The organism is Arthrobacter sp. B0427-1-12 (assembly GCF_059092905.1).
In genome coordinates, this window is record NZ_JBNHIC010000035.1 from 1 (window position 1) to 43,724 (window position 43,724).

The 43,724-nt window shown below is 67.2% G+C and carries 39 protein-coding genes, 1 tRNA gene and 3 pseudogenes; 14 read left to right on the top strand and 29 right to left on the bottom strand.

Annotation, left to right across the window (positions count from 1 at the left end):
• On the top strand, nt 1–323 hold a 323-nt coding region (locus AC5RWU_RS17445), incomplete at its 5' end, for a M24 family metallopeptidase (RefSeq protein WP_494037108.1).
• A 97-nt stretch (nt 324–420) separates the two neighbouring features.
• A complete protein-coding gene (locus AC5RWU_RS17450) occupies nt 421–1,260 on the top strand; it encodes an IclR family transcriptional regulator (protein ID WP_494032235.1) in 840 nt (279 codons plus the stop codon).
• Between the two features lie 62 nt (nt 1,261–1,322).
• On the opposite strand, the gene AC5RWU_RS17455 is transcribed toward AC5RWU_RS17450, so the two are convergent.
• Nucleotides 1,323–1,496 carry a hypothetical protein gene (locus tag AC5RWU_RS17455; protein WP_494037109.1) on the bottom strand — a complete coding sequence of 58 codons (174 nt, stop codon included), beginning with the start codon at nt 1,494–1,496 and terminating at the stop codon, nt 1,323–1,325.
• 82 nt (nt 1,497–1,578) lie between these two features.
• Here AC5RWU_RS17455 and AC5RWU_RS17460 point away from each other — a divergent pair, with 82 nt between their 5' ends.
• The gene (locus tag AC5RWU_RS17460; protein ID WP_494037110.1) at nt 1,579–1,944 is read left to right on the top strand and encodes a hypothetical protein; all 366 of its coding nucleotides are present in this window, start codon (nt 1,579–1,581) and stop codon (nt 1,942–1,944) included.
• A 174-nt stretch (nt 1,945–2,118) separates the two neighbouring features.
• Here the strand turns inward: AC5RWU_RS17460 and AC5RWU_RS17465 are convergent, their stop codons facing one another.
• From AC5RWU_RS17465 to AC5RWU_RS17480, 4 genes are all read right to left on the bottom strand, one after another.
• The gene (locus tag AC5RWU_RS17465) at nt 2,119–2,886 is read right to left on the bottom strand and encodes a hypothetical protein (RefSeq protein ID WP_494037111.1); all 768 of its coding nucleotides are present in this window, start codon (nt 2,884–2,886) and stop codon (nt 2,119–2,121) included.
• Between the two features lie 146 nt (nt 2,887–3,032).
• Nucleotides 3,033–4,244, bottom strand: a complete 1,212-nt coding sequence (locus tag AC5RWU_RS17470; RefSeq protein WP_494032238.1) for a globin domain-containing protein — start codon at nt 4,242–4,244, stop codon at nt 3,033–3,035.
• A 99-nt stretch (nt 4,245–4,343) separates the two neighbouring features.
• A complete protein-coding gene (locus AC5RWU_RS17475; protein WP_494032239.1) occupies nt 4,344–5,420 on the bottom strand; it encodes a zinc-dependent alcohol dehydrogenase family protein in 1,077 nt (358 codons plus the stop codon).
• A gap of 221 nt (nt 5,421–5,641) precedes the next feature.
• Nucleotides 5,642–7,372 (bottom strand): CocE/NonD family hydrolase, encoded by a 1,731-nt coding sequence (locus AC5RWU_RS17480; protein WP_494032240.1) that lies wholly within the window; start codon nt 7,370–7,372, stop codon nt 5,642–5,644.
• A gap of 214 nt (nt 7,373–7,586) precedes the next feature.
• Here AC5RWU_RS17480 and AC5RWU_RS17485 point away from each other — a divergent pair, with 214 nt between their 5' ends.
• Nucleotides 7,587–8,528 (top strand): MBL fold metallo-hydrolase, encoded by a 942-nt coding sequence (locus AC5RWU_RS17485; protein WP_494032241.1) that lies wholly within the window; start codon nt 7,587–7,589, stop codon nt 8,526–8,528.
• Here the strand turns inward: AC5RWU_RS17485 and AC5RWU_RS17490 are convergent.
• The 10 genes and pseudogenes from AC5RWU_RS17490 to AC5RWU_RS17535 form a co-directional block, all read right to left on the bottom strand.
• Entirely contained in the window at nt 8,482–9,171 is a 690-nt protein-coding gene (locus AC5RWU_RS17490; RefSeq protein WP_494032242.1) for an MFS transporter, read from the bottom strand. The genes AC5RWU_RS17485 and AC5RWU_RS17490 overlap by 47 nt on opposite strands.
• Before the next feature lie 156 nt (nt 9,172–9,327).
• A pseudogene (locus AC5RWU_RS17495) lies at nt 9,328–10,200 on the bottom strand (RNA-guided endonuclease InsQ/TnpB family protein); the annotation flags it as partial.
• A gap of 200 nt (nt 10,201–10,400) precedes the next feature.
• Nucleotides 10,401–10,523, bottom strand: a pseudogene (locus AC5RWU_RS17500) (helix-turn-helix domain-containing protein); the annotation flags it as partial.
• A gap of 93 nt (nt 10,524–10,616) precedes the next feature.
• Nucleotides 10,617–10,796, bottom strand: a complete 180-nt coding sequence (locus tag AC5RWU_RS17505; RefSeq protein WP_494037112.1) for a hypothetical protein — start codon at nt 10,794–10,796, stop codon at nt 10,617–10,619.
• Nucleotides 10,797–10,869: 73 nt separating this feature from the next.
• The gene (locus AC5RWU_RS17510; protein WP_494032244.1) at nt 10,870–11,793 is read right to left on the bottom strand and encodes an alpha/beta hydrolase; all 924 of its coding nucleotides are present in this window, start codon (nt 11,791–11,793) and stop codon (nt 10,870–10,872) included.
• Nucleotides 11,794–11,797: 4 nt separating this feature from the next.
• Complete coding sequence (locus tag AC5RWU_RS17515) at nt 11,798–12,925, bottom strand: FAD-dependent monooxygenase (protein ID WP_494032245.1); 1,128 nt, start codon at nt 12,923–12,925, stop codon at nt 11,798–11,800.
• A 69-nt stretch (nt 12,926–12,994) separates the two neighbouring features.
• Nucleotides 12,995–13,948 carry a phosphotriesterase family protein gene (locus tag AC5RWU_RS17520; RefSeq protein WP_494032246.1) on the bottom strand — a complete coding sequence of 318 codons (954 nt, stop codon included), beginning with the start codon at nt 13,946–13,948 and terminating at the stop codon, nt 12,995–12,997.
• Between the two features lie 44 nt (nt 13,949–13,992).
• The gene (locus tag AC5RWU_RS17525; RefSeq protein ID WP_494032247.1) at nt 13,993–14,982 is read right to left on the bottom strand and encodes a phosphotriesterase family protein; all 990 of its coding nucleotides are present in this window, start codon (nt 14,980–14,982) and stop codon (nt 13,993–13,995) included.
• 219 nt (nt 14,983–15,201) lie between these two features.
• Nucleotides 15,202–17,220 (bottom strand): vWA domain-containing protein, encoded by a 2,019-nt coding sequence (locus AC5RWU_RS17530; protein WP_494032248.1) that lies wholly within the window; start codon nt 17,218–17,220, stop codon nt 15,202–15,204.
• A 78-nt stretch (nt 17,221–17,298) separates the two neighbouring features.
• The gene (locus AC5RWU_RS17535; RefSeq protein WP_494032249.1) at nt 17,299–18,711 is read right to left on the bottom strand and encodes a sigma 54-interacting transcriptional regulator; all 1,413 of its coding nucleotides are present in this window, start codon (nt 18,709–18,711) and stop codon (nt 17,299–17,301) included.
• Nucleotides 18,712–18,820: 109 nt separating this feature from the next.
• Between AC5RWU_RS17535 and AC5RWU_RS17540 the strand changes: the two genes are divergently transcribed.
• Entirely contained in the window at nt 18,821–19,465 is a 645-nt protein-coding gene (locus AC5RWU_RS17540; RefSeq protein ID WP_494032250.1) for a histidine phosphatase family protein, read from the top strand.
• An 8-nt stretch (nt 19,466–19,473) separates the two neighbouring features.
• A complete protein-coding gene (locus AC5RWU_RS17545; protein ID WP_494032251.1) occupies nt 19,474–20,202 on the top strand; it encodes an SCO1664 family protein in 729 nt (242 codons plus the stop codon).
• 65 nt (nt 20,203–20,267) lie between these two features.
• Here AC5RWU_RS17545 and AC5RWU_RS17550 read toward each other — a convergent pair whose 3' ends face one another.
• The 5 genes from AC5RWU_RS17550 to AC5RWU_RS17570 all read right to left on the bottom strand — a co-directional run bounded on the left by AC5RWU_RS17550 (nt 20,268) and on the right by AC5RWU_RS17570 (nt 25,577).
• A complete protein-coding gene (locus tag AC5RWU_RS17550; RefSeq protein WP_494032252.1) occupies nt 20,268–21,011 on the bottom strand; it encodes a GntR family transcriptional regulator in 744 nt (247 codons plus the stop codon).
• A gap of 58 nt (nt 21,012–21,069) precedes the next feature.
• Nucleotides 21,070–22,530 carry an amino acid permease gene (locus AC5RWU_RS17555; RefSeq protein ID WP_494032253.1) on the bottom strand — a complete coding sequence of 487 codons (1,461 nt, stop codon included), beginning with the start codon at nt 22,528–22,530 and terminating at the stop codon, nt 21,070–21,072.
• A gap of 132 nt (nt 22,531–22,662) precedes the next feature.
• On the bottom strand, nt 22,663–23,598 hold the full coding sequence (gene sucD, locus AC5RWU_RS17560; RefSeq protein WP_494032254.1) for a succinate--CoA ligase subunit alpha: 936 nt from the start codon (nt 23,596–23,598) through the stop codon (nt 22,663–22,665).
• 18 nt (nt 23,599–23,616) lie between these two features.
• On the bottom strand, nt 23,617–24,780 hold the full coding sequence (sucC, locus tag AC5RWU_RS17565) for an ADP-forming succinate--CoA ligase subunit beta (RefSeq protein ID WP_494032255.1): 1,164 nt from the start codon (nt 24,778–24,780) through the stop codon (nt 23,617–23,619).
• 191 nt (nt 24,781–24,971) lie between these two features.
• Nucleotides 24,972–25,577, bottom strand: coding sequence for a TetR family transcriptional regulator (locus tag AC5RWU_RS17570; protein WP_494032256.1), 606 nt, complete (start codon nt 25,575–25,577; stop codon nt 24,972–24,974).
• Nucleotides 25,578–25,694: 117 nt separating this feature from the next.
• Between AC5RWU_RS17570 and AC5RWU_RS17575 the strand changes: the two genes are divergently transcribed.
• The gene (locus AC5RWU_RS17575; RefSeq protein ID WP_494032257.1) at nt 25,695–27,173 is read left to right on the top strand and encodes an MDR family MFS transporter; all 1,479 of its coding nucleotides are present in this window, start codon (nt 25,695–25,697) and stop codon (nt 27,171–27,173) included.
• Nucleotides 27,174–27,250: 77 nt separating this feature from the next.
• On the opposite strand, the gene AC5RWU_RS17580 is transcribed toward AC5RWU_RS17575, so the two are convergent.
• The 3 genes and pseudogenes from AC5RWU_RS17580 to AC5RWU_RS17590 form a co-directional block, all read right to left on the bottom strand.
• The gene (locus AC5RWU_RS17580) at nt 27,251–27,844 is read right to left on the bottom strand and encodes an NADPH-dependent FMN reductase (RefSeq protein WP_494032258.1); all 594 of its coding nucleotides are present in this window, start codon (nt 27,842–27,844) and stop codon (nt 27,251–27,253) included.
• Nucleotides 27,845–27,906: 62 nt separating this feature from the next.
• Nucleotides 27,907–28,158 (bottom strand): annotated as a pseudogene (locus AC5RWU_RS17585) (malic enzyme-like NAD(P)-binding protein); the annotation flags it as partial.
• A gap of 102 nt (nt 28,159–28,260) precedes the next feature.
• Nucleotides 28,261–29,880, bottom strand: a complete 1,620-nt coding sequence (locus tag AC5RWU_RS17590; protein ID WP_494032259.1) for an MFS transporter — start codon at nt 29,878–29,880, stop codon at nt 28,261–28,263.
• Nucleotides 29,881–29,913: 33 nt separating this feature from the next.
• On the opposite strand from AC5RWU_RS17590, the gene AC5RWU_RS17595 reads away from it, so the two are divergent.
• The 3 genes from AC5RWU_RS17595 (at nt 29,914) to AC5RWU_RS17605 (ending at nt 31,407) form a co-directional block, all read left to right on the top strand.
• Nucleotides 29,914–30,069 (top strand): hypothetical protein, encoded by a 156-nt coding sequence (locus AC5RWU_RS17595; RefSeq protein ID WP_494032260.1) that lies wholly within the window; start codon nt 29,914–29,916, stop codon nt 30,067–30,069.
• Nucleotides 30,070–30,168: 99 nt separating this feature from the next.
• Nucleotides 30,169–30,729: a TetR/AcrR family transcriptional regulator gene (locus AC5RWU_RS17600; RefSeq protein ID WP_494037113.1), complete on the top strand. Its 561-nt coding sequence runs from the start codon at nt 30,169–30,171 to the stop codon at nt 30,727–30,729.
• 222 nt (nt 30,730–30,951) lie between these two features.
• The gene (locus tag AC5RWU_RS17605; protein WP_494032262.1) at nt 30,952–31,407 is read left to right on the top strand and encodes a hypothetical protein; all 456 of its coding nucleotides are present in this window, start codon (nt 30,952–30,954) and stop codon (nt 31,405–31,407) included.
• Nucleotides 31,408–31,468: 61 nt separating this feature from the next.
• On the opposite strand, the gene pcrA is transcribed toward AC5RWU_RS17605, so the two are convergent.
• Both pcrA and AC5RWU_RS17615 read right to left on the bottom strand, forming a co-directional pair.
• Nucleotides 31,469–33,997 carry a DNA helicase PcrA gene (gene pcrA, locus AC5RWU_RS17610; protein WP_494032263.1) on the bottom strand — a complete coding sequence of 843 codons (2,529 nt, stop codon included), beginning with the start codon at nt 33,995–33,997 and terminating at the stop codon, nt 31,469–31,471.
• 93 nt (nt 33,998–34,090) lie between these two features.
• Entirely contained in the window at nt 34,091–34,915 is an 825-nt protein-coding gene (locus AC5RWU_RS17615) for an inositol monophosphatase family protein (RefSeq protein WP_494037114.1), read from the bottom strand.
• A gap of 88 nt (nt 34,916–35,003) precedes the next feature.
• On the opposite strand from AC5RWU_RS17615, the gene AC5RWU_RS17620 reads away from it, so the two are divergent.
• From AC5RWU_RS17620 to AC5RWU_RS17635, 4 genes are all read left to right on the top strand, one after another.
• The gene (locus AC5RWU_RS17620) at nt 35,004–35,675 is read left to right on the top strand and encodes a hypothetical protein (RefSeq protein WP_494032265.1); all 672 of its coding nucleotides are present in this window, start codon (nt 35,004–35,006) and stop codon (nt 35,673–35,675) included.
• A gap of 30 nt (nt 35,676–35,705) precedes the next feature.
• Nucleotides 35,706–37,421 (top strand): SulP family inorganic anion transporter, encoded by a 1,716-nt coding sequence (locus AC5RWU_RS17625; protein ID WP_494032266.1) that lies wholly within the window; start codon nt 35,706–35,708, stop codon nt 37,419–37,421.
• 72 nt (nt 37,422–37,493) lie between these two features.
• Nucleotides 37,494–37,570 (top strand) — tRNA-Arg (locus AC5RWU_RS17630).
• 23 nt (nt 37,571–37,593) lie between these two features.
• On the top strand, nt 37,594–38,001 hold the full coding sequence (locus AC5RWU_RS17635; protein WP_494032267.1) for an NUDIX hydrolase: 408 nt from the start codon (nt 37,594–37,596) through the stop codon (nt 37,999–38,001).
• Nucleotides 38,002–38,023: 22 nt separating this feature from the next.
• Here AC5RWU_RS17635 and AC5RWU_RS17640 read toward each other — a convergent pair whose 3' ends face one another.
• The 4 genes from AC5RWU_RS17640 to AC5RWU_RS17655 all read right to left on the bottom strand — a co-directional run bounded on the left by AC5RWU_RS17640 (nt 38,024) and on the right by AC5RWU_RS17655 (nt 43,607).
• Nucleotides 38,024–39,661, bottom strand: coding sequence for an ABC-F family ATP-binding cassette domain-containing protein (locus AC5RWU_RS17640; protein WP_494032268.1), 1,638 nt, complete (start codon nt 39,659–39,661; stop codon nt 38,024–38,026).
• Complete coding sequence (locus AC5RWU_RS17645; RefSeq protein WP_494032269.1) at nt 39,658–41,562, bottom strand: ABC transporter ATP-binding protein; 1,905 nt, start codon at nt 41,560–41,562, stop codon at nt 39,658–39,660. The genes AC5RWU_RS17640 and AC5RWU_RS17645 overlap by 4 nt, the downstream gene beginning before the upstream one ends.
• A gap of 214 nt (nt 41,563–41,776) precedes the next feature.
• Nucleotides 41,777–42,826 (bottom strand): LLM class flavin-dependent oxidoreductase, encoded by a 1,050-nt coding sequence (locus tag AC5RWU_RS17650; RefSeq protein ID WP_494032270.1) that lies wholly within the window; start codon nt 42,824–42,826, stop codon nt 41,777–41,779.
• 52 nt (nt 42,827–42,878) lie between these two features.
• A complete protein-coding gene (locus tag AC5RWU_RS17655) occupies nt 42,879–43,607 on the bottom strand; it encodes an alpha/beta fold hydrolase (RefSeq protein ID WP_494037115.1) in 729 nt (242 codons plus the stop codon).
• Between the last annotated feature and the right edge of the window lie 117 nt (nt 43,608–43,724).

Below are 43,724 nucleotides of genomic sequence, written 5' to 3' on the forward strand. Positions count from 1 at the left end.
TGTGCAAGGACATCGCCGCGGAACTGAACGAGATCTACATCTCCCACGGCCTGCTCCCGAACCGCACGTTCGGCTACGGCCACTCCTTCGGCGTGCTCTCCCACTACTACGGCCGCGAAGCCGGCCTGGAACTGCGCGAGGACATCGACACCGTGCTCGAGCCGGGCATGGTCGTCTCGATGGAACCGATGATCACCGTCCTGGACGGTGCGCCCGGCGCCGGCGGCTACCGCGAGCACGACATCCTGGTGGTCGGCGAAACCGGCGCCGAAAACATCACCAAGTTCGGCTTCGGCCCCGAACACAACATCATCGACGCCTAAAGAGTCGGGCACCACGCCCAGACTGACGGATGCAGAATGCGGCGCCACTTCCAGTGGCGCCGCATTCTGCATCCAGATAGGCAACAATAGGAACGCTATGACACCCACAGCGAGCAACAAAGATTCCGATTCCAGCACCCAGCCGGAGGCCAAAGGCGCCTCCGTAATCTCCAACGTCTTTGCCGTGCTTCGCTGCTTTAGCGTGGAGGAGCCCCTGCTGGGCGTTACCGAGATCGCCTCGCGGGTCGGCCTGCACAAGAGCACCGTTTCCAGGATCCTGGCAACGTTGGAGCAGGAAGATGTGGTGGAGCGCGACGAGGTTTCCCGGCGCTTCCGGCTTGGCATGGGCATCATCGCTGTGGCGGGCCCGCTGCTTGCCGACCTGGATGTCCGCCGGATCGCCTACCCCGTCCTGCGCGAGCTCGCCGAGCGCACGCGTGAAACTGCTTCCCTGCTGGTATGGACGGGGTCCGAGGCCGTATCCGTGGAACAGATTCCCAGCAAGCACCAGATCAAGCACACTTCGGATTTGGGCACCCGCTATCCGCAGGCCCTCAGCGCTTCGGTGCAGGTGTTCCTCGCTTCGGAGGGAGCTGAGCGTGCCAAGGCACTGCTGCAAAGCAGTGTGATCACTTATCCGGCACTGGACGAAGCCAGCCTTGAGGCATATCTGGTTCGCCTGGAAGATGTCGCAGCCCGGGGATACGCAACGAACTACGGTGAAACTTCCATCGAGGAAGTCGGCATCGCCGCTCCTGTCTATGACCATCGGGGCGCTGTGGCCGCATCCGTGCTGGTATCGGCCCCGCGCTTCCGGGTCTCCACCGACCAGCTCCAGGCCCTCGCCGAATCATGTGCCAAGGCCGCGCGGGACATCACCTCCAGGATGGGCGGTGCCTGGCCCGTGGCCGAGGTAAAAGGAACCGAGGCCAGGTAAGTAGGCGGACGGGCCCTGGGTACCGCGGCACCCAGGGCCCGTCCGGTTTCGGTTGGATGCGTTTAGGAACGCCGCCTCTGGCCCAGCAGCACCAGTCCCGACCCCACGGACAGAGCACTGGTAGCGCCAAGGGCCGGCCCTACTTCGATCTCCAGGCCGGTATAGGCCAGCTGGTCCGGAGCGCCGGCTGCGTTCGCCCCAGCGGCGGTGCCAGCTCCCGTGGTCGTTCCGATCACTACGGTCGTTGAGGGCGGTGTGGGACCCGCCGGAGCCACACCGGCAGGTGGCGCATCACCGGCAGGTGGCGCATCACCGGGCGTGGGTGTGACCACCGGCGTTTGTGTCCCGGTCGCCGTAGGCGTCGGCGTCGGCACCACCGGCGGCTCAGGCACCACGGTGGGCACCACCGGCGGCTCCGGCACCACGGTCGGAACGGCCGTCGCCGAGTGGGTGGGCTTCGGCGAGTGCGTCGCCTCGTGCGAGCGGGACGGCGAAGGTGAGTGCGTCGCCTGGCCCGATGCGTACGACGACGGCGCATACGTACCGTCCGGCCCCGGGCCGGATTGCCCTCCCGGCATCACCGCAACCGCAGCCGCGGCAGCCCCCGTCATCGCCCCAATGGTCAGCAGCCCTATGGCCAAAGCCTGCCTAAAGTGCACAGTCATGTCTCCCCTATGCGGTTGATGGCCCCCAACCCCAATTACTCAGGGGGCCTGCCCGGCATACACTGGTCCAGCAACCTTGAGGAAACGTTGCCCTCGACACGCATCGGCGGCACCCGGCCTGCAACAAGCCAGAGGCCCTGGGCGCTCCCGATTCGGGAATTCCCAGGGCCTCTGTCCGATGACGGGCGTGGAATCAGGAATGCTTGCCACGCAGCCGGCGGTGAAGCATTACACCGCCCGCGGCGGCAAGAGCAGCTGCTCCGCCGAGCACAGGGACCAGGTCCATTCCGGTGCTGGCGAGGCCCGGTGCTGAACTGGCCGCAGTGAAGCGGGCGCCGGAACCGGCCGGAGGCACTGCTGCAGCAGAAAAACTACTCGGATCAGTAGCGAACGCCGACGGTGTGACGGTCACGGTAGGAGCCGCGGTCGCATTCGCCGCCGCATTTGCCGCCGGATTTGCCGCCGCATTCGCCGCCGCATTCGCCGCCGGATTTGCCGCCGCATTGGCTTCCGAGTTGGACTCGGACGTCAGGTTCGCAATCACCGTAGGTCCGGCAGCTGCCGCTGTGACCGTCACAGTGGGCGCCGGAGCCGCGGGCGCCTGGGCGACGGTCACATTTACGGTAGGCGCCTGGTTAACATTCATATTCTGGGTCACGGGGGCGCTGTTGGTCAGAGTGTTCGTGTTGGTGGACGTGTTCGTGTTGGTGGACGTGTTCGTAGCACTGTTGGTGGCGTTATTCGTGGCGCTGTTGGTCGCATTGTTGGTGGCGTTGCTCGTGGCAGCGGCATTATTCGCCGCGTTATTGGCCGCGTTGGCGTTGCTCGTGGCATTGCTCGTGGCTTCGCTGGTCGGCGCAATATTCACCACCGGTGCGGGCGGCGTCGCGGTAGGAGTCGGAAGCACCGCCGCCGACGCGGCAGAGGCTCCGGAGACGAGGCCGATGGTCAGCAGACCCACAGCAGCACCTTTGCGAAATGGAACGGACATTTCTCCCCCAGTCGAGTTTTGCTTCCTCACCGGCGAGGAAGCTTGCTACCCAAACCCTATCGCACGACCTTAGGAAAAACTGGTTAACCAAGCGAGCGGCTGTTTTTAACTAACTGTTACTGATAATCCGCCTGCCATAGGTCCGGTCCGAAGACCTCGTACTGGATGTCCTTGGCGGGGATGCCGGCGGCGATGAGATCGCTGCGCACCGCCTGCATGAACACCAGCGGACCGCAGAGGTAGACCGCAGCGTTCTCCGGGACGTTCACTTTGGAGACGTCCATGAAACCGACCAGCTCGCCGTCGACCATCTGGGTTTCTTCCGAAGCATCGGCAAACCAGGTGACCATCGAGCCGTTGGGCAGTGTTGCCAGATCCGCTTCAATCTGGCTCCGCAGCGCGAAGCTGTCCGCGGAATTATCCGCGTGCAGCACCATGATCTGCCGATCGGAACCGGATTTCACCAGATGGGAAAGCATGCCCGCCATCGGAGCGACGCCGATCCCCGCACTGGCCAGCACGATCGGCCGGTCCTCGTGCCGGTCCAGCACCACGTCACCGAACGGCGCCGAAAGCACTACCTCATCCCCCACGTTGACGCTCCAGTGCAGCAGGGTGGAGACTTCCCCGTCCGGCTTGCCCAGCCCGTGCACGCGCTTGACCGCGAACTGCCGGTGATGTCCGTCGTCGGCCTTGATGAGACTGTACTGGCGCGGCTGGCGCAGGCCGTCCACCGTCGGCATCTGGAGGGTGACGTACTGGCCCGGCAGCGACGGCTTCACCTCCCGGTCGTCCATGCGTTCGACGACGAAGCGCACCACATCCGCGGTCTCCGGCACCTTCTCGACCACCCGCCAGGTCCGCCAGACAGTCTCCGGCGACAGCCCGATGTCCTCGTAGAGTCCCCGCTCCATATTGATCAGCACATTGGCGAACAGCCAATACACCTCATTCCAGGCATGCGCGATCTCCGGCGTGACGGCGTCTCCCAGCACGTCGCCGATGGCCCACATCAGGTTGTCGTGGACAATCTGGTACTGGTCCGGATGGATGCCCAGGGACGCATGCTTATGGGAGATCCTGGAGAGCAGCGTGTCCGGAAGTTCATCCGGATGCTGCACCAGATAGCCGGCAAAGGCGGCCACCGAGCCGGCCAATGCCTGCTGCTGCCGCCCGTCCGCTTGGTTGCCGCGGTTGAAGACGCCGTCCATCAGCTGCGGATTCTCCGCGAACATATGCTCGTAGAACCGCTTGGCGATTTCCTGGATGTTCTCCCCCACCACGGGCAGAGTCGCCTCGATGATGGGCCGTGCGCTGTCAGATAACATGCCGTGCTCCTTGCCATTGGGCTATTCAATTGACAGGTCCCGTTGCTATCCCCACGGCCCAAGCTAGCACCGCCCGGTCTTCGCGGGTAGGGTGGGGCGCTACGGCCGGAGCAGCACCTTGATAGCGCGGCGTTCGTCCATGGCTTTGTATGCCTCGGCGGCTTCATCCAGCGGCATTTCGACGTCGAAAACCCTGCCCGGATTGATGGCTCCGGACAGCACATCCGCCAGCAGTTCCGGAATGTAGGTCCGCGCCGGAGCCATCCCGCCGGCCACGGTGATGTTCTTGGCGAACAGATAGCCGATGGGCAGTTCCGCTCCACCGGCGGGAACACCGACGAAGCCCAGGTTTCCGCCCGGCCGGGTGCTGCGCAGCGCCTGGTCCATTGACTCCTTGGTGCCCACGCATTCCAGCACGGAATCGGCCAGCACGCCGCCCAGCAGCTCGCGCACCTTGGCCACACCTTCCTTGCCGCGCTCCGCGACAATGTGCGTGGCACCGAATTCCCGCGCCAGCGCCTGCCGGTCCGCGTGCCGCGACATCGCGATGATCCGCTCCGCACCCAGCCGCTTGGCCGCCAGCACGCCACAGAGCCCCACCGCGCCGTCACCAACTACGACGACGGTCCGGCCGGGTCCCGCTGCGGCGCTCACCGCCGCGTGGTGGCCGGTGGCCATCACGTCGGACAGCGTCAGCAGGCTGGCGGTGAGTGCTGCGTCGGGCTCCCCCGCCGCGCCGGTTGCCGCCGCAGCAAGCGGCACCTTGACGAGCGTGGCATCGGCGTTCGGGACGCGGACCGCCTCGCCCTGGCCGCCGTCGACAGGGAAGCCGGCTTCATCGGTGCCGCCCCAGGAGGCCAGGTGCTCGCAGGCCACGGTCACGCCGTTGCGGCACGGCGGGCACTCGCCGCAGCTGTCGACGAACGGGGCGATCACGAAATCGCCGGGAGCCAGCCCGGTGACCTCCGCACCCACGCTTTCCACGATGCCGACGAACTCATGGCCGATCGCCCGCGGCTCGGTGGTCTCCCGGACACCGCGGTAGGGCCAGAGATCGGAACCGCAGACGCAGGAGGCGGTCACCCGCACCACGGCGTCCTTCGACCGGTGGATCGTGGGGTACCTGCGGTCCTCGACGCGGATGTCCTGGGGACCGTGGATGATGGTGGCGCGCATGGGAAACCTTCCGGTCGGCACGGCGGCCGCGGCGGCGCCGCGGAGCGGGGATTCAGAGCAACCTTACCGTCCTGATTTTCTCTCCTGACAGGGGAAACACCGAGCAGGACATCCCAGACACCTCCGGCCATGACGTTCAGGGCTATCCTGCACGTCACGGCCGGAGGTCAATGCCACGCCCTCATCCCCTCATGGCACCGTGCTGCTCACCCAGCGCCAGGCTACTTCTCCGCTGCCTTGCGCGTGGTGAACGGCAGGACGAGCCGGGACTGGTGGGCGGCGTCGCGGTAGATCTTATGGGTGACGGGCCGGCCCACCGGCAGGTGGAAGGCGTCCGGCGGCAGCAGCGCGTTGTGCTCGTCGGCCAGCGGCTCGCCGTTGGACAGCTCTACGGTCAGCTTGTGACCCGGCTTGAACGTGTTCGCGAACGGGTAGAGGCGCAGCACGTACTCCTCGATCGTCCCCGGCTCCACCGGCACCGCACGGGTGTGCGGGTGGTACGGGTTGCCCTCGGTGGTCCGCTCGTCGAGCTCGCGGTGCGAGGCCTTGAGGTAGCCGCTGGTGATGAGCTGGCGCTTGCCGTTGGGTGCGTAGTCCCACAGGCGCAGGATGAAGTTGGTGTCCGGCTGGTCGATCTCGGCGAAGATGTGCGCGGCACCGGTGCCGATCATCTCCGTGTCCTCCTCGAAGACAGGGGTGGACCAGCTGATGATCTCCACCTTGTCCGTTACCGTCAGCGGTGCCTGGTAGAAGCCGTCCGGGGCGGCGTACTCCGCACCCATCAGCTCGGGCTCGGTCGACAGCTTGTGGCGCGGGCGCAGGTAGAGGGACTTGTACTCGACCTCCTTCGGGGGCCACTGGTCAGCGGTCACGAGCTCGCGGGAGCCCTCCACGAAGACGCTGACGGCCGGCTCATCCATGACGCCGTTGTCGATGCCCTTGATCCAGTAGTCGTACCAGCGGAACATCTTGTCATGTTCCTCGATGAAGGGGCGCGACTGCATCGGCGGGTAGGGGCCAATGTCCAGCTTCTTGGGGCCCTTCAGCGAGTCGAACAGCTCGATGGTGCCGTCCATGGTCCAGCCGCGGCCCTGGTCGATCTGCAGCCACACGGGGATGTCGATGTTCGGGGCCAGCGTGATGGGGTTGCGCTCCTCGTACCAGTCCCCGTCCAGCTCGTTCATCACGATGTCGAACCAGGCTTCGTGGTTCTTCGGGTAGTTCAGGACATGGACCAGGTTCGGCCAGGCGGCGACGTCCGGGTCCTGCAGGCGCTTGGCGACGAGCTTCTTCAGCTCCTCGGGAGAGTGCTTCTCGATCATGCGGGACTTGACGTTGTCGGTGAACGCCCAGCCGGAGTCGCCGCCACGGCCCTCGCGGGCGGCACGCGGCATGAACCACATGATGCCGCCGTGGTAGGTGGTCTCGTAGAAGTCGTAGTGTCCGCCGGAGACAAAGATCGCCTTCAGGTGCGGCGGGCGCTCGGCCGCGGCCAGCACCTGCATGGATCCGAAGTAGGAGATGCCGACCATGCCGACGTTGCCGTCGCACCACGGCTGCTCCGCAACCCACTCGATGAAGTCGTACGCATCCTGGCCCAGCGAAACACCACCGGCGTTGTAGTTGCCGATGTGCTCGCCGCCGGAGTGACCGGAGCCGCGGATGTCGCCGATGACGTGGACATAGTCCTCCTTGACGATGCGGGCGATGTCGCCGGCTTCGATGCAGCCGTCCCACATCGGGCTGGGGCGCCGCTGGGGCGGGGTGGTGAGGGCCAGCGCCTGCAGTTCCTTGCCGTAGGGGCTCAGCGCCACCAGCGCCGGGCGCGGCTTGTCCTCAACACCCTGATAGGCGTCCGCGGCGAGCTCGACGCCGTCCCGCATCGGGACCCGGAGGTCCTTGCGGATGGCAATTTTCTCCCCGCCGGCATTCCACGTCGTGAAATCAGTCATGAGTGTGCAACTCCTTGATCGAGTGTGTCCCGCTGGCAGACCTGCCCCCCAGAGCGTGACATGAACATATTATTATAATAAAGAAGCTATATGCAACGCCACACGGTCGTTGCGATCCACTCGCGGTGCTGAAGGCTTGAGGGCACGGGCCCTCGACGCCGTGGCCGACGACCATCGAAGACCATGAACCGGTCCTGCAGCTGAGGAGAGAACGATGACGCAAGAAGTGAAAGTCCATCCGCTGGTGTCACCCTGGGGTCGTTTCGGCCTCTACAGCTTCTTCATTGACGCTCCCGAGCCTGCCATTGTCGACACCGGGATCGCCTCATCGCCCGCCGACGGCATGGCCCCCGCGCTCGAAAAGCTCGGCCGCAGCATCGAGGAGGTGCGCTGGATCCTGCTGACCCACGGCCACATTGACCACCTCGGCGGCGCGCACGCCCTGTGGGAGCTCACGGGCCGGCGCGCCCAGGTCGTGATCCATGAAGCCGACGCTCCCCTTCTGCGTTCCCGGCGCACGCACGTCGACCAGTACGTGGATGTGCGGCAGAAGTACCTGAAGGACCCGGAGGGCGAGGCCAAGCAGATCGGGATGGCAGAGCAGGCCATCTCGGGCGAGATGGAGCCGACCCTCCTGGTGCAGGGCGGGGAGACCCTATCCCTCGGCGGGGATGTCTCCGTCTCCGTGCACCACATCCCGGGCCACACCACCGGCTCCGTGGCCTACGTCATCGACGGGCGGGACGACGTCTTCGTCGGCGACGCTGTACAGGCCCACGGTGCCGCCAACGGCTTTCCGGGCTATGAGGACCCGAGCACCTACCGGGCGAGCCTGGAGTACCTGCGCGACGAGGTCCGCCCGAACCGTCTGTTCCTGGGCCACCCGTACCGCGGCCCGGACGGGGAGCCCTACGAGATCGGGCTGGACCGGGAGCACGCCCAGCAGGCCCTCCAGCAGAGCCTCGACCTCGAGGCCCGCATCGCCGACGCCGCCCAGCGGTACCTGCAGGACGGTCTGCGGGAGACCGACTCGGTGTACTCCCCGTTCGCCCGGGTCGCCGAGGAGCTCGGCTACACCGGCGACCCCACGCTGGAGCCCTCTCCATTCTTCACCACGCTGCACGGCTACCGTCAGCAGTTCGACCAGGCTCGCTGAACCCCTGCAGCGAGGTGATCCCCGCCGCCCGGCCGGGAAGCCATCTGAATAACGACGGCGGCCCGCACCCATCGCTGGGTGCGCCGCTTTGGTGCGTGAGGCGTCCGAGGTGGGCGCCGCCGTCGTCGTAAGCTGTCAGCTCACGGAGCGGGGACCTCGGTCTCCTTCGAGGCGGCCCGGTGCTGCTTGCTTCCCGGGCCTTCCCCTTGGCCAGCGGAACGAACAGGAAGGCCAGGGCGGCGAAGACGCCGGGGATGGCGAAGAGGAAGTTCATCTCGACCGGAAGGCTGAGCGCCAGCAGGACGCCTCCGAACATCGGTCCGACGACAGCGCCCATCCGCCCGACGCCCGAGGCCAGCCCGATCGCCGTCGAGCGCATGAAGGATGGGTAGTACTGGGAGACGAGGAGTAGGAGGTTTGCTGGACCCCATGGTGCGTCGGCGAAGCTGCACAGCGCAGTGGCGACGCTGAAGAGCGCGACGCCCGTGCGGACGAGCCTGTCTGCCAGGATCCCGAACAGGATGGCGCCAACCATCATGCCGAAGATCCCATAGCTGCCGATGGCGCCCGCGGCGACGGGGTCTACGGACCACTCCTTCATGAGGACAGGTAGGACAGACCCGTAGACGACTAGGTCGTACATGTCGAAGGTGATGTTGACCTCCTCCCCGCCCTTACGGACGGGGACTTCCCGGTTGGCCGCCCTTGGTGGGGCGGCTCGGGATGGTTCCTGCGTCTGGGACCTGTGCCGGGGCTTTCACCTTGGTCTGACCTGGTCTCGGCAGGCGTTTAGCGTCTCCTAAGCAGCTTCGCCCGAATCAGGTTGCTGCGCCGGTCCGGCGGCGACGGTCTTCAGTGCGTACTCCCTGAGGTTGATGGCCGCGTTGGTGTCGCGGTCGGGGATGGCCCCGCACGCGCACGCCCAGGATCGGACGTTCAATGGAACCGGCTCCCTGACGTGCCCGCAGGCGTGGCACATCCGGGTGGAGGGGAAGTTCCGGGGTGCGCGCACCACGGTGCGCCCGGTCTCGGCTCCCTTCTCCTGGATCCGCCGCACGAGGATCCCCCAGGCGGCGTCATGGATGCTCCTGGCCATCCGGGTGCGGGCCGGGGCGGTGATGCCCAAGGTTTCCAGGCCGATGACTTGGTTCTCGTCAACGATCCGGCAGGCAAGCTTGTGGTGGTGGTCGGTGCGGGCGTCGCGGACCTTGCGGTGGATGGCCGCGACCTTGGTCCGGGACTTGTCCCGGTTGGCCGAGCCCTTCTGCCGGCGGGCCAGCTCGCGCTGGGCGCGGGCGAGCTTGCGTTGCTGGGTGCGCAGGTGCCTCGGCGCCGGGACCTTCTCCACCGTCCCGTCGTCGTGGACGATGACCGCCAGGTCCCCCAAGCCCAAGTCGACACCGGCCGCCTGGTGCGCCGCATCCGGTGCGGTCCAGGCGGGGGTCTCGACAACGAAGGAGACATAGTAGCGTCCGTCCGGCTCGTGCACGACGGTGTAACTCGACGGGACGGAGGGTAGGGGACGGGAGAGGGCGAACCCGACCCACCCGATCTTCGGGATCCACACCTGGGCCCGGGTGGCCGAGACCTTCCGGACCCGGGTGTTGGCCTTGCCCGTGATCCGGAACGCCTGCCGGCCATCCCGGCGGGACTTGAACCGCGGAGCCCCGGCCCTCGCTCCTTGGGGAGCTTGCCAGCCTTCTTCTTGGTCATCCGGGAAAAGAAGGCGCTGTAGGCGCCCTCGAGGTCGTGCAGCGACTGCTGCAACGCCACGTCACTGACCTCGCCCAGCCAAGCGCGTTCCTCGGTTCGCTTGGACAGGGCCATCCGCCGTGCCAACTCTACATATCGGGGCCGGGACTCGCCGGCCTCGTGGGCCGCCCGGCTTGCGGCCAGGCCGTCATTGAAGACAACCCGGACGCAACCGAACACGCGGGCGAGCATCCCCTTCTGGGACTCGTCCGGGTACAAACGGTACCGGTAGCGCTTCATCATCGCCTTCCCCGAGCAGTCAGCAACGGCTTCGGTTCACACCTTTCCACCTGCCACCCACAGAATGGGGCCGCCACCCGCGTTTCTTCCCCGGCCTCACTGACGGCGTTTCCACGCGGAAATCTCGATGAACAGCAGGAAGGGCAGCGGAAGCGCGGCAACCCAGTAGACGCTCTTCCGGCCGAACCGGTCCGCCAGGGTCCCGCACAGGATCGCGCCGACCATCGTTCCAAAGAATCCGCAACTGCCGATGTCGGCAGCCTCGCCGGAATCCATGGGGTCGGACACACGTCGGCGGCACGGGTCCGGTGATCCGTGCCGCCGAGGCATGGTGGTGAGGAGGGCGGGCTCAGCCCTGGTTCAGGAAGTCACCCGTCTCCTGGAACACCCGGGAGTACTCCGGAATCCAGGAGAAGTTCTGGACGAAACCGTGGTTGGCCCCTGCGTAGCGGCTGACCGTCGCTTCGACGCCGGCCTCCTTCAGGCGCTGGCCGTAGAGTTCGCCCTCGTCCCGCAGGGGGTCGTACTCGGCCGTGATGACCAGGGTCTTTGGCAGGCCGGAGAGGTCCTCACGCTTGATGGGAGAGACCAGCGGGTCCGCCGGATCCGCCCCGCTCTCGATGTAGAAGGCGTTGAAGGGCTTCAGACCTGCGGTCTCCAGCCCATACCCCTCAGCGTTCTCCCGCAGCGAGGCGTAGCGGTCGACGTCGAAGTCCAGGTCCAGGGACGGGTAGAACAGGACCTGGTGCGTGATGCGGTCGAACCCGTCATCGTGGGCCTTCGCAGCGACGGCGGCCACGAACGTGCCGCCCGAGCTGTCGCCCGCGATGGCGAGGTTCTTGCCGTCCCACGTCAGGCTCCCGCCCTGCTCGGCGGCCCAGCGGACCACTCCGTAGCAGTCGTCGAGGCCGGCCGGGAAGGCGGCCTCGGGGGCCCGGCGATAGCCGACCGAGATGACCTTGTGGCCGGTCTCCTTGGCCAGGGACCGAGCGACGTGGTCGTGGGTGTCCAGGCTGCCCAGGAAGAACGCGCCGCCGTGGAAGTACACCAGCAGGCCGTAGGCGTCCGCCTCGACCGGCGTGTAGATCCGCACGGGCACGGGGCCCGAGGGCGTCTGCGCGGTCGCGTCTTCGACGGAGTGGAGCGGCAGGCGCTCCTCCAGCGGGGGAACCATCGCCTCCTCGCCCGCGCGCATGGCCTCCGGGTTCAGGGGACCCGGCGGTGGCGCCGGCAGGGTGGCCAGGATCTTGGCAATTTCGGGATGAATCGGCACAGCGTTACGCCTCCTGATGAGCCGAGGGGTTCTGGGATGCCGGCTTCTGCCCGGGGAAGACGTCGTTGACCTCGTCCTCGGTCCAGCCCTGACGCGAGATGCGCTGCAGTTCGTCCGTCACCGGCTTGCGGGTCGCCTGGAAAAGGGCCAGTGCCTCCTTGACGGAGCCGGCCTCGGCGAGGGCGTCGGCGAGGGCGCCCGCGTCCTCAATGGCTGAGTTCGCGCCCTGTCCCTGGTGGTGCAGCATCGAGTGGGCCGCATCACCCATGAGAACGACGGATTCCGAGTGCCACGTGTCGATCGGGTCGATGTCCCAGACGGAACGGATAGTGACCGTATTAAGGTCCAGACCACGTGCGATCTCCACAATCCGCTCGTCGAAGCCCTCCACAGTGGCCAGAAGGTCGTCCTTCGAGATGTCGGGCGCCCAGGCGCTGTCCGGGTTTAGCGCCGTGATGTCGAAGGACAACTGGTTACGGTGACGCAACGGCAGCAGATAGACCTTCGTGCCCCTGCCGATGTACATCCGCAGGTTGTCGTCGGAGACCATCCCCTGGGAATCGTCGAGGGAGATAACTGCACGGTAGGCGTGCTCGCCCGAGAACACCGGCCCTTGGTCGCTGAACAACTGCTGGCGCACGGTGGACCTGATGCCGTCGGCGCCGACGACCAGATCGGCCTCAACGGTCTTGCCGTTGGCGAAGGTCAGGACGGAGTGGCCGCCCTTGTCCTCGATCTTTTCCAGCTTGTGGCCGAGGTGCACCATGCCCTCGGGGAGCACACCGGTCAGGGCCTCGATGAAGTCGCGGCGGTGGATCAGGTAGGTCTGCTTCTCCTCGCCGGACTCGGGCCAGGTGTCCTTCATGATCGGCTCACCGGTCGCGGTCAGGATCTCGAAGTAGTCACTCGGCGAGCTCACCTTCGCGATCGCGTCGAAGATCCCCCACTGGCGGAACCGTGCCATGGTGGCAGGACGCAGGCCGATGCCGGCGCCGACCTCACCCATCTGGTTCGCCTGCTCGTACACCTTGACGTCGGCGCCGAGCAGGCTCAGGGCCTTGGCCGCCGCAGCGCCGCCGTATCCGGCACCGACAATGGCAATTCTGAGGTTCTTGATTTCCGAAGCCTTCATGGTTCTTTCTCTTTCCTGGCCCAGGGCGCACCTGGAAGAACGTGGGTAGGTGATGGTTTGCCCGGGGAATCAGGCGTGGATCGACAGGAAGTCGGCAGGGTTCTCGACGAAGATCTTCCTGATCGTCACCTCGTCGACGCCGGCCTCGCGCAGGTCCGGGATGAGCTGCTCGAAGATGTAGTTCACGGTATGGCCCTTCACTCCGGGCCAGCCCAGCGGGCTGCAGTTGGCATCGGCCGAGGCGAGAACGCGGTCGGTATAGCCGCCCTTGACGAAGCGCAGGAAGTGGTCCATGCGCTCCCTCCGGGCGCGGGCCCAGAACGGCGGGTCCTCGAGCTCGGTCTCGTAGCCGAAGGTGTCAAACCCGAGCCGGCCGCCCTGGTCGGCGATCCACGTGTCCTGGGTCTTCTCGGCGTTCACCCCGTCGTCGACGTGGCCGAACAGCACGCGGTCCAGCGGGAGCCCCTCCTCGCGGAAGATCGCTATGGCGGGCTCGGCGTCGATCGCCAGGTGGGTCAGGATCGGCACCCCGGTCTGCACGGCGGCACGGGCCGCGGCACGGTAGATGTGCTTGTCCAGGTCCGTCATGCGCCCGCCGCGGCTCACGCCGACTTTGATAACGCCCGCACGGCTGCCGGTGTCGCCGATGCCGACGGTGATTTCGTGGATGAAGTGGCGGGCCAGGTAGTCGACGGACGCCCGGGCGAAGAACGGCAGGGCGGTGTCACCGCCGACGAAGCCGGTGCAGGCCACGATGTGGACGCCGGTCTTCGCGGACAGGGACTTGTAGTAGTCGACGTCGCGGCCGTTGCAGATGCCGGTGGCGTCGACGAAGGTCCCGCCGCCGTGCTCGTGGAACTTCCGCAGCTTCGGCACGGTCTCCTCGTACCGTTCCTCGGGCGTCTTCCACCACTTCGTGTCCAGTTCGGAGCCCGGCATCCCGTAGCCGATGTGCTCGTGGATGGCCACGTATCCGAGTTCTGCGGCTGAGATCGGTCCCAGCACCGTGTTAATTCTCGACAAGAGATTCACCTCAAAAGTTGAAAAGAATGAGTGGACGCGCGTACTCAGCGCAGGGTCAGCAGGTCCCGCGGGTTATCCACGAGGATGCGCTGGGCGTCCTCGTCAGTGAGTCCCAGCGACTTCACGAAGGGCACGAAGGTCGAGACGACGTAGCTGAACGGCAGGTCATAGTCCGGCTGTCCCTTGGCAACGCCGATTGCATTGCCCGAGAGCAGGATGCGGTTCCCGTGGCCGGCCTTGACCAGTTCCAGCACCAGGGAGGCACGCTCGCGGTCGGTGAGGTAGGCGTCGTCGTCGTTCAGGCCCACGTGGTCCAGGGCGACGAAGGCGCCCCGCTGGGCGACCTCGAGCGGCGCGCCGGCCGCGGCTGCGTCCCTGCGGTCCAGTCCCCCGACGACCACGCGGCCGGCCGGGAGCTGCTCGTCGAGGACGATGTCGAGGTCGTGCAGCGCGTCCTTGCCGTAGCGGATGGAGACCGGGACGCCGGTGTTCAGGGCAGTCCGGGCCGCGCCGCGGAACAGGCTCTCGTCGGTGGCGGTCATGTCCTCGCGGGTGGCCGTGGTGGTCACGATGCCCGCGGCGCCGCGGCGCTCGACGCGGGGAACCACCATGCCTTCGGTGACCTCCTTGGTGAAGAGGTCGGCGAACTTCTCGGCCGGCCACGGCGTCGGGGGGTTGGTCTGCGGGGTCAGGAAGTACCCGCCCAGCATCTCCTCGGGGCCCATGCCCGTGGAGGCGATGATGTGCACGCCGGTCGAGCGCGAGAGCGCCTCGTACAGGCGCACATCGCGGCCGTGGAACATGCCCGTGCTGTCCACGATGGTCTTGCCGCCGTTCGCGCGGAAGTCCGTCAGCTTTCCGGCCAGGATCTCGAAAATCTCCGCACGGTCCATGCTGATGTCATACGCATGCTCGGCCCCGGGGACCACCGAGAGCAGGGCCTCATGCACCGCGACAACACCCAGTTCATGGGCAGGGATGGGGCCAAGGACCGTATTGACGGTTTTGCTGGTGGCAGTTGTTGTATCCGTCATTTGGCACAACCTTTCGTCAGCGTCACGCATGGTAGGCGTCACGCGCTGGGAAGGATCATGCACCGCGACCTCTGGATTGATTCCTCGCCGAACTCGGTGCAGGCGGTAGTACTCGGAGGAAACTGTGCACCAGGGAGCCCGCCCATGGGCTGTACTCCGCAGCTGGTGAATGTGACCTTGATTACCTGTCCACTAGGTTTACATGGTGTTGTGTCAAAGTCAAGAATGGGGTCTCCCGTCATCCTTCCGACCGGCGTCGCCGAACGGGCCCGGGAATCGCGAGCGCAGGAATTCGCCGACGACGGCGGCCCCCAGGTCATCCGGGTCGGGTGCCACCACGCGGCCACCGACCCGGCGGGCCATGGCGGCCAGGAACCGCTCCAGTCCGGGGTCGTCACCCAGGCGGAAGAACGTGGTCTCGGCGCCCAGCCGGCCTACTCGGTCGAGCTCGGCCACAGTGGACTGCATGGTCTCGGGGTCCGGCGGGTAGGAGAACCACGACTCGCCGTCCGGCAGCAGGTGTGCGGTGGGTTCGCCGTCGGTCACCACCAGCAGGACCGGCTGCATGGACGGGTACTGCCGGAAGAACCGGGTCGCCACCAGCAGCGCGTGGTGCAGGTTCGTGCCTTGCTCACGTCGCGGGGGCAGGGCGGTGAGTTCGCCTATCTCCAGACGCTGGGCATACCGGCCGAAGATCACGAGCTGCAGCTGGTCACCCCGAAACCGCGTGGAAACCAGGTGGTGCAGTGCGAGGGCGGTGCGTTTCATCGGCACCCAGCGGCCCTCGGCGGCCATCGAGAACGAGGTGTCCACGAGCAGGGCGACGGCGGCCTGGGTACGGGCCTCGGTCTCCTGGACCTCGACGTCCCGGACATCGATCCGCAGCCGGGTCTCGGGATTCCGGCCCTCGGCGGCGGCGCGGGAGATCGCGTTGGTAATCGTCCTGGTGACGTCCCAGGGCTCCACATCCCCGAACTGCCACGCTTTGGCGGACCCTGTCGGTTCGCCGGCGGCCCCGGCATGTTGCGTGTCCCGGCGCCCCTGCCGGCCGGACAGTCGACCCGCGGCATCCTTCAGGAGCGACCGTCCCAGCCGCCGCATCGCGCGGGGAGACAGCCTCAGGTCGCCGTCGGTGCCGCGGCGGAGCAGGCCGCTGTCACGCAGGGCCTTCTCGAGGCCGGTCAGGGTCCGGGCATCGACGGCGGCGTCGTCCCCCAGCTGGCGGGCCACCTTCTCCACATCGACGTCGGACAGCGCCGACCCCGCGGAGGACTGCGAGAGCTGTTCGGCGAGCGCATCGAGTTCGGCCAGGTCCTGGAGCACGCCGGTGCCATCGCCCAGACCGAGTCCCTCGTCGCCGTGGAACTGTTCCGACCCGGTCCAGTCCTCGCCCGGGCGCAGCGTCTGGAGGGTCGCATCGAGTCGGCTGAGCTGGTCCATGAGTTCGGGGGAGCCGAAGGCATGGGCGGACAGGGCCAGGAGCTCCTCGCGCTGCTCCGGGGTCATGGACCGGAGCATCCGCTGGGCGGCGGCCGAACGCTTCGCGAGGACGTCGACCAGTTCGTCGATGTCCTGCGGATTCTCCGGGAACTGCTCGCCGTGCTTGGCCATGAATGCCTCGAAGTCGGCGGGGGTGTCCTCGCCCCGGGTGTGTTTGCCGAGCAGGTCGTTGAGATCCCGCAGCATCTCGGTGATCGCCGCCCGGTCCTCCTCGGTGGCGTTCTCCAGGGCGTTCTTCATGCCCGCAAACCGTGTCTCCAGCATCTCTCGGCCGAGCAGGTCCCGGATCCGTCCGTAGACCTGCCGTGCGGTGTCGGACTGCCAGTCGTAGGTGGACAGTTCGGTGACTGCCGCGGCGGTGGAGGAGGGCAGGTTCTGCATCTGCATCTCGCGGAAGGCGCGGTCGGTCTCGTCCATCCGGATGTCCCGGGCGAGTTGCTTGCGCTCCTCGAGGACCGCCTCATCGAGAAGTCTCCTGACCTCCTGGAAGGTGCCGTCGAGCCGGTGCCGGCCCAGCAGGTCCCGGCGGCGCCGCTGGACTCGGCCCGCCAGGTCGTCCAGCCCGCGCATGGACCGGCCGCCGCGGCGCAGAAACTCGCGAAGCGCCTGGCCAGGGGAGTAGCCGGCCATGACGTCGGCGGCCACGGCCTCGAGCGCCTCGGCCAGATCGATCGGGGGCGCGAGGGGGTCCGAGCCGCCGTCGTACCGGCTGTACCGGGATGACCTGCCGTGCCGCACGGCGTCTCCTTCCGCTGGGCGTTCCGCGAACCGTGCCGCCGAACCGGCGGCGTGGTTTCTACTTTGCCGTATGGGGCCTCAGCCGTACACCGTTTCGCCGTCGCCGGATTCCTTGGAGAGCCGCCGCGCGAGGTAGAGGCCCTCGAGGGCCAGCTCTATCGCCCCGGCACGGCGGCCAGCACCCGCCCCGGCGTTTCCGCCCTGGCCGGTGCCGGTCAGGCGGGCCGTGATCTCGTCGTAGAGGCCCGGGTCCTCCAGTTCCGGGAGCGCGGCCAGGACCTCGGCGGCCGTCACGCGGTCGCCGGTTGTGAGCGTGCGGTGCCCGTCGAACGCCTCCACCAGGGGCGTGAGGTCGAGTCCGTGCAGGTGGGACCGCACCGCCTGGGCGGTCGCGGTGCGCAGCAGGTGCTCAAGGATCGCGCCCTCGCGTCCCTCCTCGCCGGACTCAAACTCGATCTTGCCGGTCAGAACATCCACCGCCGCCCCGACGTCCACGAGCCGGGCGACGGGGGCGTCGTCGCCCCGGACGGCGGAGCGGTGCCGCGCGGCCGCGGCGATGGTCTCGGCGCCGGCGATCGCCAAGCGGGCGGACACCCCCGAAGACTGGTTGACCGCATTCGATTCGCGCAGGGCACGCGCGAACCGGGCCAGGACCTCAAGGAGGACATCCGGGACCTCGGCCGTGAGGTGGGCCTCCTGGCGGATCACCGCGATCTCGTCCTCGAGCTCGATCGGGTAGTGGGTGCGAATCTCCGCGCCGAACCGGTCCTTGAGCGGGGTGATGATCCGGCCGCGGTTGGTATAGTCCTCGGGGTTTGCCGAGGCCACCACGAGCACGTCCAGCGGCAGCCGCAGCACGTAGCCGCGGATCTGGATGTCCCTCTCCTCCATGACATTCAGCAGGGCAACCTGGATGCGCTCGGCCAGGTCCGGGAGCTCGTTGAGGGCCACGATTCCGCGGTTCGAGCGGGGCACGAGCCCGTAGTGGATGGTCTCGGGGTCCCCGAGGCGGCGGCCCTCGGCCACCCGCATCGGGTCCACGTCGCCGATGAGGTCCGCCACCGAGGTGTCCGGTGTGGAGAGCTTCTCCACGTACCGCTCGGAGCGATGCCGCCAGGCGACGGGCAACTGGTCGCCCTCGGCCGCCGCGCGCGCCATGGATTCCGCGGTGATCGGGTCGTAGGGGTGCTCGTTGAGCTCGGACCCGGCGATCACCGGGGACCACTCATCCAGCAGCCCGGCCAGGGTGCGTAACAAGCGCGTCTTTCCCTGGCCGCGCTCGCCGAGCAAGACGACGTCGTGCCCGGCAATGAGCGCGCGTTCGAGCTGGGGGAGGACGGTCCGGTCAAAGCCGTGGATTCCGGGCCAGGGGTCCTCCCCCGCGGCGAGGGCGGCCAGGAGGTTGCCGCGGATCTCCTCGCGCAGGGACTTCCGGACATGCCCGGAGGCACGGAGTGCGGCCAGGGTGCTGATCTCGGGTGAGGTGCTCACGCCCCCACGCTATCGGCGGAGGGCGGCGCCGTCGATCCCCTTCTGCCCGGGACGGCCGGCGCCCGCGCACCCCGTGACGCGGTCCGGAACCGGGCCTAAGCTGGCCGTAATGACCATCGACACTCTGCCCCCCGCCACCCTGCTCCTCCTGGTCCGGCATGGTATGACGCCGACCACCGGCCAGGTGCTGCCCGGCCGTGCCGCAGGACTGCACCTTTCCGAGCGGGGGCGGGAGCAGGCGGAACGGGTGGCCGGACGGCTGGAGGCCCTGCCACCCACCGCGATCTACTCCTCGCCGCTGGAGCGCACCCGAGAAACGGCGGCAGCGACGTCGGCGCGCACCGGGGTACCCGTCGTCTTGGACGACGGTCTGCTGGAGGCCGACTTCGGCGACTGGACGGGCGCGGCTCTGGCGGACCTCTCCCGCCTTCCGGAGTGGGCCACCGTCCAGCACGAGCCCGACCAGTTCCGGTTCCCGAACGGTGAGAGCTTCGTGGAGATGCGTGACCGGATAGTCGCCACCCTGGACCGTCTCCGGGCCGCCCATGCCGGCGGGACCGTGGTGTGCTTCTCCCACGCCGATCCCATCCGGGTGGCTGTCTCGGACGCCATCGGCACCCCGCTCAACTGCTTCCAGCGGCTCAGCGTCGGCCCCTGTTCCGTTTCGGCGATCTCCTACCCGCAGGATGGCGACCCGGTGGTGCTGACGGTGAACTCGATGCAGGATTCCCTGGCCGAACTGCGGGCCACGTAGGGCACGCCATGACCGGTGAGGAGCGTGAGCCGGCGGTCCGGGACCGTAACGTGGCGCTGCTGGCCAACGGCGGGATCGACCTGCTGGGCCGGCTGGCTAACAGCAGCAACGAGACCTTCCTTGTGGAAGTGGCTCTCGACGAAGACCTGCGCTGGGCCATCTACAAGCCCGAACTCGGTGAGCGGTCCCTGCTCGACTTCGACCGGGGGCTGTACCGGCGCGAGCGCGCGGCGTACCTGCTCAGCGAGGCGCTCGGGTGGGGGCTGGTGCCGACCACGGTGATCCGCGAGGACGCCCCCTTCGGGGTCGGGTCGCTCCAGATGTTCGTGGAGCACGACCCCAACGAGCACTACTTCACCCTAGTGGCGGAGGCGCCCGAGACCCACGACGAGCTGCGTCGGCTGGCCCTGTTCGACGTGGTCGCCAACAACACCGACCGTAAGGCCGGCCACGTGCTGCGCGGCACCGAGGGCCGGCTGTGGGGCATCGACCACGGGCTGTGCTTCGCGGCCCCCTTCAAGCTGCGGACCGTCATCTGGGACTTCGGCGGGGAGAGGATCGACGCCGGCCTGCTCGCCGATCTGGCCCCGCTCGCCGACGAGGCGCCCGCCGGTGTGGCGGACCTGTTGACTGGGATTGAGGTCCAGGCGCTGCGGAACCGAGTTCGGAAGCTCCTGGCGGCGCCGGAGCTCCCGGTGGACCCCACGGGAATGCGATTCCCCTGGCCGCTGGTCTGAGTCCGGCAGGGCGCGGTCGAGCCGCGGCGGGCTGGAAGCGCGCCGCGGCCGCCGCCAAATGCCGCCTACCGGCCCGTGACGAACCGATACTTGAAATCTTCGGCCTGATGCACCGCGGAACGCCATCCCGCGGGCAGCCCACCCGTCGTGAAGAAGATCGTCTCGATGACCAGCAACGGGCTCCCCTCGCGCACACCGAAGGTCGCCGCCTGCTCGGCGGTTGCCGCCGTCGCCCAGGCTTCGTGCTCGGCCCGATCGAGCGTGATGCCAAATTCCCGCTCCAGCAACTCAAAGGCGGAGCCCGTGTCTTCCAATTCCGCGGCCGTGGGATTGAAAGCCTCAGGCGCCCGAATATAGACGCTGGCCTCGACCAGAGGCTCATCTTCGACCGTAATCAAACGGGTGAAATGCAACAGCCGCTCGTGCGCTTCGATCCCCAGACTGTGGCGAATCTGGGCGGGCGGCTCCACCCGTTCGATGCCGGTGACCTTCGACGACGGATGCAGCCCGCTTTCGGAGAGGTATTGATACAAAGCCCCCGTCCTCACGTTGGCCGGTCGATGTACCCGGGCGCCTGCGACTGGAAAGGTCCCTTTGCCCTGCTTTCTGTAGACGTACCCCTCGCTCGCAAGCTCCTTGAGCGCCTGACGGATGGGCGCCAGGCTCACCTCGAATCGGCTGAGCAACTGCGCCTCGGTCATCGGCTTCTGGGGATTCGCGATTCCCTCGGTGACCTCCCTGCGCAGAATGTCCTTGATCTGCCGATACAGGGGGACCCCGGACGAGGGATCGAGTTCGCTAGAAGCCATGAGCCCTCCAGGTCGTTGGTCACAGGGTGGATCTGCAGGCAGTCAACCACAGATTGGCTTAGGCCTGTATTTCCCGCCGGCCCAGCTTCAGCGCCCAGTACAGTCCCCCGATCACCGCCAGGAAGCACAGGCCCACCAGCGCCGCCAGCGCCATGCTCGGCACCACGAAGGCCGTAGCGGCGACCGCGAGGATCCCGGCGAAGCCGACCACCGCCGTCGGAGCCCCGCCGATGAGCTGGAACCCGCGGCCGCCGCCGCTGTCCGTGGAAACCCCGGACGCGGCTCCCGAAGCATCGCGGAACCGCAGCCGGTAGCGGATATAGGCTGCCAGGACCAGCAGCCAGACAATCAGCACGCCGGAGATCGCCAGCGATACCAGCAGCACGAAGACATCGGCCACCCCGGAGACCGCCAGGACCGCGGCCGCGGCAGTGCCCGTGGCGGAGACCAGCACCGCCCACGCGGGCACGCCGCGCCGGTTGGTCCGTCGCAGGATCCGCGGCGCCAGGCCGTCCACGGCCAGCGAATTGATCAGCCGGGTGGAGCCGTACAGGTTGGCATTGGCCGCGGACATGGCGGCAACGAGCACGATGAAGTTGGTGACGGCCGCGGCGGCCGGGATGCCGGCTTCGCTGAAGACCGTGACGAAGGGGCTGGCTTCCACGCCCTCGGCCGCGGCTGCGGTGCGCCAGGGAATGATCGCCAGGACCAGGCTGATCGCCACCACGTAGAAGAAGGCCAGGCGCCAGATCAGCGTACGCATCGCCGTCTTGATGGCCCGCCCGGGGTCCTTGGCCTCCGCCGCGGAAATGGACACGATCTCCAGGCCTACGAAGCTGAACATGACGATCGCCATGACTTGCCAGACCGCGGAGACCCCGAAGGGGAAGAACCCGCCGTCACTGGTCAGTGCGCCCAGGCCGGTGGCGGGCACGGATGGCAGCCCGAACACCACCAGCAGCGCGGCGATGACAATGAACAGGCTCAGGGCCGTCACCTTGATGCCGGAAAGGAAGAATTCCACGAACCCGAAGGAGCGGACGCTGAACAGGTTGATCGCGATGATAATCAGGGACATGACCGCGATACCGGCCCCCATGGGCAGTTCGGGCCACCAGTAGCGCAGGTAGGTCGCCGAGGCCACCACCTCGCCGCCGACGGCGACAATCGCCGCCGCGGCATAGGCCCAGCGGGCCACGTACCCGGCAAACGGGCTCAGGAACTTCGCGCACAGCGCCCCGAACGCGCCACGCAGCGGGAACCGGGCGGTCATCTCGCCCAGGCAGGCGGCCACGATGCCGGCCAGGATGGCGCCAATGACGTAAGAGACGATCACGGCCGGTCCGGCGACCCCGATGGCCGCCCCGGAGCCGAGGAAAAGGCCCGTGCCCAGCGCGGAGCCGAGGCCCAGCATGACCATCTGCCGGTGCGTCAGCACGCGCCGCAGTTCGGTTCCGGCGCCGCCGGTCGCTGCGGGGCTAGAGGTACCGTCGACGACGGCTTCGGACGAATGCTTCATTGGCCGTTCCTTACGCGAAAATTCGACAGTCCAGTGTACTCCGGATTAAATGCACGACGGCGGCCGGTCACCTTCCCGTGCGGAAGGCGACCGGCCGCCGTCGTACTTTAAGCGGTCCCCGCTAAGGCGTCCTTAGAGGTTGGACGGTTCCTCGTGCTCGGGGTAGACCTCGCGCAGCAGGTGCGCGGTCTCGGACGGGGTCTTGCCGACCTTCACGCCTGCGGCTTCGAGGGCTTCCTTCTTGGCCTGGGCGGTTCCGGCGGAACCGGAGACGATGGCGCCGGCGTGGCCCATGGTCTTGCCCTCGGGAGCGGTGAAGCCGGCCACGTAGCCGACGACCGGCTTAGTGACGTTGGCCTTGATGAAATCGGCTGCGCGCTCTTCGGCGTCGCCGCCGATTTCGCCGATCATGACGATGGCCTTGGTGTCCGGGTCCGCCTCGAACGCAGCCAGGGCGTCGATGTGGGTGGTGCCGATGATCGGGTCACCACCGATGCCGATCGCCGTGGAGAAGCCCAGGTCGCGCAGTTCGTACATCATCTGGTAGGTCAGGGTGCCGGACTTGGAGACCAGGCCCACGCCGCCCTTGCCGGTGATGTTGGCCGGGGTGATGCCCACCAGGGACTCGCCCGGGGTGATGATGCCGGGGCAGTTCGGGCCGATGATGCGGGTGATCTGGTTGCCGTTGGCGTCCTTCTTGGACTGCGCCAGCGCCCAGAACTCGGCGGAGTCCTGGACCGGAACACCTTCGGTGATCACGACGACGAGGCCGATCTCAGCCTCAATGGCCTCGACGACGGCGTCCTTGGTGAAGGCCGGGGGCACGAAGACGATGGAAACGTCCGCGCCGGTCTCCTTCATGGCTTCCTCGACGGAGCCGAAGACGGGGAGTTCGATCTCGGCGCCGTGCTGGTCCTTGTGCTTGACCGTGGTGCCGGCCTTGCGGGCATTCACGCCGCCGACGATGTTGGTCCCGGCGTGCAGCATGCGGGAGGTGTGCTTGGAGCCTTCGCCGCCGGTGATGCCCTGGACGATGACCTTCGAATCTTTGTTAATGAAGATAGACATGTTCTTTTTCCTCGATCCTTAGGCGTTCGCCAGCTCGGCGGCCTTGTCGGCGCCCTCGTCCATGGAGGTGGCCAGGGTGACCAGCGGGTGGTTGGCTTGCTTGAGGATGTGGCGGCCTTCGTCCACGTTGTTGCCGTCAAGGCGGACAACGAGCGGCTTGGTGGCCTTCTCGCCCAGGATCTCCAGAGCCTTCACGATGCCGTTGGCTACCGCGTCACAGGCAGTGATGCCGCCGAAGACGTTCACGAAGACGCTCTTGACCTGCTGGTCGTTGAGGATGACGTCCAGGCCGGCAGCCATGACCTCGGCCGAGGCGCCGCCGCCGATGTCCAGGAAGTTGGCGGGCTTGACGTTGCCGTGGTTCTCGCCGGCGTAGGCGACGACGTCCAGGGTGGACATGACCAGGCCAGCGCCGTTACCGATGATGCCGACTTCGCCGTCGAGCTTGACGTAGTTGAGGTCCATCTCCTTGGCCTTGGCCTCAAGCGGATTCGCAGCTGCTTTGTCTTCCAGCTCGGCGTGGTTCTCGTGGCGGAACGCGGCGTTCTCATCCAGGGAGACCTTGCCGTCGAGGGCGATCAGGTCGCCGGAGCCGGTCTTGACCAGCGGGTTGACCTCAACCAGGCCGGCATCTTCCTTCTTGAAGACGTCCCACAGCTTGATGAAGGTGTCGACGAGCTTTTCGCGCAGCTCGGGAGCGAAGCCGGCAGCGTCGATGATCTCTTCCGCCTTGGCCTGGTCGATGCCGACGATCGGATCGATGGCAACCTTGGCCAGAGCCTCGGGACGCTCAACGGCGAGCTGCTCGATCTCCATGCCGCCTTCCACCGAGCACATGGCCAGGTAGTTGCGGTTGGCCCGGTCCACGAGGATCGAGAAGTAGTACTCCTCGGCGATGTCCGCCCCCTGGGCGATCATGACCTTGTTGACGGTGTGGCCCTTGATGTCCATACCGAGGATGTCCGTCGCGTACTGGAACGCCTCATCCGCGGTCTTGGCAACCTTGACGCCGCCGGCCTTACCGCGGCCGCCGACCTTCACCTGAGCCTTGACGACAACCACGCCGCCAATCTTCTCAGCTGCGGCTTTTGCTTCTTCAGGAGTGTAGGCAACGATTCCCTCAAGCACGGGTACGCCGTGTGCTTCGAAGAGATCGCGCGCCTGGTATTCAAACAGGTCCACGGGTTGTGTCCTTCTACGTCGAAGTCGTTTCTGACTCGGAGCGGCCGCTCCCGGTCAGGGTTCAGTCCAAGTGCTCCGTATCGAACTCTAGCCGCTTGGGGTTGGAGCCCGTCCCAGACTAGCGCTTTCGTGAGTAAGCCCACAGTTCTATGAGTTGTAGAAAATTCACATTCTGCGCTAGGCGCGGCGCCTCAGCCGACGACGCGCCGCAGCTCCTCGCGGCAGCGGCGGTACAGCTCCACCGGGTCCCCCGCTTCGTCCTCAACCGCGAGTTCGCCCCACCGCTCCCAGGAGGTGCGCCACACGGCCACGGCCACCTCGGCGATCAGCAGCACGGTCATCGGGTCCTGGCCCTCGAGCTGCTCGGCGAGTCGGGCACGGAGATGGTCGGTGAGAACCTGCTCCTGCGAGGCCGCAAGGGCCTGGAGCTCGGACTCCCGGGCCAGCAGCCGCGCGACGCGGCGGTGCTCCTCCAGCTCGGGGTCGTTCTCCCGGTTCATCACGGCCTCTGCCATGGCCTCGACATCCCGTAGAACGGTGGCAGGTTCCGTGCCGGAGACCTCCAGGGCATCGATCGCCTGGAGCATGCGGCGCTGACCGGGCAGGGCAGCTTGCTCCTTGGAGGTGAAGTAGCGGAAGAACGTGCGGTGCGAGATGCCGGCGCGGTCGGCGATCTGCTGGACGGTTGTCTCACGGACCCCCTGCTCCTCGAACAGCTCGAGGGCCGCCTGATGGATCTCCTGGTGCGTGTCGAGGCGGCGCCTGGTGCGCAGGTCCCGGGGAGCGTCGTCGGTCATGCGGTCCTTTCTAGCACAGCGCCCTAAGTGAGGATGAACACATCTATGGCATGTTATGTCACTATGACACATCGTGCCATAATTTCCGGGAAGCCCATCAACCAGGAACAGGTGTCCATGAAAGACGTCCAAGAGCGGGATAAGCCCGCCATCATAGAACTAGAGTCGGAGGCCGCGCGGGCCGTAGAACCGGAGCGGACCACCAAGGGCGTGGCGGCGACCATCACCGCGCTCGTGCTCTCCGCCCTGATCATGATCCTTAACGAGACCGTGCTCAGCGTTGCCCTGCCCAACCTGATGGCCGACCTCAGCATCGCGGCCACGACCGCCCAGTGGCTGACCACCGGCTTCATGCTGACCATGGCGGTAGTCATTCCGACCACGGGCTTTATGCTGCAGCGCTTCACCACCCGCAGCCTGTTCGTCTGGGCCATGCTGCTCTTCATCGTGGGCACCGCGCTGGCGACCATCGCCCCGACATTCGCAGTCCTGCTGATCGGCCGCATTGTCCAGGCCGGCGGTACCGCGATTATCCTGCCGCTGCTCATGACCACCACGCTGACCTCCGTTCCAGTCGCCTACCGCGGCACTGTCATGGGCCTGAACTCCGTGGTGATCTCCGTGGCCCCGGCCATCGGCCCGACCCTGTCCGGCATCGTCATCAATGCCCTCAGCTGGCGCTGGGTCTTCGGCCTGATGGTCCCGATCGCCGTGATCGTGTTCCTGTTCGGCGTGTTCGCCATCAAGTCCAACGGCGCAACCCGCAAGGCCCCGCTGGACGTCTTCTCCGTCATCCTCTCCGCGTTCGCCTTCGGCGGCATTGTTTACGCGCTCGCCTCGATCGCCGACCTCATGGAAGGCACCATGGCACCGATCGTCGGCCTGGTTGTCGGCGTTATCGCACTGATCCTCTTCATCACCCGCCAGCGCCGCCTGCGCAAGACCGAGTCCGACCTGCTGGACCTGCGCCCGTTCAAGGTCCACAACTTCCGCATCTCCGTGGTCATCGTCATGATCGCCATGGCAACCATGCTCGGCACCGTCATGGTCATGCCGATCTTCATGCAGAACGGCATGGGCCTGAACACCCTGACCATCGGTCTGGCCCTGCTGCCGGGCGGCATTATCCAGGGCATCGTCTCCCCGATCGTCGGCCGTATCTACGACAAGGTCGGTCCCCGGCCGATCGTCATTCCGGGCGCCATCCTGCTGGCCGGCGGCCAGTGGCTGCTGGGCAGCGTCCATGTTGACACCTCGGTCGCCACGATCGTTGTCTTCCACACCGTGTTCTGCATCGGCATGGCCATGCTGATGACCCCGCTGATGACCGTCGCCCTGGGCGCCCTGCCGCGCGAGCAGTACGGCCATGGCAGCGCCATCATGAACACGCTGCAGCAGCTGGCCGGCGCCGCCGGTACCGCGGTGCTCATTGCCGCCATGACCATCGGCACCTCCCTGGCGGCCTCCAGCGGCATCGCCGGGAACGTCGCCCTGGTTGACGGCGTCCGCGTCGCCTTCACGGTCGGCGGCATCCTCGGCCTGGTCGCCGTGGTCTGCTCGCCGTTCGTGCGCCGCTTGGAAAACGCCGGCCGCTAAGGTCGTCAAAGCACGAAAGGTACGACAAGAGCCGGTCATCCCCACGGGGACGACCGGCTCTTGTGTTCGCCCGGGGATCAGGCTTGTGCAGCAGCCAACTGTGCTTCGCGCACCGGCAGCATGGCGGTGGTGAGCGTGCTGAGTTCGCCGAGCAGTGCCGTGGCCGAGTCCTCAATGGCGGGGGTGGGATTGAAGCAGCCCTCCTGGTCCCGCAGCTTGGCGACCATCGGGATGATCACGGTGTCGGGCGTCGGCACCATCTTCAAAGCCGAGCCGATCTGCTTAAGCACCTGCGCGGCACGCAGGCCGCCGGAAATGCCGCCGTAGCTGACGATGCCCAGCGGCTTGTGCCGCCACTCCTGGAACAGGTAATCGATGGCGTTCTTGGTCGCCGCGTTGAGGGAGTAGTTGTACTCGGGGATGACGAAAACGAAGGCGTCCGCCCGGTCGATCGTCGCACTCCAGTTCTGGGTGTGCTCATGCACATAGGAGCGCAGGCGCGGGTGGTTGGGCTCATCCATCAGCGGCAGTCCTACCTCGGCCAGGTCGAGGACCTCCACCGCGAACCGGTCGTCCTCGCGGGCGCGGTCGGCGAACCACTGCGCCACGGAGGCTCCGGCCCGGCCGGGGCGGGTGCTGCCGATGATGATCTGCAGGAGGGGTTTCGTCATGCCGTTCTCCATTCCATAGTGAATTACATTTGGGGTCCGGGGGCGCGGCCCTGCTGCCTGGCCGCGGCGATAACTGCTGCGGTAACCGCCGGGGCGACCTTCATTTCCGGAGTGATCCGGGTGACGCCGGCGTCCAGCGCTCCGCGGAAGATTCCGGGGAAGGCCAGCACATTGTTGATCTGGTTCGGGAAGTCGCTGCGGCCGGTGGCCACGACCTTAGCGTACCTGCGGGCGGCATGCGGGTGGACTTCAGGGTCCGGGGTGGAGAGCGCGAAGACGATCGCGTCACCGGACATTGTTGCCAGGGTTTCCTCTCATGTATTTCCTTGTCAGGCTTGGGTCGTGCGATCAGAGGCGTGGAACCGCCTGGAAACGGGGACAGATTGGTGCCGCCCCGTTTCCAGGCGGTGCGGATGTCAGACGGCGGTCTCGCTCAGCTCTGCCTCAGGCTCGGCATCGCGGACGCCGCCCAGACCGAACCAGCTGAGCAGCGCTGCGGCCAGGGCCGCGATGGCGACGACCAGGAAGGCCTGGGAGAAGCCGCTGCCGAGAGCCTCCAGGGCGAACTGCTGCGCGGCGGCGCCGGGGACGCCTTCGGGCAGGCTGTTCAGGGCGATCGGTCCGGCGGCTTCGGCGATACCCAGGGCGGGGCCGAGCTGGTCGGCCGGCAGTCCGGAGGTCTGCAGGGACCCCATCAGCTGGCCGCCGGCGGCGCTCAGCGCGATGGCGCCGACCAGGACCGGGCCGAGGGCGAAGCCAAGGTCACGCAGCAGGTTGGTCGTGGCGCTCGCCATGCCGGTCAGCTGGCGTGGAACCGAGGTCACGGCGATCGCCGTCATGGGGCTAAGTGTGAAGGCGAAGCCCAGGCCGACGAGCAGGGACGGCAGGATGAACGTGGTCACATCGCGGTTGGCAACGTCGGCGTTGGAGTTGATCAGTGCTCCGGCGCCCATGGCCAGGAAGCCGGCGGTCAGCAGCCAGCGGGCCGGCACACGGGCCTGCAGCCGGGAGAGCACGGGGATCAGCACGAACGCGGGCCCCTGCAGGAGCAGGAAGAGCATGCCGAGGAACAGCGGGTTCTGGTGCTGCACCGGGCCCAGCCACATGCTCGTCGAGAAGCACGCCCCGAGGAAAGCGAACATGCCGACGACGGCGACGATGGAGGACACCGTGAACTGCCGGATCTTGAACAGCCGCAGCTCAAGCAGCGGCGACTCGACATGCAGTTCGATCGCCACGAACACAGCCAGCAGGATGGCGCCAACGGCGAGCGACGTCACGACGTGGGTAGCCGTCCAGCCGTCCTCCGGCCCCTGGACCAGACCGAAGAGCACCAGGATGAGTCCAAGTGCGAAGGTGATCTGGCCCCACAGGTCCAGCCGGCGCTCCTGGGCCACCTTGGCCTCCTGCGCGCGCAGGACGGTCAGGATCAGGGCAGCCACACTGACCAGCGCGACCACCGCGTAGGCCCCGCGCCACCAGCCGAAGCCGGCGAACACGCCGCCGAGCAGCGGGGAGAGTGCGGAACCGGCGGACAGGAAACCCGCCCAGATCGCGATGCCCCGCACGCGCTCCTGCATGGTCCGCGCCACCGAGGCGACGAGCGCCAGCGATGCCGGGAAGATCGCCCCGGCACCGAGGCCGTTGATGGCCGATCCGATCCACATCGCCTGGATCGTCGGCGAGAAAGTGCAGACCAGCGAACCGAGCACCACCAGCATGGAACCGCCGACAACGAGCTTGCGGTGGCCGAACTTGTCGCCGAGGACGCCGAACGTGAGTTCGAAGACCACCACCGGGATCATGAAAGCCGCGGTGATCCAGGTCAGCTGGGAACCGAACGTGTTGAAGGTGAGCTGGAATTCACCGTTGAGGGCGCCGGGCAGCGCGTTGGCGATCTGCGCGACCATGACGGCCAGCGAGGCCGCGGCCAGGGTGCCCTTGACACGGCTTGGCCGAACCGCCGACGACGGCGGAGCCTGTGGGGGTGGGTACGACTGCGGTGAGAGTGCCTGGACTTCCTGGCCTTGGCTCATGGGAAACTCCTTTGTTTATTTGAGAGCAGCGGAGTGGAAGGGGAAGATCTCGGCGCCGGCGAGGACGAGGCCTACGAAGTGAGCCATGAAAGCCGTCTTTCGCTTCGCCGCGATGCTGTTCATCACGACCCTGTCACCGATGTGATCTTTGCAACAAAGATACGGTTCACACAACACCTCGTCAAGTAAAACTTCACACCGTTATCTAACTCGACTCGAAGTGGAAATCCGGCCATGAGGACCGGCTATTCTTGGGGCATGGCAACCCTTCGCGACGTCCAGAAACAGATGACCAGACAGCTTCTGCTGGAGAAGGGGTTGGAACTCTTCGAGGCCAAGGGCTACACGTCCACCACCATTGACGACATCGCCGCGGCTGCCGGCACCACTCGGACAACGTTCTACCTGCACTTCCCATCGAAGGCCCTGCTCATGGCCGAGCTGATCAACCAGGTGGATGAGATCCTCACGCGGGAAGACGACCCACCCTTGTCCACCGTCGTTGAACTTGGACGGCGGGAGCTGGTGCGAGCCTGGCTGGATAAGAAATTCGATCAGTGGGCGGTCATCCGCCCCTACATCCTGGCCGCGCACCAGGCAGCACCGAGCGAACCGGAGATCGACGAGAAGATCGAGAACTGGTTCCAGGGGACCGCAGCCTGGATGGAGGAGGGCCTCGACCGGGCCGGCCGGTTCGATCCGAAAACCCGGCAGATCCGTTGCGTGCTGGCCTTCGGCCAGTTCCAGTACTTGTCGATGCGCTGGTTCCGCCTGGGCTGGGTGGTGGAACGGGAGATCTGCCTCGAAACCCTCACCGACGCCTGGTGCCATCTGCTCACGGAAGAGTAAGACCCGCCCCGCGCCGCGGCCGGCACAAGTGACCAATGGGCACGGAGCCGCGGCGCAGCCCCGCCCCTCCACATGAGAAAAGATTCACGAACTTCTCATGGCTGTCTCACCAAAGCCGAACAGACTGAATGCAGCAAGACCCGGACAGCAACCGCCCGAAGCCGGATGCGGATCCGGCCGCCCTGCAGGATTTAGCAGTACTTATCGGAATTGGAGAGAACCATGGAAATCAGGACGCGACAGATCATCGGAACCACCGCCATCGCGGGACTGCTCATGGCAGGTGGCATGGCAGGGGCTCAGGCCAAGGACGGCGTGGAAGACGCCGTCGACCCGCTGACCGGCGCGGTCGCGGTCGACGACAACGGCGTGCACGGACCCGGCCATGTGGACCTGGTCGATCAGCCGGACGACGGCGATGCTGCCGCGGCTCCCGCCGCTGCGGATCCGACCGCGATCCCGGCCGCGACCGAAGCGGACCTCGAGCTGGAGGCCGAAATGGAGGCCGAACTCGAGCTCACGAAGGACGCCGAGGATGCAGCTGAAGACGCCGCCAAGGACGCGGAGGACGCAGCCGCAGCCGAGGATGCCGCCGCAGCCAACGACGATGTGGTGCCCGAGGCACCGCACGCCGAGGGCCTGGACGACGCTCCCGGCGCGGCCGACGACGGCCTCTAAACCATAGAGCACAGGAAAGCTCCGCTGCCGGTGAGCCACCGGCAGCGGAGCTTTCCTGTGCCTAGGCTTCCAGCTTAGTCAGCGGCGCAAACCGCACCACGAGCCGCTTCTCGCCGATGTCGAACCTGATCTTGGCAATGATCTTTTCCCCTGCGCCTTCGACCGCCAGGACCGTTCCGTTGCCGAAGCTGGTGTGGTTGACCTTGTCCCCCACCGCCACGGAAATGACTTCCTTCTGCGGCTGGACCCGTCCGGCCGCGGTGGAACGCGGTGCGGCGGGCAGGGTGTCCCGGCCGGACGCAGTGCCGGCGCCCCAGAAGGAGCCGCTGTAGCGGCTGCCGGAGCCGCTGCTTCCGCCAAAACCGCCCCCGAGCGACGGCCGGGCCGTGCCCTCCCGCTTCCAGTCGACCAGCTCGGCGGGGACCTCCCCGATGAACTGGCTGGCCGGGTTGTACTGGCTCTGGCCCCACATGCTGCGCACCTCGGAGCGCGTGAGGTACAGGCGCTTACGGGCGCGGGTCAGGCCCACGTAGGCCAGCCGGCGTTCCTCGGCCAACTCCTTGGGGTCCGTGGCGGAGCGCTGGTGCGGGAAGATTCCATGCTCCATACCGGTCAGGAAGACGACCGGGAATTCCAGTCCCTTGGCCGTATGCAGGGTCATCAGCGTCACCACGCCCTGGCGGCGGGCTTCCGCGACAGCGGCAGCCATTTCCGCCGCCGACGCTCCTTCCGGAGCGTCCGGGATCTGGTCTGCGTCCGCCACCAGGGACACCTGTTCCAGAAACTCCTCCAAGGACCCTTCCGGATTGTCCCGCTCATATTCGCGGACCACAGCCACGAGCTCAGCCAGGTTCTCCACGCGGGACTCGTCCTGCGGGTCGTTGCTCTGGCGCAGCTGGGCCAGATAGCCCGTTTGCTCCAGCACCGCCTCGAGCGCGGACGCCGCGCCGGAACCGCCGGCGACCTCGGCCAGATCGTCGATGAGCTTCACGAAGTTCTTCACGGCGTTGACCGATCGCGTAGCCATGCCCGGGGCATCGTCCGCCCGCCGCAGCGCGGCCATGAAACTGATCCGCTCGCGCTCGGACAGCGCGGCAATCGCATATTCAGCCCGGTCGCCGATCCCGCGCTTGGGTTCGTTAAGGATGCGGCGGAGGTTGACGACGTCGTCCGGGTTCACCAGCACGCGCAGGTACGCCAGCGCGTCCTTGATTTCCTTGCGCTCATAGAAGCGGGTGCCGCCCACCACCTTGTAGGGCAGGCCGACGCGCATGAGGATTTCCTCGATGGAGCGGGACTGGGCGTTGGTGCGGTAGAAGATGGCGACGTCGCCCGGGCGCAGGTCTTCCTCATCCTGCAGCCGGTCGATCTCCCGGGCGATGAACTGCGCCTCGTCATGCTCGTTTTCGCCGACGTAGCCGATGATCTTTTCCCCATCCCCGGCGGCCGTCCACAGCCGCTTGGCCGGGCGGTTCGGGTTCCGCGAGATGACGGCGTTGGCCGCGGTAAGGATGGTCTGGGTGGAGCGGTAGTTCTGTTCCAGCAGGATGGTCCGCGCGTCCGGATAGTCCTTTTCGAAGTCCACGATGTTCCGGATGTCGGCACCGCGGAACGCGTAGATCGACTGGTCCGAATCCCCCACCACGGTCAGCTCGGCGGGGTCGACCGACCCGTCCTCCACCGGCAGCGTCAGCTCCCGCACCAGCGCGTACTGGGCATGGTTGGTGTCCTGGTACTCATCGACCAGGATGTGCCGGAAGCGGCGCCGGTAGTAGTCGGCGACCCCGGGGAAGGCGCGGAAGATGTGGACCACCTGGGCGATCAGGTCGTCAAAGTCCATGGCATTGGCCTGGCGCATGCGCTGGGTGTAGCCGGAGTAGACCTCCGCCACGGCCTGCTCGAACGGATCCTGCAGGTTCGCCTTGGCTGAGTAGGTCTCATCATCGATGAGCTCATTCTTCAGCGCGGAGATCTTGTGCATGATGGCCTTGGGCGCGAACTTCTTCGGGTCCAGGTCCAGGCCCTTGGCCACCAGGGTGATCAGCCGCAGGCTGTCCGCCGAGTCGTAGATCGAAAAGTGCGAGTTCAGCCCCACGTTCTTCGCCTCGCGCCGCAGGATCTTCACGCAGGAAGAGTGGAACGTGGAGATCCACATGTTCTGCGCCGCTTCCCCGACCAGGCCCTCGATGCGTTCACGCATTTCCGCAGCGGCCTTGTTTGTGAACGTAATGGCCAGGATCTGTCCGGGCCTGGCCCGCCCGGTGGCCAGCAGGTAGGCGATCCGGTGGCTGAGCACGCGAGTCTTGCCGGAGCCAGCGCCGGCCACGATCAGCAGCGGCGAACCGCCGTGCCGGACCGCTTCCTCCTGCTGCGGGTTCAGTCCGGCCAGCAGCTCCCGGGCCCGGCCCGCATCGAGCAGCCCGGCCGCAGGTACGACGCCGGCACCCGCCGAAGCCGAGCCCGTCGCCGATGCGGTGGTTCCGTGTGCGGTGGCCGCCGAAGCGGCCGGGCCGGCCGCGTCACGCTTCCGGGCGGCCGGGCCGCCGGCAGCCGCGTACGGGGAAAAGTCAAAGGAGAAAAGTGAATCCATGGTGCTGTTAAGTCTAGGCGGTGGCACCGACGATCAGCTGAGGCTGTGTACAGGGCAGCCTCAGTCCCCGGGATCTTTACGCCCACGGCATCTTTATGCCCGGGAACCTTCGGCTGCGGCACCTTCGCCCAGGGCGGCGGCGACTTCCTCGACCGCCTGTGTCCCACCGGCGATGTGCCAGCGGATCCCGTTGACCTCCACCACCCGCGTCGCTCCCCCGGCGGCGCGCACGATGGCCTTGCCCGGCAGCCAGTCCCATTCCGGGCAGCTGTGCTGGAACCAGCAGCCCAGGCGGCCGGACGCCACGCCGCCCAGGTCGCAGGATGCCGAACCCAGCATCCGGATCGTCGCCGCCTGCGTTGCCGCGGCGGCGAAAGGCACGGCCGCCTCGGGGCGCGCCAGCCAGGTGGGATGCAGGTAGGTTGCGGCGCTGATCTGTCCCAGCGGCGCGCTGGTGATCCCCGGCAGCACCTGCCCGTTCAGGGTGGCGGCCCGGTCCTGCCCGCCCTGCCACAGCCGGTCCTCCTGCGGCTGGTAAATCGCGCCGAGCAGAACTTCAGGGTCCACCGGAACCGGGGTGCCGGCGTCGTTCTTCAGGGCCAGCGCCGAACACCAGTAGGTCGACCCGCTCAGGAAGTTGTAGGTGCCGTCCACCGGATCAATTACCCAGGCCCGCCCGGACGTGCCGGGGAAGTTGGCCCCTTCCTCCCCCACGATCGCATCGTCCGGCCGCAGCTCGCGCAGCTGCCGTACCATGAAGTCCTCGGCGGCGTGGTCCGCAGCCGTCACCACATCCGAAACCGACGTTTTCTGCGTCCCGGTGAGGCCTTCGGCCCGCATCCGCAGCGCCAGCCGGCCGGCCTCCGTGACAAGCGCAGCCGCCAGAGCGTAATCGTCCAAAGAACCGTCTATATCCAAGGAAGCATCCTTCGTTTCGCCCACCCTTCCACCCTAGCCTCCGATCCTGGCTTCCGCAGGCACCGCAGGCGGAGCGCAATAATGGACCATGAGCAAAACCCCCGCGCAGCGCGCCAGGAAGCACGGACAGCAGGCAGTCCCCGGCCGAGCTCCCGCCAGCCCCGCCGGCCCGGCAGCGGCTGCCGGTCAGGCACCCGCCGCCGGCAGGGCACCGGCCAAGGCGGCCCAGAACGCCAACCTGATCATTATCGCCGGCACGGTGGCGAGCCTGTTCCTGTTCGCCTACCTGCATCTGCTGACCCTGAACCAGATGACCCAGCTCAGCGAGGGCCTGGCCATGCCGGACTCACTGATCGGCGGCTACGACGCCGCGTACATCGAGCAGCTGCGCGGCGTCCTGGACGAGGCGGACCGCGGGCAGCTCGGCTTCGTCCACAAGACCGCGGGCACCCTGTTCCCGCTGATCTTCGCGTTCACCTGGATGCTGCTCATCAATGAATATGTCCGCAGCCGCGGCATCCGCTGGGCGATGTGGGCCGTGCCGATTCTGTTCGCCATCGTCGACCTGTGGGAGAACGTCATGATCGACGGCGTCCTCGCCGCCGGGACGCTGGATGCCGGCGCGGTGGGGCTCGCCAGTTTCCTGACCACGGCCCGCTGGATCCTGCTGGCACTGTGCCTGCTCGTGGCCATTGCCGCCGTCGTCATTAATGCCCGCCAGCGCCGGAGCCGTCCGGAACCGGCGGGGGCGCCCGGCTGACGGCCGCCGGGCTGACGAGAGCGGACAACGGTGTCCCGGCTGAAGGACCGGCTCAACCGTTTCCTCCCAGGGGTGGAAACGGCGCGTTCCTACCAGCTTTCGTGGCTGCGGCATGACCTCGCGGCCGGCGCCACGCTGACGGCGCTGCTGATCCCGGCCGGCATGGGGTACGCGCAGGCGGCGGGTCTGCCGCCGGTGACCGGACTCTACGCGACGATCGTGCCGCTCCTGGTCTACGCCATGATCGGCCCGTCGCGGGTGCTCGTCCTGGCTCCCGACTCCGCGCTGGCGCCGATGATCGCCGCGGCCATCCTGCCGCTGGCCGCCGGCAGTGAGGATCGGGCCGTGGCATTGGCGGGGCTGCTGGCGATCATCGTCGGAGCCATCCTGGTGGCCGGACGCTTCCTGCGCCTGGGCTTTGTGACCGGGCTGCTGTCCAAACCGATCCGGGTGGGGTACCTCAACGGCCTGGCCGTGGTCGTGATGGTCAGCCAACTGCCGGATTTCCTGGGAATCTCCATCGACAAGGGCTCGCTGTGGCAGGACGTGGGCAGCATCGCCGCCGCTGCGGGCCGGGGTGAAACAAACCTGGCGGCGCTGGGGATCGGGACGGCGTCGCTGCTGCTGATCTATGTCCCGAAATGGCTTGGCTGGCGTGTTCCCGGGGTGCTGCTGGCCGTCGTCGGCTCCATCCTTGCCGCCGCCGTATTCGGGCTGGGCGGTGTGGTCGAGGTGGTCGGCGGCCTGCCGCAGGGCCTGCCCGGACCGGCCCTCGGCGGGCTGGGCTGGGGTGACGTCGCGGCGCTGCTGGGGCCCGCCGTCGGCATTGCCCTGATTGCCTTCGCCGATACCGCCGTGCTGTCCCGCACCCTGGCCGCCCGCCGCGGCGAAAACGTGGACGGCAACCAGGAGATGGGCGCCCTGGGTGCGGCCAATGTGGCCACCGGACTGTTCAGCGGCTTCCCGGTCTGCAGCAGTTCCTCCCGCACCCCGGTGGCCATCGACGCGGGCGCGCGGACCCAACTGGTCGGCGTCGTGGGGGCGGTACTGCTGATCGCGTTCATGTACCTGGCTCCGGGCGTGATGGAGTTCCTCCCCTCCGCCACGCTGGCGGCGGTGGTGATCAGCGCGGCCATTTCCCTGCTCGACCTGAAGACCCTGGCCGCGCTCGCCCGCATGAGCAGGATGGAAACGGCGCTGCTGCTCGCGGCGTTCCTCGGTGTGGCGTTCGTCGGCGTGCTCGAAGGCATCGTGATCGCCATCGGCCTGTCCCTGCTCGCCTTCGTCTACCGGGCCTGGAATCCGTACCGCACGGAGCTGGTCCGGGTGGAAGGCCGTCCCGGCTACCACGACGTCACCCGCCACCCGGAGGGCATGCGCCTGCCGGGTCTGCTCCTGGCGCGGTTCGATGCGCCGCTGTTCTTCGCCAACGGCGCCATCTTCGGCTCGTTTGTCCGGGATCTGGTGGAGAAGGCCGAGGAGCCGGTGCGCTGGGTGGTGCTGACGGCCGAGCCGATCACCGGCGTCGACACCACCGCCCTCGATGAACTAGTGGCGCTGGACGACTATCTGGCGCGCAAGGGCATCGAGCTGTACTTCGCGGAGATGAAGGGGCCGGTCAAGGACCGGCTCATCCGGTTCGGGCTGGGCAGCCGCTTCAGTCCGGACCATTTCTACTCCACCATCGGAGCAGCCGTGAAGGCGTACCGCCATGAGTTCAACCTCCCGGAGGAGGACAACTGGTGACCACCGGTTTCCCGGCCGTCCCCGCGAACAGGTAAGCTAATACAGTCCCGTGGGCCGCAGCGCCCGGGACCCGCCCCCGTAGCTCAGTAGGATAGAGCGGCCCTCTCCTAAAGGGCAGGCCATCGGTTCGATTCCGGTCGGGGGCACCACTGACAAAGCGGAGGCTGGAGACGTGCCTGAAATCCTCACCATCGCCGCCCTCTGTATCCGCAACGACGACGGCGAACTGCTGCTGGTGCGCAAGCGCGGCACCACCAAATTCATGCAACCCGGCGGGAAGCTGGAGCCGGGCGAATCCGCGGAGCACGCGGCAGTGCGGGAACTCGAAGAGGAACTGGGCATCCGCGTCACGGTCGACGAACTGATCCCCCTGGGGACCTGGCACGGCATCGCGGCCAACGAGGAAGAAACCTTCATCGACGCCGCAGTCTTCGCCTGCGCAACGACTCAGGTTCCGGCCATTGCAGCGGAAATCGAGGAAATGCTCTGGCTCGATCCGGCCCGGGCCGCCGAGCGGGGCGACCTGGCTCCGCTGCTGACGGAGTTCGTGATCCCGGGCCTTGTCAGGGCCGCTTCCTGACCCGGGCACCCCGGCCGAGGACCTAGACTTCCCGGACCTTCCCGGCGTCGACCTCCCAATGTGCGTCCAGCCGGACATTTGCCAGCAGCCGGCGGTCGTGGGTGACCAGCAGCAGCGTGCCGTCGTAGCTGTCCAGCGCCTCTTCCAGCTGTTCAATGGCGGGCAGGTCCAGATGGTTGGTGGGCTCGTCCAGCACCAGCAGGTTGACCCCTCGGGCCTGCAACAGGGCCAGCGCAGCCCGCGTCCGTTCGCCGGGCGAGAGGGAATCCACTGTCCGCCCCACGTGGTCGGCCTGGAGCCCGAATTTGGCCAGCAGCGTCCGCACCTCGGCGCTGGGCCAGTCCGGCAGCTGGGCTTCGACGGCGGAAGCCAAGGCCGCCGGGCCGTCCAGCAGCCCGCGGGCCTGGTCGATTTCGCCGACGGCGACGCTCGCGCCCAGGGACGCATCGCCGTCGTCCGGCCGGCGGGTTCCGAGCAGCAGCCGCAGCAGCGTGGACTTGCCAGCCCCGTTCGGGCCGGTAATGCCGATCCGGTCTCCGGCGTTGACCTGCACGGATACCGGTCCCAGCAGGAAGTCCCTCTGCCGGACCACTGCCTCGCGCAGCGTCGCCACCACCGAGGAGGAACGCGGCGCGGAACCGATGCTGAACTGCAGCTGCCATTCCTTCCGGGGTTCGGCTACTTCCTCCAGCCGGGCGATCCGGGATTCCATTTGCCGGACCTTCTGCGCCTGCTTCTCGGAGGACTCGGTGTTGGCACGGCGCCGGATCTTGTCGTTGTCCGGCGCCTTGCGCATGGCATTCCGCACGCCCTGCGAGCTCCACTCCCGCTGCGTGCGGGCGCGGGCCACTAGGTCCGCCTTCTTCCCGGTGAATTCCTCGTACTGTTCCCGGGCATGCCGGCGGGCGACGGCACGTTCCTCCAGATAGGCCTCGTAGCCGCCGTCGAACACGGCGATGCTGCGCTGGGCCAGATCCAGCTCAACAATCCGGGTGACACAGCGCGCCAGGAACTCGCGGTCGTGGGACACCAGGACCGCACCCCTGCGCAGCCCGGTCACGAAGTCCTCCAGCCTGGCGAGCCCGTCCAGGTCCAGGTCATTGGTGGGCTCGTCCAGCAGCACCACGTCGAAACGGCTCAGCAGCAGGGCCGCGAGCGCCACCCGCGCGGCCTGCCCGCCGGAGAGTCCGGTCATTAGTTCGTCCCCGGCCAGTTCCAGGCCCAGTTCCGCCAGCACGGCGGGGATGCGGTCCTCCAGATCCGCGGCACCGCTGGCCATCCAGCGGTCAAAGGCCGCCGCATAGGCGTCATCGGCACCCGGAGCCTCCGTGCCGAGCGCCTCTGCTGCGGCTTCCATTGCGGCAGTGGCTTCGGCGGCCCCGGTGCGCCGGCCGATGTACGCGGCGACGGTCTCGCCCGGCACACGCTCATGCTCCTGGGGAAGCCAGCCGACGAACGCGTCGGTAGGCGCCAGCGCGACGGTTCCGGCCAGCGGTTCATCCACGCCGGCCAGCAGCCGCAGGAGAGTGGATTTGCCGGCACCGTTGGATCCGAGGACGCCCACGACATCCCCGGGCGCCACGGTCAGGTTGAGGCCGGAAAACAGGGTGCGGTGCGCGTAGCCGCCGGACAGGTCCTTGGCTACCAGTGTGGCGCTCATGCGCCCGCCCGGACTGCAGCGTCAGCCGCGGCGCCGCCGGCATCATCGGTGGCGAACTGCGTCCGGTGCAGTTCCGCGTAGCGTCCATTGCCGAACAGCAGTTCCGTATGGGTGCCCTGCTCCACTATCTGCCCGTCCTCGATCACCAGGATGCGGTCCGCCGAACGGATGGTGGAGAGCCGGTGGGCGATGACGACGGCGGTGCGGCCTTCCAACGCCTCGGCCAGGGCCGCCTGCACGGCGGCTTCATTCGTGGAGTCCAGCGCCGCGGTCGCTTCATCCAGGATGACCACCCGCGGATGGGCCAGCAGCAGCCGGGCGATGGTCATGCGCTGGCGTTCGCCGCCGGAGAGCCGGTAGCCGCGCTCCCCCACCATGGTGTCCAGGCCGTCCGGCAGCGAGCGGATCAGGCTTTCCAGCCGGGCCCTCCGCAGGGCGTCCCACAACTGGTCGTCGGTGGCGTCCGGGTTGGCCAGCAGTAGGTTCGACTTAATGGTTTCGTGGAACAGGTGCCCGTCCTGGGTGACCATGCCCAGCGTTCCACGCAGCGATTCGAAGGTGACATCGCGGATGTCCGTTCCGGCCAGCCTCACCGACCCGGTGTCCACGTCGTAGAGCCGGGAGAGCAGCTGGGCGATGGTGGACTTGCCCGCGCCGGACGAGCCCACCAGGGCCACGGTCTGGCCCGGTTCGACGCGGAAGGAGATGCCGTGCAGCACCTCTTCCCCACCGCGGGTGTCCAGGGTGGCGACTTCCTCCAGCGAGGCCAGCGAGACCTTTTCCGCCGACGGGTAGGCGAAGCGCACGTCGTCGAATTCGACGGCAACCGGACCGGCGGGAACGGGCGCGGCGTCCGGTTTCTCCTCGATCAGCGGCTTGAGGTCCAGCACCTCGAACACGCGCTCAAAGCTGACCATCGCGCTCATGATTTCCACCCGGGCGTTGGCCAGGTTGGTCAGCGGAGCGTACAGCCGGGTCAGCAGCAGCGCCAGGACGACCACGTCGCCGGTGGCCAGCTGCCCCTCGATGGCGAAGTACCCGCCCATGCCGTAGACCAGGGCAAGGGCCAGCGCCGAAACGAGCATCAGGGCCGTGAAGAAGACCCACTGCATCATCGCGGTCTTCACCCCGATATCGCGGACCCGCTGCGCCCGCAGGGCGAATTCGCGGGACTCGTCCGCAGGACGGCCGAAGAGCTTGACCAGCGTGGCGCCGGGAGCGGAGAAGCGCTCGGTCATTTGCGTGCCCATGGAAGCATTGTGGTCGGCGGCTTCGCGCCGCAGCGCCGCGAGCGTGGCGCCCATGCGGCGGGCCGGCAGCAGGAACAGCGGCAGCATGACCAACGCCAGGACCGTCACCAGCCACGAGGTGCTCAGCATGACAATCAGCGTCAGGACCAGCGTCACCAGGTTGCTGACCACGCCCGAAAGCGTCCCGCTGAACGCAGACTGAGCTCCGATCACATCATTGTTCAGCCGGCTGACGAGGGCACCGGTGCGCGTACGGGTGAAGAACGCGATGGGCATCTTCTGCACGTGGTCGAAGACGGCGGTCCGAAGGTCCAGGATGACGCCCTCGCCGATACCGGAGGACAGCCATCTGGTCACCAGGCTCAGGGCGGCATCGGCGATGGCGACGGCGGCGATCAGCAGGGCCAGCCGGATGACGACGCCGGTGTCCGCGCGGGCGACGATGGCATCAACCACCTGGCCGGCCAGCAGCGGTGTGGCCACCGTCAGGACGGCCGCTCCGACGGAGAGCACCACGAAGAAGATCAGCTTGCCCTTGTACGGCTTGGCGAAGCTGAGAACCCGCATCAGGGTCGCTTTGGAGAATCTCTTGCCGTCCTTTGCGGTGGAGATCCGCCAGAGCGAATTCCAGGCCGCACCTTCCATGCTCATGACAATGCCTTCCAGCTGGTCCTGGCCCGAGACTAGGCGACGCCACCGACCTTATTGATGTTTATCCTCAACGCCGGGGCAGACCGGGGAATTCCGGCACCGGCGCTCGTCCAGCCTACCGCCACCGGCCAGGCAGCCGGTCCCTGGCCGGCACCCTGCCTGTTCAGGCCAGGTCGCTGTTCAGGCCAAGTCGCTGTTCAGGCCAAGTCGCTGTTCAGGTCAAGTCGCTGTTCACCAGCGGCATGACCTCTGTGCCCAGCAGCTCGATGGCTTCCAGCACCCGGGCCTGCGGCACCGAGGAAAAGTCCAGCTGGAAGATCTGCCGATCGTGCCGCAGGTGGGAGTGTGCCAGCAGCACCTTTTCCGCCACCTGTTCGGGGCTGCCGACGAACAGCGCACCGGTGCGGGCGGCCTGCATGTTGTAGGTGACGGCACTGGGCATCGGGAAGCCGCGTTCGGCGGAGATGCGCTTCATTGAATCCAACCAGTACGGCCGGAAGGTTTCCTGAGCGTTCTTCCGGAGCACCAAACCAACCGCGCCCAGCGTTACCGGGAGGGTGCCGGCGTCGTGCCCGGCCTGCGCCGCAGTGCTGCGGTAGACCTGCACGTGCCGTTCAAAGTTGGCTACCGTACCGCCCAGCAGCGCATAGGTGACCGGCTTGCCCAGCCGCGCGGCCCGCTCGGTGGAGGCCATGGTGCCGCCGGTGGCAATCCGGATATCCAGCGTGCCGGAGGCCGGCCGCGGGAGGATCTGCGCGTCCTCCAGCGGTGGCCGGAATTTCCCCTGCCAGGTGACCCGCTCGGCGGCGTCAAGCCGCAGCAGCAGCTCGAGCTTCTCTTCATAAAGTTCGTCGTAATCCTCGAGGCGGGCACCGAACAGCGGATAGGACTCGATGAAGGAGCCGCGGCCGGCCGTCAGCTCGGCCCGCCCGCCGGAGAGCAGATCCAGAGTGGCAAACTGCTGGTAGACCCGCACCGGATCCTCGGTGCTGAGGACCGTGACGGCCGAGCCCACCCGGATGTTCCGGGTCTGCGCCGCCGCAGCCGCCAGAACGGGCACCACCGAAGACACAGCATAGTCAGGACGGTGGTGCTCGCCGGCACCAAAATAGTGCAGGCCCACTTCGTCCGCCAGCCGGGCGCGTTCCAGCAGGTCCGCCAGCCGCTGCTGCGGACTGGTCCGCGCGCCGGAGACCGGGTCGGGGTGGATATCGCCGAAGCTGTAGATGCCGAATTCCATATCCGCGTCAACGTAAATATGCATTTGCATATTTCCAGCTGCCGATTTTTCAGCGGTATGTCTCAGCGCGGATGCTTCAGCTCAGCCACTCCTCCAGCAACTGATTGAACATCGCCGGGTCCTGCAGCGGGATGCCGTGGCCCCGCCCCGGGACGATGAGCAACCGGCTCCCTGGCAGCGCGGCGGCCAGCACTTCGGCGGAACGGCACATGACCGCCCGCTCCTGCTGTCCGGCCACGACGGCAGCTTGGGCCGGAGTCCGGCTCCAGCCCGCCGGGATGCGGAACCCGGCGTTCGCGCGCAGCACGTTTGCCAGCGTCCGCGGACTGATCTGGCTTGAGGTCCTGAAATAGTCCTCGAACAAGTCCGGCCCGATGAACAGCGCCCGCGCTTGGAGCCTCGCGAAGGCGCGCGACCGGGCCAGCGGAGCGGCCAACCTGGCGGCCCTCACGCCCAGTTCCGCCCCGGGCAGCGGCCGGACCAAGGCACTGACCACGATGACCCGCTGGACTAGCCCGGGACGGCGGGACGCCAGGCCCACGGCGATCTGCGCTCCGAGGGAAAAGCCGGCAAAGTTCACCGGACCCCGCCCCCGCTGCTCCACTACGTCTGCGACGGCGTCCGCAGCACCGAAGATGGTGGTGAAGTCCTCCGCCGAACTGAGGCCGTGACCGGGAAGATCAGGCACCAGGATGTGATGGGTACGGCGGAAATACTCCACCTGGTGCTGCCACATCCAGCCGGCGACGCCGCCGCCATGCAGCAGCACCAGCTTGGGGTTTCCCGGATCGCCGTACTCCTCCACGTGCATTCGGCGCGGCCCGGTCAGCTCAGCTGGGGTTCTTCGCGGTGCGGGATGAACCGGACGAACATGGCCTTGTAGCCGGGGGTGTTGGATTCGCGGGCCACGTTCTCCCGGTGC

Coding starts and splice junctions, on each gene's coding strand:
- AC5RWU_RS17470 (WP_494032238.1), bottom strand. CDS start 4,244: ATGTTATCTGACAGCGCACGGCCCATCATCGAGGCGACTCTGCCCGTG.
- AC5RWU_RS17485 (WP_494032241.1), top strand. CDS start 7,587: ATGACGCAAGAAGTGAAAGTCCATCCGCTGGTGTCACCCTGGGGTCGT.
- sucD (WP_494032254.1), bottom strand. CDS start 23,598: ATGTCTATCTTCATTAACAAAGATTCGAAGGTCATCGTCCAGGGCATC.
- AC5RWU_RS17645 (WP_494032269.1), bottom strand. CDS start 41,562: ATGAGCATGGAAGGTGCGGCCTGGAATTCGCTCTGGCGGATCTCCACC.
- AC5RWU_RS17515 (WP_494032245.1), bottom strand. CDS start 12,925: ATGAAGGCTTCGGAAATCAAGAACCTCAGAATTGCCATTGTCGGTGCC.
- AC5RWU_RS17525 (WP_494032247.1), bottom strand. CDS start 14,982: ATGACGGATACAACAACTGCCACCAGCAAAACCGTCAATACGGTCCTT.
- AC5RWU_RS17570 (WP_494032256.1), bottom strand. CDS start 25,577: ATGACCGACGACGCTCCCCGGGACCTGCGCACCAGGCGCCGCCTCGAC.
- AC5RWU_RS17600 (WP_494037113.1), top strand. CDS start 30,169: ATGACCAGACAGCTTCTGCTGGAGAAGGGGTTGGAACTCTTCGAGGCC.
- AC5RWU_RS17475 (WP_494032239.1), bottom strand. CDS start 5,420: ATGCGCGCCACCATCATCCACGGTCCCCAGGACATCCGCGTCGAGGAC.
- AC5RWU_RS17555 (WP_494032253.1), bottom strand. CDS start 22,530: ATGAAGCATTCGTCCGAAGCCGTCGTCGACGGTACCTCTAGCCCCGCA.
- AC5RWU_RS17650 (WP_494032270.1), bottom strand. CDS start 42,826: ATGCATATTTACGTTGACGCGGATATGGAATTCGGCATCTACAGCTTC.
- AC5RWU_RS17480 (WP_494032240.1), bottom strand. CDS start 7,372: ATGACTGATTTCACGACGTGGAATGCCGGCGGGGAGAAAATTGCCATC.
- AC5RWU_RS17505 (WP_494037112.1), bottom strand. CDS start 10,796: ATGGATTCCGGCGAGGCTGCCGACATCGGCAGTTGCGGATTCTTTGGA.
- AC5RWU_RS17590 (WP_494032259.1), bottom strand. CDS start 29,880: ATGAGCCAAGGCCAGGAAGTCCAGGCACTCTCACCGCAGTCGTACCCA.
- AC5RWU_RS17545 (WP_494032251.1), top strand. CDS start 19,474: ATGACCGGTGAGGAGCGTGAGCCGGCGGTCCGGGACCGTAACGTGGCG.
- AC5RWU_RS17580 (WP_494032258.1), bottom strand. CDS start 27,844: ATGACGAAACCCCTCCTGCAGATCATCATCGGCAGCACCCGCCCCGGC.
- AC5RWU_RS17490 (WP_494032242.1), bottom strand. CDS start 9,171: ATGTACGACCTAGTCGTCTACGGGTCTGTCCTACCTGTCCTCATGAAG.
- AC5RWU_RS17605 (WP_494032262.1), top strand. CDS start 30,952: ATGGAAATCAGGACGCGACAGATCATCGGAACCACCGCCATCGCGGGA.
- AC5RWU_RS17640 (WP_494032268.1), bottom strand. CDS start 39,661: ATGAGCGCCACACTGGTAGCCAAGGACCTGTCCGGCGGCTACGCGCAC.
- AC5RWU_RS17575 (WP_494032257.1), top strand. CDS start 25,695: ATGAAAGACGTCCAAGAGCGGGATAAGCCCGCCATCATAGAACTAGAG.
- AC5RWU_RS17450 (WP_494032235.1), top strand. CDS start 421: ATGACACCCACAGCGAGCAACAAAGATTCCGATTCCAGCACCCAGCCG.
- AC5RWU_RS17620 (WP_494032265.1), top strand. CDS start 35,004: ATGAGCAAAACCCCCGCGCAGCGCGCCAGGAAGCACGGACAGCAGGCA.
- pcrA (WP_494032263.1), bottom strand. CDS start 33,997: ATGGATTCACTTTTCTCCTTTGACTTTTCCCCGTACGCGGCTGCCGGC.
- AC5RWU_RS17540 (WP_494032250.1), top strand. CDS start 18,821: ATGACCATCGACACTCTGCCCCCCGCCACCCTGCTCCTCCTGGTCCGG.
- AC5RWU_RS17550 (WP_494032252.1), bottom strand. CDS start 21,011: ATGGCTTCTAGCGAACTCGATCCCTCGTCCGGGGTCCCCCTGTATCGG.